Genomic DNA, 41,530 nt, shown 5'->3' with positions numbered 1-41,530 from the left:
CAGCTCGGACGCCAGGATCTGCGGCTGCTCCCACGCGGCGAAGTGACCGCCCGCGGCGACGCGGTTGTAGTGGATCAGGTTCGGGTACGCGCGCGCAGCCCAGCTGTGCGGCGCCTGGTAAACCTCGTCGGGGAACACGCTGACCGCGACCGGCAGCGTCACGCCCTTGGCGGCGATCACCGAGTACTTGCTCTCCCAGTACAACCGCGCCGCGGAGATCGCCGTGTTCGTCAGCCAGTAGAGCGAGATGTTCTCGACGACGTCCTGCCGCGACAACGACTCCCGGTGCCCGTCGAAGGCTCGTGCGATCAGCGCGAGGCTCGCGAGGTTGTGGTCGATCATGAACGACGCCAGCCCGACCGGCGAGTCCGCGAAGCCCGTCAGGGTCTGGGCGCGGGTCGCCATGATCCGCGCGTAGTTCTGCCCCTTGGCGTAGCGGAAGGACACGTCGTTCCACGCCTTGATCTCGTCGCCGGCGAGTCCGGGCGGCTGCGGCGCACCGGCACGGGCGGCGTTGTCGATCTCGACCGGAACGGCGCCGGGCAGGTTCGTGTGGACACCCAGCAGCCCGGCCGGCTTCCGCATCGCCATCAGGTCGACGATCAACGCACCCCAGTCGCCGCCCTGCGCGACGTAGCGGTCGTAGCCGAGCCGCTCCATCAGCTCGATCCAGGTGCGGGCGATGCGATCGGGACCCCAGCCGGGAGTGGTCGGCTTGCCGGAGAAGCCGTAGCCGGGCATCGACGGGATCACCAGGTGAAAGGCATCGGAAGGCTTGCCGCCGTGCGCGGTCGGGTCCGTGAGCGGGCCGATGATCTTCAGCTGCTCGATGACCGAACCGGGCCAGCCGTGCGAGACGAGCACCGGCAGCGCGTTCTCGTGCTTCGAGCGGATGTGCAGGAAGTGGATGTCCAGCCCGTCGATCTCGGTCATGAACTGCGGCAGCGCGTTGAGCTTCGCCTCCGTCGTCCGCCAGTCGTACTCCTGAGCCCAGTAACGGGCCAGCGCGCGAAGGGTCCGTTGCGGCGCGCCCTGCGACAGGTCGGTGACGGTCTCCGGATCGGGCCAGCGGGTCTGCGACACCCGGCGGCGCATCTCCGCCACCTCGCGCTCCGGGATCCGCACCCGGAACGGCCGGATCTCCCCCGCTGCCTGCGCTGGACCGGCTTTGAGCAGGCCGAACGTGACGGCCGCAGCGGCGGAGGCGGACAGGAAGCGGCGGCGAGACGGCTCGTTGGACACGCGAACGACCGTACGAACGCTCCGTAGCTGGTCGCGAGCGTCGAGTGACGGTGATCTGGTACGTCAACCAGAGGAATAAGCGGGGGATGGTCCGGTTATACCGGGTGTGAAGACAGCTGTTCTGGGTGCGGGCCACGTCGGTCCCGTCATCGCGCGCCTCGCACTGGCGGCCGGCTACCCGGTGACCATCGCGGGCTCCGGCGACCCGGCGCGGATCGAGATGATCATCGAGTTCCTCGCGCCGGGCGCCACCCCGCTGACGGCCGCCGACGCCGTCGCGGACGCGGACCTGGTGGTGCTGGCGATCCCGTGGCACCGGTTCTCGACGCTCGAGCCGGGGATGTTCGCGGGCAAGGTCGTCATCGACGCCATGAACCAGTGGCCGCCCGCCGCCGAGCCGCAGGGCACGAGTGAAGAGGTCGCCCAACGGCTGGTGGGCGCGCGTGTCGTGAAGAGCCTCAACCACGTCGCCTACCAGGACATGGAGCCGCCGGACGGCCAGGCGGTCGGACTGGCCGGCGACGACCCGGCCGCGCTGGACGTGGTGGCGGAGTTCTTGTCCCGCATCGGTTTCGAACCGGTGCGCGTGGGTTCGTTGTTCGACGGGCGGCTGCTGGAACCCGGCAGCCCGGTTTTCGGGAAGTTCGTGAAGGAGCAGTCATGACCACGTTCGGGCTCGACACGTTCGGCGACGTCACGTTCGACGCCGAGGGCAAGGCGCTGACCCATGCCCAGACCATCCGCAACCTCGTCGAGGAGGGCGTGCTCGCCGACCAGGTGGGCCTGGACTTCTTCGGCATCGGCGAGCACCACACCCCGGACATGCCGCTGTCGGCAGCGGACGTGGTGCTGGCCGCGATCGCCGCGCGAACGCAGAACATCCACCTGGGCTCTGCCGTCACCGTGCTCAGCTCGGACGACCCGGTGCGCGTGTTCCAGCGGTTCTCCACGCTCAACGCGGTGTCGGGTGGACGGGCCGAGATCATCCTGGGCCGCGGGTCCAGTGTGGACTCGTTCCCGCTGTTCGGGTACGACCTCGCCGACTACGAGGACCTGTTCGAGGAGAAGACACATCTGTTCGCCGAGATCCTCAAGGGCGGCCCGGTGACGTGGCAGGGCAAGACCCGCGCGCCACTGCACGAGCAGGACGTCGTGCCCTTCAGTGAGCCGTTCCCGACGTGGATCGGCGTGGGCGGCAGCCCCCAGTCCGTCGTGCGCGCGGCCTCCTACGGGTTCTCGCTGATGCTCGCGATCATCGGCGGCCACCCCGGCCGGTTCGCGCCGTTCTCCGAGCTCTACAAGCACGCGCTGGAGAAGTTCGGCCGCGACCCGTTGCCGATCGGGATCCACTCCCCCGGTCACGTGGCGCCGACCGACGAGCAGGCGCGCGAGGAGTTCTGGCCGCACTACCTCGACCTGATCAGCAGGCTCGGCCGGACGCGCGGGTTCTCGACGCCGACCCCGGAGTCGTACGCGCACGAGGTGGGGCCGCACGGCGCGTTGTTCGTCGGGTCGCCGGAGACGGTCGCGGAGAAGATGGCGCGGACGATGAAGACGCTGGGCGCCAGCCGGTTCGACCTGAAGTACGGGATCGGCGGGCTGTCGCACGAGTCGCTGATGCGGACGATCGAGCTGTACGGGACCCAGGTCGTGCCCCGGGTCCGCGACCTGCTCAGCTGACCAACCGCTCCATCTCCTCGTGACTGATCGGCAGGTACCGGCCCAGGTACTTCCGGTCGAGGTGTTCGTCCGGGCTTGACGGCACCCAGCCGGCGAGCCCGGCGAACTTCTCCTGGGCCTCACCGCGGCGCCGGACCACCAGCACCGCCCTGGCGAGGTCGAACAGGAGGTCGGGAGTGGGGAAGACCGCGAAGTACCGGTACTCGTCCTCGGCGAACCGCACAGACCGCCGCAGCAGTGCCGACGCGTACCGGCGCCTCTCCATGCCCTGTTCGTCGACCTCGCCGACGAACCACGACTCCTCACCCGGCAGCCGGGTGAGGATCTCGGACGGCTCCCAGCCGAGGTCGACGGCCGACTCCTCGGTGGTGCCGGTGAGCCGCAGCAGTGCGACAGGTCCCGTCTCGCGGCTGCGAACCTCCAGATAGCGGTGCTCACCGGACATGAGTGCGGCGGTGACGGCGTCCAGGTCGGCGGCTCCGAGCGGGAGCAGCGGAGTCTGGTCGGACGGCCGCACCGCGGAAAGCCACTCCCCCTGTCTCAGGAACATCTCCCACTTCGGCAGCGACGAGTCCACTGTGGAGCGAACGACCGAGTGGGCGTTGCGCGGGTCCGCCGCGTCCTCCGTGCGGTTGAAGAGCGCGAAGTGCTGGTGGCCGTCGACCGGGCCGACCTGCTTCTTCGCTCTCCTGAGGTCGATCAGCGCGGTCAGGCGTCGCGCCTCCTGCTCGCTCAGCCGGGCCGTGAACTCGTGCTCGGGCGCAGGCCGCGGCACCACCGCGTACGCCGAGTCGAGGTCGAGGACGTCGGCGAGGGTGTGGAAGACCGCGTACCCGCCGGAGAACCACGAGCCTTCGCGCTGCCGTTGTTCCATCCGCACCAGGGCTTCGGTCGCGGCCTCCGGTGCGACGTCCTCGACGCTCCACGCCTGTTCGTCCGGCAGGCGGTCGAGCAGGTCCGTCTGCCCGAAGCCGCGGTGCTCGTACCGTCCGATCCGGTACGGCCTCAGATTCCGCCGCGCGTCCTTGTGGGTCACGACCACAGCGAACGGCACCCCGTCGGCCGAGATGACGTGGTGGTTCCAGTTCGCCGCCCAGTTCGCGTCGATCTGCGCGCGGAGCTGCCGCGCCTCGGCTTCGGTGACCGCGCGGTAGTCATCGGTCCAGTCCCGGCCGGAGTCCAGCCGGTAAAGCTTGTCCGTGTCGACCCACAGGCCGTGACCGGCGTACTCCTCCTCGTCGTAGCCCTGCGGCTTGCGCACGAGCATCGCGGCGTCCTCGACGCGTTGAGACGCGCCCTTGAACACCGCGTAGTAGCGGAAGTCGGCGAGTTCTCGTGCGAAATCCATGTGATCGCCCCCCAGCGGATCCGTTGGTGTGATCAGCATGACAGGCCGCGGAACCGCGTTCACCGTGCAGTTTCCGGAACTCACGTGGTACTTCCTGCGTTAGTCCGCTGGGAGGAAACGCGTGATTATTCCGATGCCGTCGAGCGCGCCCCGTCGCACGGGTGCGTTCACGCTGACCGAGGACGTCGCGGTCCGGGTGACCGGGCAGGCGCGCACGGCGGCCGCGATGATGCGCGAGCTCATCTTCCGGCAGACCGGCTATCTGCTCGCCGAGTCGGCGGACGGCATGCTGATGGTGTCGCACGACCCGGCGATGCGCGGGCTCGGGCCGGAGGGCTACGCACTCCTGGTCAGCAACTCCGCCGTGATGCTCCGCGCCGGCACACAGGCCGGGCTGCGGCACGGGGTGCAGTCGTTCCGGCAGCTGATGACCGCCGACGGCACGGTGCGCGCGGCCGACGTGCAGGACTCCCCCGCGTTCCAGTGGCGTGGCGTCACGAGCGCGTTGCTGCCGCCCGCCGAGATGCGCAAGGCCATCGACAGGATGGCCGCCTACAAGCTCAACGTCATGCACGTCTTCCCCGAGGGCGATCCGGACGCGTTGCGCGACCTGGTCGAGTACGGGCGGGACAACGGCATCACGGTCGTGCCGGAGCTCAGCCCGGCGACGCTGGACCTGCTGGAGCTGTTCCCGAGCCGGTGGGTGCACATCGGCAGTGCGAAGCTGACGTCCAAGCTCGCGGGCGTGCTGGAGCGGCACGGGCGGCTGCCGGTGCGCTGGCACGACGGCAACTCCGCGGCGGACGTGCTCGGCCCGCACGGTCAGCTCGCCGAGGGCGACCCAGGGCTGCGCGCGATCGCGACGGCGGGCTGGGTCGGCGGCCGGTTCACCACGCCGGCTGTCGTGCGCGCCTGACCGTTCACACCGTCCGTTCGGTGATCTCGATCTTCGTGGCGGGTTCGGCGGCGGGCCCGCTCGGGTGTGACGACTGGTCCGCTAGGAGTTTCATTTCATTCAACACTGAAGTTATAGAGGCTATGGACCGTCCGGCTGATCGATAGGCTCGGCTGATGGACAGCAGTCGGCAGAACCGTGTGCGCCAAGCGTTCGACGACTTCTTCGCGGCCATCCCGGAGCGGTCGGAGAGCTGGGTGCTCGACCTGTTCCAGCACACCGCCGCGACCGTGCCCGCGTATCAGAAGCTGCTGCGGGACAACGGGATCGAGCCTGCGTCGATCAGGACGTTCGAGGACTTCCAGGGACTGCCCCTGCTCGACAAGCCCAGCTACCACGAGCGATATCCGCTGCCGGAACTGTGCCGAGACGGGTCGCTGGCGGGCTGCGACATGATCGCGGTGTCGTCCGGGTCGAGCGGGCGGCCGACGATCTGGCCGCGGGCGCTCGAGGACGAACTGCACGTGGCCCGGCGGTTCGAGCAGGTGCTGGTGGACGGGTTCCAGGCGGACCGGCGGACCACGTTGGCCGTGGTGTGCTTCCCGCTCGGCACCTGGGTCGGCGGGCTGTTCACCCAGGCGTGCGTGCGGCATCTGGCAGCCAAGGGATGTCCGATCACCGTGGTGGCGCCGGGCAACAACAAGGCCGAGATCCTGCGGGTGCTGCCGGAACTGGCGCCGCACTTCGAGCAGGTCGTGCTGCTCGGGTATCCGCCGTTCCTGAAGGACGTCATCGACGCACCCGGCGTCGACTGGCCGTCGTACTCGATCAAACTGGTGCTGGCCGGCGAGGTGTTCAGCGAGCAGTGGCGGGATCTGGTGTGCGAGCGCGCGTCGATCGCGGATCCGCTGCGGGACGTCGCATCCCTTTACGGCACAGCGGATTCCGGGGTGCTGGGCAACGAGACCGCGCTGTCGGTGAGCATTCGCCGGTTCTTCGCGCTGCGTCCCGATCTGGCGCGCGAGGTGTTCGGCGACTCGCGGCTGCCGACGCTCGTGCAGTACGACCCGGCGAGCCGGTTCTTCGAGGTGCACGACGGGACGCTGGTGTTCACCGCGGACGGCGGGATTCCGTTGATCAGGTACCGGATCGCCGACGAGGGCGGGGTTTTCGGGCACTCCGAACTGCTGGCCTACTGCGCGCGGCACGGATTCAGGCCGGATCCCGGACCGGAGCTGCCGTTCGTCTTCCTGTTCGGGCGGTCGCTGTTCACGGTGTCGTTCTTCGGTGCCAACGTCTATCCGGAGAACGTGACCGTCGGCCTGGAGCAACCGGGCATCAGCGAGACGGTGACCGGGAAGTTCGTGATCGAGTCCGTCGAGGACGCCGACCGCGACCGGTTTCTGCGGATCACCGTGGAGACCGCGCCGGGGAGGACCGCGGACCCGCACGCCATCGCGGAGTCGATCAAGGAGCAGCTGCTGCGGCTCAACAGCGAGTACGCCCACTACGTCCCGGCCGAGCGGCAGCTGCCCGAGGTCGTGCCGCGCGACGCCGGCGATCCGGACTACTTCCCGATCGGCGTGAAACACAGGTACACCCGACGAGCCTGAAACGAGCTATTGCGCCACAGAGCAATAGCTTTTCCCAGCTTCCTCCGGCTGCTTAAAGTGGCGTCGGCCGAATTCATTCAGAGGTCTGGGAGGAATCCTTGAAGTTCGTTCGGCGTGTTTTCTTGGCGTTGGTTCCGGTTGCGTTGCTCATGGTCGTGGGGGTCGCGGCTCCGAGCGCGCAGGCGGTGGCCCCGGTCGCGCAGGCCGCGGCGGTGGGGGCGGCGTACGACAGCGAGACCGGTCAGGCGCTGGCCGCCTGGGACTGCAACACCGGCAACGTCTGCTTCTGGAACGAGTTCGGCGGCACCGGCGGCCGCTGCATGTGGGACGTGGCAGACCCGGACTGGACGTCCGGTTCCGTCAAGTGCTCGTGGGCGACGTCCAAGGAGGTCAAGTCCGTCTACAACCGCGGCACGTCCTCCTCGCTGACGGGCGTGGTGTTCTACCGCAACACCGGCTACAACAACCGCATCGGCTGCACCCGCCAGGGGCAGAAGGGCGACCTGGCCGGCACCTACCAGGTGAGGTCGCACCAGTGGACGAGCGGCCGCTGCGGCTGACCCGGTAAACCACAGAACTGTGCGCGGGGCAATAGCCTCGCGCACAGTTTTCGTTGCGTGATTCGGCGGAGTGACACGGCCGGTAATGTTCTCCACGGTGACCTGGGCCTGGGGAGGTTGCTGTGTTGCGCATCCATTTTTCCGCTGGCGATCTGGAGCGTACGCAGATAGCAGAAAGGGTCGATCCGCTCTGGGAGATGGTGTTCAGCCGGCTGAGGCTGACCGAAGGGGACAGCGGGGTTCTGCTCGAACCCTGGCTGCGTGACGTCCGGCGCCACGGCGACCGGCAGGTGATCCGTTCGGGTGTGCGGCTGCTCGCGGTGCTCTCGCCGCTCGGCCCGTACTTCCCGGACTTCCTGACGCCGCCGGAAGGTGCGGACGGACTGGGTGCCGCCCTGGACGCGATCAGGGCGACGCCGCGGGCCCGGCTGCGCGGCGAGCTCAAGCAGCTCGCCGGGGTCAGCAGGACTCCATCGTGGACTCGTCCGCTGGCGGAGGGGTGCGCCGGTGCGCTGGGCGAGATGACGGACGCGCTGGCGGCCTACCACGCTGCCGCGATCGAGCCCTACAGCGAGCTGATCGAGGAGGCGGTCGAGACCGACCGTCTGCATCGGACCGGATCGGGTTCGGTCGAGGGGTTGCTGCACGGGATGTGGCCGTTGATGAACTGGCGGCCGCCGGTGCTGGAGGTGCAGTACGCGTACCGCCGGGACCTGCACCTCAACGGCCGCGGGTTGCGGTTGGTGCCGTCGTACTTCTGCCGCCACACGCCCGTGGCGTTCGCCGATCCCGGGCTGCCGCCGACCGTCGTCTATCCGGTGCACCACGACTGGACGTGGCAGCGGCAGCTCGCGAGTGGACGCAGGCAGGCGGGTGCTTTGGCCGCACTGCTGGGATCCACGCGGTCGGCGGTGCTGGCCGCGGTCGGCAGTGGGGCCACCACCACGGAACTGGCGGAACGGCTCGGCGCTTCGGCGTCCGCGGTCAGCCGCCACACGACTGTGTTGCGGGAGGCCGGGTTGCTGACGACCGAGAGACAGGGGTTGTCCGTGCTGCACCAGAGAACGGTGCTCGGCTCAGCTCTCCTGGGCACCAACTGACGTTCGCCGGGCGCGGAATCCGTGGCGGCTCCGGCCGCCACGGCTGTCCACTGGTGTGGTGGCGGCTTACGACGAGATCGCGGACTGGTACGAGGGGCAGTTCCTCGCGGCGCAGCGGGACGACCCGATCGGGGTCGGCCTGGCGCTGCGGGAACTGCTCGGCGAGGGCACCGGTGTGTGCCTGGAGGTCGGCTGCGGAACCGGGGTGCACGCCGCGACCGTGCGGGAGCTGGGGTGGACGCCCGTTGGCGTCGACCTGTCCGCCGGGATGCTCCGCCACGCCCACGGCCGGTTGCCGGTGGCGCGGGCGGACGCGGGACGGCTTCCACTGCGGGACAACAGTGTCCCGGCCGTGCTGGCGGTGATGGTCCACACCGACATGCCCGGTTATCCGGCCGTGCTGCGCGAGGTGGCGAGGGTGCTCGAGCCCGGCGGCCTGTTCGTGCACGTCGGTGTGCACCCGTGTTTCTGCGGAGGGTTCGCCGACCGCACCGACCCCGCGGCCGTCGTGATCCGGCCCGGCTATCTCGACGGGTACTGGACCAAGGAGTCGTGGACGGACCAGGGACTGCGCGACAAGGTGGGTGCCTCGCACTGGCCGTTGCCCGCCCTTCTGAACGCGTTCCTCGACGCCGGTCTGGCGCCCGGCCGGTTCACCGAGGGAGGGACTCCGGTTCCGGTCGTGCTCGCCGTCGCAGCCAGATCGCGGCCAGGCACGCACCGAACGCGCCCGCGGTGAGCAGCACGTGGATCGTGCCGCCGAACCTCGTGGCGAACGTGATGTCCGTCCGCAACGGCACGGAGCCGGCCATCAGGGCGTCGGTGAACATCCCGGTGGACTGCACGACGCTGCCGTCCGGGCGGACCACCGCACTCACCCCGCTGATCGCCGCGACGACGACCGCGCGGCCGTGTTCGATGGCGCGCAGGCGGGCCATGCCGAGCTGCTGGTAGGTCATCTCGCCACGGCCGTACCAGGCGTTGTTGGTCGGCACCACGAGCACTTGGGCGCCCGCGGCCGTGCTCTCGCGCAGCACGTAGTCGTAGGCGACCTCGTAGCAGATGCCGAGGCCGACCTTCGTTCCGGCGATGTCCATGACGCCCGGTTCGGTGCCCGGATTCATGTCCGGGTTGTCCGCGAACGGGGTGAAGAGGCGGGCCAGCGGGCGCAGCGGGATGTGCTCGGCGAACGGGACGAGCTCCTGCTTCGCGTACGACTGGCCGGGGCCGGTACCGGGCTGCCAGGCGATGACCGCGTTCTCTCCGTTGCGCAGAGCACTGACCAGCACGGGCACGCCGAGTGAGTCGACCGCGCGGTCGATCACCGGGTCGTGGTCCTGGGTCCTGGTGGCGCTCTCCGGCCACACCACCAGGTCCGGCTTGGGGATCGAGCCGCCGTCGATCAGCGCCTTGAGCTCGGCGGTCTTGCGCAGGTGGTTGGCGCGCAACGTGTCCGCGGCGTCGAGCAGGCCCAGGCCGATGTCCGGCGCGTTGCCCTGGACGACCGCGATGGTGCGCTGGCCGTGCTGCGCGTCGACGCTGATCAGCGGGCCGACGGCGAGTGCCGCGGCGAACGGCAGCACCGCCCAGGCGGCCTTGAGCCGGGGAAGCCAGTGGGCCAGGCCGAAACCGGTCAGCACCACCGCGAAGCTCACCAGCGGGGCGCCGCCGATCACCGCGAGCCGCCCGAACGGCCCGTCGGGTTGTCCGAACGCCACCCGCCCCCACGGGAAGCCGTTGAACGGGATCAGCCCACGCGCGGTCTCCTGCAGCACGAACAGCATCGCTGCCCACACCGGAGCCGCGGGCAGCCTCGACACGAGCGGCATCAAGGCTGTCGAGCCGCAGACGAACAACGCCATGAGCGCCGAGAGCACGAGCCACGGCCACGGGCCGAAGTCGTTGCCCAGGAAGTGCTCGATCCAGAGCAGGTGCGGCAGGAAGAACGCCATGCCGAACACGAAGCCCAGGCCGGCCGCTCGCCGGGCCCGGACGTTGCGCAGCGTCAGCCACAGCACCACGAACGCCGGGACCGCGAGCCACCAGAGCGTGCGGGGCGGGAAGCTCAACGCCAGCGCGCCACCGGCCAGAGCGGCCGCGCCGTAGCGGGCGAGTTCAGTCCGGATGAGATCAGTTCTGGGCAGCAACGGGCACCCGGCGCAGGACGAAGAAGGCGCCACCCACCAGGGCGATGCCGAGTGCGTAGGCGGCGATCAGTTCGGGCACCCGGCCGGCGAAGTTGCCCGCGAGCGGCGGCACCAGCAACGCGAACACCCCGGCCAACGCAGCGACGCGCGTGCGCCACTTCCCCACCGGCAGACAGGCGGCCAACGGCAGCACCGCCCACAGCAGGTACCACGGCTGGATCACCGGCCCCAGCACCACGATCAGACTCATCATCATTCCCAGCGCCGTCACCTCGGAGACCCCGCCCCGCAGCTGGCGCCGCAGCACCACCGCGATCCCGCACAGGATCAGCACGAGCCCCGCGATCCGTGCCGAGGAAATCATCGCCTGACCGCTTTCCTGGCCGAACACCGCACCCGCCAGATAGCCAGGCCAGTTCGTCGGCGCCATCCAGGAGTTGACCTTGGACGGCGTGCCCAGCGCCCGCACCCAGCCGAAACCGGCCCCTCCGGCCAGCGAGGTCACGACGGAGACCACCACTGCTGCCGCGACCATGCTCACGCCCGCGATCACGAACCGCACCCAGCCGCCGCCCAGGCGCCGGGCCAATGCGGTGCCTACTACGGCGAGCGCCACGAGTGCGGGCAGCTTGACCTGTGCGCCGAGTCCGATGAGCACCACACCGGCCGTGAGCTGCCACCAGCGGAGTTCGGGTAGTGCGTGCAACGCGATGACCGTGCCGGACAGCATGAGACCGAGCATCAACGCGTCGTTGTGCATGCCGCCGACGAGGTGCCACAGCACCAACGGGTTCAGCACGCCGAGCCACAGCGCCCTCCCAGCCGATATTTCGGCCAGCGCAGACGTCCCGGCGATCGCGGCGAGCCTCGGGACGGCCCACACCACGAGCAGCAAGCCCAACACCGCTGTGAGCCGGTACAGCACGATGCCCGCCACCGGATCGCCGCCGGTGAGGTTCGCGATGGCCCGCTCGACCGTGCTGAACAGCGGCCCGTACGGCGACGGAGTGTCCCGCCAGTACACGCCGACACGGGACACGGCCTCGGCGCTCGCACCGACCGCCGGGCTCACCACGTTGGGGTCCAGCCCGCGTGCCGCCACCTCACCCTGGGCGAGGTAGCTGAACACGTCGGCGCTGAACAACGGCGGTGCGACGACCAGCGGCGCGGCCCACCAGGCCAGCGTCCGCCGCAACCACTGCGCGTCCGGGTTCGCACGACCGAGCAACGCCCAGGTCAGGACCACGAGCCCGGCGCCGGCGATGGCGAGTGCGAGCGCCATCGGCACCGCTCTCGTCGCCCAGGCTCCCCCGGTGAGCAGCACCACGCCACCGAAACCGGTCCAGCGCAACAGCTCCGGGGTGCGGGTGGTGACGCGGTGGCTCAGGGTCGACTGCATCTGCACGGGTAAGACAGTGCTTTCCGGACAGATCGTCACGCGTCCGACTGCGGTCGCCTCTCGGCGTACGACCACAGGATGATCTTTTTTAGCCCGGGGTCGGTCAACCCGCGAAGTCGTGCGTCATCCACACGGTTCCCTTGGCGTCCCGCATCACGACGATGCCGATGCGGGTGAAGGATTTGCTGAGGATGTTCTTGCGGTGACCGTCGTTCGGCGGCTTCTCGTCGATCATGCCCTGGGTGAGGTTCAGCGCCATCTTGGAGATCGGGTCGACGGCGTCCTTGACCGGACCGCCCATGCCGACGTTCTCGCCGACGGAGCTCCACTTCACGCCCGCCGCTGACGCGCGCTCGCCCAGCCCGCTCTCCCCCGCGCACTGGTGCGACAGGCCGCAGCCGTTGCTCATCATCGCCCTGGTGTGCCGTTCGGCGGCGGTGACCAGCGTCGGGTCGATCTTCAGCGCGGGCAGGCCGTTCGCCGCCCTGGTCTCGTTGATCAGCGCGAGGACGCGTTCTTCCGGCGTGGCGACGCGAACAGGCTCAGGCGTCTGGGTCGTCGTGGTCGTAGTGGTGGTGGTCGTAGTTGTCGACGATGGCGCGCTGCTGCTCGTGGAGGACGTCGTGGTCTCCGCGAGCGAGGTGGTGACCGTGGTCGGCGGCGGGGTGTTCGGAATCGCCACGGCGGCAGGAGGATCCGACGGGAACAGCACCATGGTCCCGACCACGCCGACCAACGCGCACACGGCCGCCGCACCCGCCACCGCGAGAACCGGCTTGCCCGAGGCGATACCGGCGATGCGCGAGAACGGCCCGGAGGACTCGGCCAGGTGGGCGGCGTGCCCGGCATCCGGCCCGAAGTCGCTGAGATCGGCGGTGTGCGCGACCGGTTCGAGCGCGGGGTCGGCCAGGTTCTCCATCAGCTGCGGCAGGTAGCTGGCGGGCACGGTGAGCAGCGCGGCGCCGGTCAGGATCCGCTCGACCGGCATCGCGTCGTCGACCCCGCGGTTGCAGCGGGAGCACTCGTCGACGTGCCGCAGGAGCCGCTTGCGCCACAACGGACTGGGCTGTCCGGACCAGCCCTGTGCCGCCTGCGCGAGTCCAGGGCAGCGCGGTTCGGCCGATAACGCGCGCACCAGGTGCCGCACGGTCTCCAGCCGGCCCTTCAACCGGCTGAGCCGCACCGTCACGGTGTGTGCGCCGAGGTCGAGCGCGTCGGTCACCTCGGCGCGGGTCAGCTGGCCGACGCGTTCCAGCGTCCACAACGCCAGCAGTTCGCGGTCGGCCGGGTCGAGCCAGCGCGCGGCCTCGTCGACCTCACGCCGTTGCTGGGCGAAGTGCAGGCGGGACAAGGCGACCTCGACGAACTCGGCGCCCGGATCGGCCCGGTCGTACTCCTCCAGCGGCGCCGGGGCGAGGTCGCGGCGGCGGTAGTGCTCGCGGATCTGGTTGATCGTCACCGCGACCAGCCACGACCGGAACCGCTCCGGCTCCCGCAGCGAGTCGATGCCCCGGATGACGCGGAACATCGTGTCCTGCACGACGTCGTCGACGTCGGCGTCGTCGGACAGGGCTCTCCCGGCGATGTTGTAGACCAGAGGTAGGGAGGCTTCCACGACCGCGTCGAGCGCCGCACGATCACCAGCGCGTGCGGCGATCACCTGCTCCGCGTCCAAATGGCCCAGCCACTCCGTCACGTCCAACACCCTCACTGTCGCAGACGATTTCCGTACGCCATGGGAGACCGGGCAGTCTCACGTCAGGTCACAGAAACCGGGCGCGTAAGTGAGCCAGGTCACACCGCGATCACGGCCACCCCGGTGCGGCCGCCGTCGACGTCGATCACGGTGCCGTGCACGAACTGCGCGTCGTCCGAGGCCAGGTACACAGCGGCGCTCGCGATGGCGTCGGGATGCCCGGACCGTCCGGCCGGAGTGCCCTGCATCATCACTTCGCCGGGGTGCGTGCCGTCCCAGTCCGGCGAGACGATGACACCGGGCGAGATGGCGTTGACCCTGACGCCCTGCGGCCCGAACTCCGCCGCCCACGCTCGGGTCAGCGTCTCCATCGCGCCCTTGGTCGAGCTGTACAGGGAGCTGACGCCGATGCCGAGCCGGGCGATCCACGAGCCGAGGTTGATGATCACGCCTGCTCCGGCGTCGATCATCGCCGGGGCGAGGGCCTGGGTGAGGAAGAACGGTGCCTTCACGTTGACGCCGTAGACGCGGTCGAACGTCTCCTCGTCGGTGGTCGGGGTGGACGAGGGCGGGTAGATGCCGGCGTTGTTGACGAGGATGTCGACGCGGCCCACCAGTTCGGCGGCCTCCGCGGCGAGTGTGTGACTCGCGGCGGACGTGCCGTCGAGGTCGGCGCGGGCGAAGTCGGCCTTTCCTCCGTTCGCGCGGATCTGGTCGACGACGGCGGCGCCGCGCGCCTCGTCGCGTCCGGAGACGACGACGTGCGCGCCTTCTCGTGCGAACGCCTCTGCGATCGCGCGGCCGATGTTGCTGGTGGAACCGGTGATGAGGGCCGTCCTGCCCTGCAGTCGCTGTGCCATGTCCTCGAAGTTAGGCACGGATTTTTGGACCGGCAAGTCCAGAAGTTCAGTTCTTGAGGTAGTCGATGAGGGTGTCCAGCGCCGCTTCCAGGTGCGTGATGCTGCCCGACGTCCTGAGCACCTGGACCCCGCCCTGGATGCCCGCGATGAACGCCGCGGCAGTCTTCTGGGGGTCTACGCCCGGCCGGACGAGACCGGCTTCCTGCATCTCCTCGATGCCTTCCTGCACGTGGAACTGCCAGCGGTTCAGCAGTGAGCTCACCACCTCGGTCGCGCCCGGGGTGTTGCCGACCTGGCTCATGAGCGCGCCGAGCGGACAGTTCCGGCCCTGGGCGTGGTACCTGGCGACCACCGAGTCGCGCCAGCGGCCCCAGGCCGCCCAGCTCGTCAGCGCGCCGAGGTGCGGCTGCTGGTCGTCGAGCACGCGGCCGGCCTCGTGGCGGGCGACGGCGAGGAAGAGCTCTTCCTTGCCGTCCGGGAAGTAGTGGAAGATCTGGCCCTTGCTGGTGCCGGTGATCGCGCGGATGTCGTCCAGCGTCACACCCGCCGGCTCGTCGCTGCGCAGATACGCCGCCGCGCCCTCGATGATCCGCTGCCGGGTCGCGCGCCCTTTGGCTGTGAGTGCCACCTGGCCATCTTATGTTTTCTGGACTCACTGGTCCACTGTGGTTGACTGGGATCATGCTCCCTTGGGAAGGCTCGCTGGCAGGCAGGCTCGACCGGCACACGGTCGTGTCCGAACTGCTGCGCGACAACGTGCTCGGTGATCCTTTCGAGCGGCCGTTGTGGGTCTACGCGCCGCCGGGCTACTCCGAGGGCTCTGAACGCTATCCGGCCGTGTACGTCATTCAGGGCTACACGGGCCACCTGTCCATGTGGGCCAACCGGACGCCGTTCCGCCAGCCGTTCATCGAGACGGCCGACGCGGTGTTCGCCAACGGCGCACCGGGTTGCATCGTGGTCTACGTCGACGCGTGGACGACTTACGGCGGCTCGCAGTTCGTCGACTCCCCCGGCACCGGCCGCTACCACTCGTACCTGTGCGACGAGATCGTGCCGTGGGTCGACGCGCACTACCGCACGATCCCCTCGCGCGACTCGAGGGCGATCTCGGGCAAGTCGTCGGGCGGGTTCGGCGCGATGATCACCCCGATGCTGCGCCCGGACCTGTTCGGGGCGCTGGCCACGCACGCGGGCGATTCCTTGTACGAGCTCTGCTACGTCCCGGACTTCGGCAAGGCCGTGCGTGCGCTGCGGTCGTACGACCACGACATCCGGACGTGGTGGGCGGACTTCCAGAGCCGTCCCGCCTTCACCAGGCCGGAGGACATGGACCTGATCGGCACTCTCGGTGTCGCGGCGTGCTTCTCGGCTCTGGAGGACGGCACGCCGGAGCTGCCGTTCGACCCGGTGACCGGCGTGCTGCGCCCGGACGTGTGGCAGCGCTGGCTCGACTGGGACCCGGTGCGGATGGTGCCCAGGTTCTCCGACGCCGTGCGGTCGTTGCGGGCGGTGTGGATCGACGCGGGCCGCACCGACGAGTACTTCCTCGACCTGGGCGCATCAGCGTTCCGCGCGGAGCTGTCCCACGCCGGCGTGCCGGACGAGCGCGTGCACTTCGAGCTCTTCGACGCCGGCCACGGCGGCATCGACTACCGTTACCCGCTCTCACTGGGGTGGTTGGCGGAAAGGCTGGCTCGCTGATGCGCGACGTTTCGCTGCGGGAGTTCGAGGACGGGGACCTCGGCACGGTGTTCGAGTTCATGCGCGATCCGGAGTCCGTGTGGATGGCCGCGTTCACCGCCGAGGACCCGGACGACCGCGAGGCGTTCGACGCGCACTGGCGCAAGGTCCTGGCCATGCCCGGCACCACGAACCGGGTGATCGTCGGCGACGGTCGCGTGGTGGGCACCATCGCGAGCTTCGAGATGGAGGGCGACACCGAGATCACGTACTGGATCGACCGCTCGGTGTGGGGTCGGGGCGTGGCGGGGCGCGCGGTGGCGTTGCTGCTCGACCTCGTGCCGGTCCGGCCGTTGTACGGACGTGTGGCCAGTGACAACGCGGGCTCGATGCGGGTGCTGACGCGGGCGGGCTTCGAGAAGGTCGGCACCGACGTCGGTTACGCCAACGCCCGGAAGGCGGAGATCGAGGAGACGATCCTGAAGCTCAGCTGACGAACACGAGGGTGCTCGGGCAGCGCAGCCGCTCGCCAGAGCGGTGGTCGAGCGAGTCGGCACTGGTGTCTCCCACGCGCCGGCCCCGCGGAAGGGAAACCGCCTCAGCGGACCAACTCCGCGCACCCGACCACACCCAGCCGCAACTTCTCGAACGTCACTTTGCCCGGCGCCGCAAGCCACGAATCGGCTCAGCTGACGAAGTTCTCCGTGCCCAGCACGCCGAGCAGCTGCAGCTTGTCGAACGCCTCCGTGCGCGGCGGCGCCGTGAGCACCAGCAGCATCTGCGACTGGTCCTCGGTGAACAGCGCCTGGCAGTCGACCTCGATCTCGCCGAGCTGCGGGTGGACGAGCACCTTGTGGTCCTCGAAGCGTTTCGAGACCTCGTGCCGGTCCCAGATCGAAGCGAACTCCGCGCTTTCCCGTTGCAGCACGCGGACGAGCTCGCCCGCCCGCGACTTGGCGCCCATCGCGGCGTAGGCGGCGCGCAGGTTCGCGACTTGGGCGCGGCTTTGGCGGTCGCGGTCGTGCTCGGGGTAGATCGAGCGCTCCTCCGGGTTGGTGAACCAGCGGTAGATGCCGCTCCGGGCGAGCCCGGTGAACTGGGACGAGTCTCCGTACAGCGCCTCGGCGTACCGGTTCTGCACGAGGATCTCGCCGAGGTTCGACAGGATCAGCGCGGGCGTGTCGTTGAGCCGGTCGAGCACCCGTTGCAGCGCCGGCGCGACGTGCGTGGCAGTGACCTGCGGCGACGGGGCGTTGCGGCCGGCGACGCGGAACAGGTAGTCGCGCTCGTCGTCGGTCAGCCGCAGCGCGCGGGCGAGCGCGGCCAGCATCTGCTCGCTCGGCTGCGGGCCGCGCTGCTGTTCGAGGCGCGTGTAGTAGTCCGTCGACATGGCGGCCAGAGACGCGACCTCTTCGCGCCGCAGCCCGTTAGCTCGCCTGCGTGCGCCGACGGGCAGGCCGACGTCCGATGGCCTCAGCTCTTCCCGGCGGCGGCGCAGGAAGGCCGCGAGTTCCGCACGATCCACAAGCCCCAGTATGGCGGCCGCACACGAACTGACCAGGGACCGCCGATCCCCCGATAAGCGCTCTCTGCCGCGCCTCGTGCACCAGGCCCGAAGCTCGGTGCATGGACATCAGCGGAAACACCATCTTCATCCCCGGCGCCACCAGCGGCATCGGCCTGGCGCTCGCCCACGCCCTCAAGGAGCGCGGCAACACCGTGATCGTCGGCGGCCGCCGCACCGAGCTGCTCGAGCGGATCGCGGCCGAGGGCCTGGAGACCGTCCGGATCGACACCACCGACGCCGACAGCGTCCAGACCGCCGCCAAGGACGTGCTCGCCCGCTTCCCGGCGACCAACGTGCTGATCACGATGGCCGGCGTCATGCGGGTCGAGGACTGGCACCGGCCGGAGTCGTTCCTGGAGTCCGCAGAAGGGATCGTGACCACCAACATCCTCGGCCCGATCCGCCTGATCGCCGCGTTCGTCGAGCACTTCCAGACCCGGCCGGACGCCACGATCATGACGGTCTCGTCCGGCCTGGCCTTCGCGCCGCTGAAGGTGACGCCGAGCTACAACGCCTCCAAGGCGGCGATCCACATGCTCAGCGAGTCACTCCGGCTCCAGCTGGCCGACACCTCGGTCAAGGTGGTCGAGCTGGAGCCGCCGTCGGTGCAGACCGACCTGCTGCCGGGCCAGGCCGAGAACGACCACGCGATGCCGCTCGACGAGTACGTCGCCGAGGTCATGAACATCATCGAGACGCAGCCCGACGCGCACGAGATCCAGGTCGAGCGGGTGAAGTTCCTGCGCTACGCCGAGGCGCGCGGCGACTACGAGCAGGTTGTCGCCGCGCTCAACGCCTCGGACCCGCACTAACGCACGTAGTGGACGGTGAGGTTGGGATCGCGGGCGATCTCCTGCTCGGAGAACCGCCCGCTGACCCACTTCTTCTCCACGTACAGGTGCGCCTGGTCGTGGTGGTGCGGTGAGGCTTGGTTCGCCGACTGGCCGTAGACCAGCAACGAGCTCGTGCGCGGTCCATTCGCGGTCAGCTCCACGGCCATCACGAAACTGGTTCCGTGCGGGACATCGGGAATCTGGTCCAGCGGTCGTGGTGCTCCCGGCACCGAGACGACGTTGAAGCAGCCTTCCGGGCCTCGGCAGCCGTGGATCGGGATGCCTTCGTAGTGCTGGACGTCGTCGAGCCGCACGTCGACCGGCACGCCGGCGTTGGCGAAAGCCCTCACGGTGTCGGCGAAAGCTCGTCCGATGCCGGGGTCCGCGGTGTTGATGCCGCGCGGGGTGTGGGCGGGGTCGGCCGGGTCGAACGGCACCAGCCAGAAGTCGATGCCGGGCCGCCTGGCCAGGTTGACGAAGGTGCGCCAGAAGAACGCTCCCCTGCTTCGTTCACCGATGTCGCCGGTCCCGTTCCACTTCGAGAGCGTCGCGCAGGCCTCGCGGACGTCGACCCCGTTGAGCGTCGGATTCGCCTGGCACAGCTGCACGACGGCGTGGAGGCCCTCCTCGGCGCTGAGGTTCCGGTTGCCGAACATCGTGGCTTCCAGGGTCGGCAGGGTGAAGCCAGGACGGCCGAGACCGTCACTGCCGTCCAGCCGGTCGGCGATCATGTCGAGGCCCAGCCGGGTGCGCGGTGAGCGTTCGGTGCCCACGTCGCCGACGATCGAGGGGTAGCCCGTCAGCGGGGCTGCCGGGTTCGTGAGCCACGGGCTGTTGTTCATGTTGCTCACGTGGTCGTCGCGGATCAGGTGCGGCAAGCGGGCCGGGCCGAACACGCCTGGCCGCACGGCGTCCGGGTCGGTGCCCCAGCCGCACGACGAACGGCTGCCGTCGAGGATCACCAGGCCGACGTCGGGGCCGGTGGTGCAGCGGGCTCGCAGTTCGTCGGTGACGTGCGGGACGACCTGGACGTCGCTGTAGTACGCGGATCCGGTGGAGTCGGCGGCGAGCGTGTTCACCCACGGGAGAGCCTGGTGGCGGACGAGCGCCTGGTGCAGGTCGGGAACGCTGCGGGCGCGGGCGACGGCCAGCCACTGGTCGACCACGGCGGGGTTGCCGGCGTTGGCGTCGCGCAGCACGTGGGCCGTGGTGTCCGTCCACTGCAACAGGCCGGGGTCGGCGACCACGGGGCCGTCCGGGGTCCGGTACAGGGTCCTGGTGACCGGGGTGACGCTGCCGTCGGTCTGGCGGGCGTGCACCGTGACCTGTTCGGCGGTCATGCGGTGGGCCTGGCCGTCGACGAGATAGCTGGTGGGATCACCGGGAACGAGTGCGAGCCTGCTGACCGTCACGGTCTGCGCGTCGGACGCCGTGTGGGTCCAGCCCATCCGGTCGTTGTGGCCGATGGCGACCACCGGCACCCCGTACAGCCCGGCGCCGCTGACGTTCAGCTCGCCGGGAATCGTGAGCTGGTACTGGTAGAAGCGCCAGTCGTCGTCCCACTGGAAGTGCGGGTTGCCCAGCACCATGCCGGTGCCGCCGGTCGCCTCGCGTCCGAGCGCGATGCCGTTGCTACCGGGCCGTTGTTCGACGCGCTGGACGAGCTTCGCCGGAGCCGGCGAGCCAGGGGGCCGAGCGCCCACCACGGCGTCCTGGAACCCCTCGCCGCCGGTGAGGCCCGCGACCTGGTGAACGCGCCGCCACACGTCGATCTCGGTGATCGGCCGCACCCAGGCCGCGCCCCGGCACCTCGCGTCGGGCAGGTTGGCCACCCCGGTTCTCGCGAGGTAGCGGTTGAAGCCCGTGACGTAGCCGCGGACGAGGTCGCGGGCCTGCCGGGACGGCTGGGACAGCGCCCGTTCGATCACGCCGGACTGGTTGATCCGCTGGTGGTAGAGGTCGGAGACGAGGTTGCCGTCACCGGACTCCGTGGTCGCGTCCGGGCCGAACCACCGCGATCGCTGCGCCGACGTCGTCACGACGATGTCGGCCATCATGCAGACGTTGTCCTCGGCGAACGCGTATCCCAGGCCCAGCCCCAAATCCCGGTAATCGGTAGCGCGGACGTGCGGGATTCCATAGGACGTACGCCGGATCGTGGCGCCGTCATCCCCGGCGTGGCTCACGGCGGGACTGATGAGCAGCAGCGCGACCGACGAGGCGATCAGCCTTTTCATGCTTCCCCCTATTCGTTGTGCAGCACGGTGGCGATCGAGAGGCGTGCCGCTCCCCTGGCCGGCACGAGCGCGCCGAGCACGGCGATCACGACTCCCGCGAGAGCCAGCAGGGCGAGCGCGGGCGCGTGGTAGACCTCCATGAGGACGTCGACGGCGTCGGCCTGGCCCGCGTGCGCCATGGCCGGCACGACGAGCTGGTGCACCGCCACGCCGAGAGGCACCCCGGCCAGTCCGCCGGCCACGCCGAGCGCGCCCATGGAGGTCACCAGCATCACCGTGACCTGGCGCGGGGTCATGCCGATCGACTTCAGCATCCCGAGGTCGCGGCGGCGTTCACGGGCGTTGAGGACGACCGTGTTGAACACGCCGAGCGCCGCCACCGCACCCAGGACCAGCGTCAGCAGGACCGAGGCGCTGACGATGATCGCCGCCGACGACGACGTGCCGTCGCGTGGTGGCATGACGCGCAGGCCCGAGTCGCCTTTCCCGATCGCGGTCGTGAAACTCGCCCGGTCCGTGCCGGGCTTGAACTTGACCTGGTAGGAGTGCGCGCGAGTGCCTGGCGCGAGGACGCCCAGGGCGCTCCAGTCGGCGAAGATCTGGTCGTCGTTGTTGGTCAGCACGACCCCGGCGATCTTCAGCTCGGTGCGGTTCTCCCCGGCCTGCACGGTGATCGTGTCGCCGACGGCGAGCCCGCGCTGGTTGAGGAACCGCGACGGGACGATGACCTGGCCGGGGGCGTCCGGCCAGTGCCCGGTCAGCACGCGCGGACCGAGTGCGCCGGTGTCGCCGCGGTAGAAGAGGATCGTGGCGTTCTGGGTGCCGCCCGCGACCTCGGTCTCCAGCTGGGTCATCGCCAGCACCGCGGCCGTGCCGGGCAACGAGCGCAACATCTTCTCGTCGTCGGCGTCGCTCAACGTCGCGGCGGGCGGCCCGGTCATGTCCGATCCGGCCAGGTCCGGCGTCATCATGACCGGCATGCCCGGCGGTCGTCCGGCCAGGATCTCCACGCGGTCGTCGTAGCTCGGCCGGACCGCGTTGTTGTAGCCGTTCACCGACATCGTCACGCCCGCCGCGAGCGTCACGGTCGTGACACCGAGCACGACCGAGGCCAGGGTGAGGGCGCTTCGGCTCAGGCGGGCGAACGGCACGCCGAGGCCGAGGCTGACCGAACGCGGTAACGGTGTCCCGGTGAGCCAGCGCTGGATCCGCAACGCACGTCCGGAGTTCGCGGAGGTGCCCGCGCTGATCGCCTGGGCCGCCGGCAGCCTGCGGGCTCGCAGCGCCGGGACGAGTGCCGCCGACACCACGAGTGCGGGCATTCCCAGCAGTGCGGCGGCGGTCACCCACGGCGCGAAGCTCACGTCGGTCACGCCGAAGCCCTGGACCGCGTCCTGCACGATCGGCCTGGTGAGCAGGTTGCCCGCGAGCGTGCCGATAACACAGCCCGCGACCGCCGGGACCGAGACCATCACCAGGTACACCGCCATGACCTGGCCGGGCGTGAACCCGAGTGCCTTGAGCATGCCGATGTGCCGGAAGCCCGCGACCACCGCGCCGCTCACGACGTTGGCGACGATCAGCACGGCCACGACGAGACCGAGGATGCCGAAGATCATCAGGAACGGGATGAACACGCCCAGCTCGGACGTGACCTTGTCCTTCACCGTGAGGTGCGACAGGCTGCCCAGCACCGCGCCGTCGGGAAGGCCACGGGTGACCGTCTTCTGGTCCTCGGCCACCTCGGCCGCGGTGGCGGCGTCCGGGAACCGGTAGAGCATCTGCCACGCGGTCGGGCGCAACGCCTCGACCTGCTCGGGAGTCACCCACGCGTCGGCCGAGCCGGTGACGGAGTGCGCGAACCCGACGACGGTCAGCTCGGGCAGTCCGGCGGCGGTGATCTCCAGGCCGTGGCCGTCCGTGCCCTCTTCGCCCGGCGCACGGTTCAGGACGACCTCGCCGGGTGCGGTGGCCCAGCGGCCCTGCCAGACGGTGAGGCGGTCGACCGGGCCGCCGGGATCCGCGCGGCCCGCCACGGTGAGCGTGCCCAGGAAGACCGGGCTGGTCGAGGTGTCCACTGTGGCCTGTGCGAACGGGCCCGCGTACTCGGTCCGCCCCGCCGCCTGCCTCACCTGCTCCGCGGTGGTCCTGGCGGAGTCGAACGCCGTGGCGAGGTGCGCGCCGCGCTGGGTGGCGAAGGCCTTGTCGAACGGTGCGGCGGACGATTCGAGCAGGCCCAGCGCCATGACGATGGTCGCGGTGGACGCGCACACGACGATGCCGATCACGATCGTCTGCAGCACCCGTCGCCGCACCGCCGCCCACGCCGCTGTCCACACCGCGCTCACAGCGCCCGCTCCTGGGCCCGCTCCTGGGCCCGCTCCACGCTCTGCTCCCGCGCGATCCGGCCGTCGACGACCTCGAGCACCCTGCCGGCACACCGGGTCGCGAGCCGTTCGTCGTGTGTGACCAGCAGCAACGTCTGGCCGAACTGGTTGAGGTCGAGCAGCAGGTCCATCACCTGCTCCCCGGACCGGCTGTCCAGCGCACCGGTCGGTTCGTCGGCGAGCAGCAGCGCGGGCCGGTTCATCAACGCCCGCGCCACCGCGACCCGCTGCCGTTCGCCACCGCTGAGCCGAGCCGGATAGATGTTCTTGCGGTTCTCGATGCCGAGCTCACCGAACAGCTCCAGCGCCCGCTTGCGCGCCTGACCCGCCGGGGTGCCGGTGAGCTGAGCGGCCAGAGCGACGTTGTCCAGTGCCGACAGGTCGTCGAGCAGGTTGAAGAACTGGAAGATCATGCCGATCCCCCGCCTGCGGAACAGCGCGAGCCCGGTCTCGTCCAGCGACCCGAGGTCCGTGCCGTGCACGACGACCGAGCCGGACGTCGGCCGGTCGAGGCCCGCGATCATGTTGAGCAGCGTGGACTTGCCGCTGCCGGACGGTCCCATGACCGCGACCGCCTCCCCCGCCCGCACGGTCAGCGACAGCCCGTCCAGTGCTGTGGAGTCGCTGTACTCCTTGCGCAGGGCCGCTATTTCGACGACGGCGTCGTTGTTCATGGCCGCCATCCTGTTCGCCGGAGCCGATCCCCGGCATCAGTCCCGGGAGGTAACCTTCCGCACGGGGTCATCCCGGGGATGTAGCCGCTGCATCCCAGGTGTGATGCGCGCACACCTCGCGCTCTGGGAGGGTGATCGTGTGTGGGAGTTGATCGTGGCGGTCACCGCCTGCCTGGTCGCCGTGTTCCTCGCGGTGCGGCTGGCGATGGCGAAACGCGCGTACACCCGTGCGATGGAGGAACGCGGCTGGCTGCTCGAGCGGGAACGGGAAAGCGCCGCCCACGGAGCCGTCGACGCCGAACGCGCCCGCATCGCGCGGGAGCTGCACGACATCGTCAGCCACAACGTCAGCGTCATGGTGGTGCAGGCCGGAGCCGCCCGCCGGGTGCTCGCGACCGAGGCCGAAGAGGCGACCGGCGCGTTGCTCGCCGTGGAGTCCGCCGGGCGCGACACCATGACCGAGCTGCGGCACATGCTCGGCCTGCTCGCGCCGTCGGCCGACGGCGAGGACCTGCTGTCGCCGCAACCGGGTCTGAGCAGGCTCAGCGCGCTGGTCGACCGGATGTGCTTCGCGGGGCTGCCGGTCGAGGTCCGCATCTCGGGCGAACCGCGTGAGCTGCCGTCCGGAGTGGACCTGACGGCGTACCGGATCGTCCAGGAGGCCTTGACCAATGCGCTCAAGCACGGCGACGGCGGGAAGGCCGACGTGACGGTGCGCTACGCCGACCACTACCTGCGGGTCGAGGTGCTGAACACCGGCCCCAGCGTGCTGTCCGGCGACCCGGTGTCCACAACGGACGGTGAGGGTCGCGGGCTGCTCGGGCTGCGCCAGCGCGTGGCCGTCCTCGGCGGCGACCTCGACGCGCGCAGGCGGCTCGGCGGCGGGTTCCGGGTCCGGGCGAGGATTCCGCTGTGACCGCGCCACGGGTGGTGATCGCCGACGACCAGGCGTACGTGCGCATCGGGTTCCGGATGATCCTGACCTCGGGCGGCATCGACGTCGTCGGCGAGGCTGCCGACGGCGCCGAAGCGGTGACGGCCGTGCGGGACCTGAAGCCGGACGTCGTGCTGATGGACATCCGCATGCCGGCCATGGACGGCCTCGAAGCCACCCGCCGCATCGTGCGCGAGTCGCCCGACTGCCGGGTGCTGATGCTGACGACGTTCGACCTCGACCGGTACGTCTACGACGCTCTCGCGGCCGGTGCCAGCGGGTTCCTGCTCAAGGACGTGACGGCGGAGCACCTCGTCGCCGCCGTGCGCCTCGTCGAGACCGGTGACGCCCTGCTCGCGCCGTCGATCACCCGCCGGTTGGTCGAACGGTTCGCCACGGGCTCGCCCGTGGTTCCGCTGGTGCACCGGGATCTCGCCGCTCTGACACCTCGTGAACGGGAGGTGCTGACGCTGGTCGGGCACGGCCGGTCGAACGCGGAGATCGCCGACGACCTGACGTTGAGCGAGGCGACCGTGAAGACCCACGTGGCGCGCATCTTCGCCAAGCTCGAGCTGCGCGACCGGGCCCAGGCCGTCGTGCTCGCCTACGAGACCGGGCTGGTGGCGCCGGGCGGCTGAACGCTGAACGCCAGCAACGCGGTGTCGTCCTCGACGCCGGCACCGAACGAGGCCAGCAGCCCGGTCGCCGCGGCGATCACGGACCGCGCCGTGGCCGGGCCGCTCAGGTCGTCCCGCAGCTCTTCCTCGCTGTACCGGATGTCCGCGCCGATCCGCGCCTCGGTCAGCCCGTCGGTGTAGAGCAGCAGCGTGTCGCCCGGTCCCAGGTGGACGGTCGTGGTGGTGAACCGCGCCACCGGCAGCACGCCGACGAGCTGGCCGCCCGGCATGCGCACCAGCTCTCGCGTGCCGTCCGCGCGGATCAGCACCGGCGGCGGGTGCCCGCCGCAGGCCAGGGTGACGGTGGCGCCGGTGCCGTCCGGGCGGATGCGGCCGTAGATCACCGTGCACAGGCGCGGGTTCGTGTGGTTCAGCACGGCGTTGAGGTGCCGCAGCACGTCGGCCGGCTCCGGGTCGTCGATCGCCCCCGAACGCAGCGTGTAGCGGACCAGCGAGGTCACGACCGCCGCGTCCGCGCCCTTGCCGGACACGTCGCCGAGGAAGAAACCCCACGTGCCGGCGGTGAGCGGGAACAGGTCGTAGAAGTCGCCGCCGACCTGGTCGAGCGACGCCGGGTGGTAGTAGGCCTCGACCTCCACGCCCGGCACCTCGGGCAACGCCGGTGGGAGCAGGGTCTGCTGCAACGTTCTGGCCAGCTGCTGGGCCCTGTCGCGTTCCAGTTCGGCTTGCTGGCTGGCCCGCAGCAGCTCCTGCTCGTACGCGCGCCGGTCGCGGGCGTCGAACACGGTGGTGCGGATCAGCTGCGCCTGGCCGCCGGGCCCCTTCTTGACCACCGAGGTCAGCAGGACCGGCAGCCGCGTGCCGTCCGCGATCTTCATCTCCAGCGCCACCCCGCCGAGCTCGCCCTGCATGTGCAGCAACGGCAAGACGTGCGTCTCGTAGTACACGCGGCCGCCGACCGTGAGCAGATCGGGGAACCTGCGCCGGCCGACGAGGTCGTCGCGGTCGTGGCCGAGCCACCTGAGCAGCGTGGCGTTGACCTTCGCGATGGTGCCGTCCAGCAACGTGGAGACGTAGCCGCAGGGTGCGTTGTCGTAGAGATCCTCCGCGCTGTCCTCCAGCAACGCGGCGAAGGTCACGCACTCCGGCCCCGTCATCGGCCGACCACGAACTCCAGGATCGCCTCCGCCGTCGACTCCGGCGCACTCAACTGCGGACAGTGCCCGATCGCGTTCAGCGTCACCAGTTTGCTGCCGGCGATCTGGTCGTGCGTGAACTGCCCGACCTCCGGCGGCGCGATGGCGTCCACCGCGCACTGGATCACCAGCGTCGGCACGGTGACCTTCCGCAGGTCCTCCCTGTTGTCGGACAGGAAGGTGGCGCGGGCGAACACCCGCGCGATCGCCGGGTCGGTGCGGCAGAAGCTGTTCTTCAGCTCCTCTGCCAGTTCCGGCTGATCTGGATTGTCCACGATGACCGGTGCCATCGCCGCGGACCAGCCCAGGTAGTTCGACTCCAGGGCGGCGAGCAGCTCGTCGATGTCCGCTCGGCTGAACCCGCCGCGGTAGTCGCCATCGTCCACATAGCACGGTGACGGCGTGAGCAGGACCAGCTGCGCGAACCGTTCCGGCTCCCGGTTCGCCGCCAGCACCGCGATCATCGAGCTGACCGAGTGTCCGACCAGCACGACGTCCCGCAACTCGAGCTCGCGGCAGATGTCCAGCACGTCGTCGGCGTACCCGTCGAGCGTGCCGTGGCGCTCGGCGGACCACGCGCTCAGGTCCGAACGGCCGCTCCCGGTGTGGTCGAACAGCACGACGCGGCAGTGTTGTGCGAGATCCGGGACGATTCTGCGCCACAGGTTCTGGTCGCAGCCGAAGCCGTGCGCGAGGAGCACGGCCGGACCTTCCGGATTGCCGGTCACGACGACGTTGTTCCTGCGGGAGACATCCACCCCCAGATCCTAGGTGTGTGAACCCGGTGCGGGCGCGGGTACCTGTGCGTCGAGCTCTCTCCAGGAAGGAACGAACACCATGCCGCGCCGTCTGGTCGCACTGCCCTTCGCCCTGCTCACCGCCACGACGGCGCTCGACGTGCTGCACCTGCTCACCGGGCTGCCCGCGGTGCTCACCTGGCACCTCATCACCGCCGGGCTGCTGCTCGGCATCGCGGTCGTGGCCGCCGAGTGGCTCGACCGGATCTTCGCCGAACCCTCCGTCCCCGCGTCCGGGAGTGATCTCGGGGTCGCGCTCGTCCTCGTCCTGTTCGGCGTGAGCTGGGCGCTGCGGCTCGGCCGGCCGGAGTGGGAACCGACCTGGGCTGCGGTGCTCGCCGGGTGGGCCGGCGCGGCAGGGCTGCTCGCCATCAACTCGGTCCAGCGCCGCCACCCCGCCGCCGCTACCGGCTGAGCCCGGCCTGGCGGCGCAGCAGCTCCGCGATCGTGGCGTCGACCTCGTCGCGGTGCTGACGAAGCCGTTCCAGGGCTTTCGCGGTGCCCGCCTCGACCTCGTCCACGAGGTCCGCCGGCACCTCGTGGCCCTCCCAGCGCGGGACCTTTCCCATGCGGTTGTTGATGAAGTCGTGCAGCGAGTCCATGCTGTCGTTGAGCCGCTCGACCCACGACCGGCGCCGCCGCGCCTCCGTGTCGGGATCTTTCTCGTTCCAGGACGCGTCGCGCATCGTGCGGGTCAGCGCCTCGTCGGTGGCGCGGAAGTTGAGCAACAGCCTGGTGATCGCGTCCCGCACTGCCTCCACGTCCGCAGACCCGGTCCGCCTCGACCAGGTCCGTTGGCCACCCCGCCGCTTGTAGTGCTGCTGCATGGCCTGCTTGGACCGTCCTCCGTACTCCGCGCCCAGCTGTTCCCAGGTCCAGCCGCCGTCCAGGACCGCCTCGATCAGGACCCGTTCCGCCTGGTCGACGGACTCCCTGGCCCACGGCATCATCCGCAGCGCGCTCAACGACTCGTTCGACTCACTCACCTCGTCAACGTATGCGTTGACGGGCACGCGTGTCAACCGATGCATTGACGAACTGGCGAAACGTCAGCGGCTTGCGGCCGATCAGCCGCTGGAGTGTCTCGGGGTCGGCGGCCGTGGTCGGCCCGTGCTCGGCGACGCGCTGAGCGACGGCCGTGATGTGGCCTGCCATGTCCGGGTTCACGACCTGGTCCGCGGCGGACAGTTCGACCAGTTCCGCACGCCACTCCCCGCCGTCACGGGTTCGAAGCGGACCGGCCTGCCCAGCTCCTCGGTGAGGATCACCGCGATGTCGTCGTGGCTCAGCTCCTCGGCACCGGCCGGGTGGCAGATCGGGCCGTCGAACCGTTCGGGATGCAGGAGGGCTGCCACGGCGAACTCCGCGGCGTCCCGGCCGTTGATCCACGAGACGGGACCCCGGCCGAAGCAGTTGCGGATCACACCGTCCTCAATGGACTTTCCGTGCAGCGTCCAGATGTTCTCGTGGAACGCGGTGAGACGCCGTTCCTGCACGTGCTCGCGTCCAACACCAACGCCGTCCGGCTCTACGAGCGCATGGGCTTCCGCCAGCGGATCCGCACCGAGATGGTCGTCGCCGGTAGCGTGAGCTCATGCCACAGATCACCGTCGAGTACTCCGCCGAACTGAACGAGGCGTTCGACCGCCGCGCGTTCGCCCTAGCACTGCACCAGACGCTGTCGCCGCTGGTCAGCTCGGACGTGGCCGCGTTCAAGACGCGGTTCAGGCAGATCGAGGAGTCCGTGATCGGGGACGGCTCGCCCGCCGCGATGATCCACGTGCGGGTCGGGCTGCTGTCCGGGCGGCCGGTCGCGCTGAAGCAGGAGGTGGGGCGGGTGAGCATCGGGCTCGTGCGCGAGCACCTCAAGCCGGTCGAGGGGCTGCCGACCCAGCTGACCCTCGAAGTGCACGACCTGGATCGCGAGCAGTACCAGAAGATCGTGGTCTGACCGGAACAAAGCTGCTGCGGCCTTGCTAACAGTTCCAGGCGTGGGAGCCGATGTTGTAGTTCCCCGCCAGGATCGCCTGTTCCTCCCACGTGACGCAGTCGCCGACAGGGCCGCGGAAGCCCACGTTGCGGTAGATCGTCACCCCGACGTAGTACTTGCCGTGGTTGTAGACGTACTTCGGGTGGTTCCGGCCTGCCCAGGAGCACGCTTTGTACCAGTCGCGCTCGTTGTCCTTCCACTTGCACATGTGCCCGTATTTGTCGTAGACGCAGAAGTACTCCAGTGGACAGGCGTTGTAGTTCGGCGGCTTTTCGGCCGCCGCCACCGTCGCGCTGTCCCCTGTCCACACGCCGCTGCTCGCCGCTGCCGGGCCGGCCCCCACCACGGCCGGCACCAGCGCGACGACGAGAACCGCGAACATCCCCAGCACCGATTTGCTGCCGCGCTTCATCTTTCCCCCTCCCTCGCCGGACCCGTTGCCCGGCAAGGAAAACGGTACGAACGCGGCGTGCGCGCGTCGTCGGGCGCGGAGTTGATGTCCGGGTAGACCCTTGCGGCATCGGCGAATACACCGCTCGGTTGACGCCACCCGGCCCAGTGATCAATACCGTGACGGGATGAACCTGCGCTGGTGGTGGGCGTGGAGACCGCCGATGACCGATCCCGCGGTCGCCGTGCTGGTCACCGCGGCCGCGCTGTGGGTCGGCAGCGAGCACTTCCCGCACGGCTGGGGTTTCTCGCCGCTCGCCTACCTGCTGACGGCGCTGATCTTCCTGCCCCTCGCGGTGCGCCGCCGGTGGCCGGTCGCGGTGTCGCTGACGAGCTCGCTCGCGCTGCTGGCGTACCTGGCGGCGGGCTACGACCAGCTGAACCTCAACTTCTGGGGGCCGTTGCTGGCCCTGTACTCGGCGGCGTCGTTGCGGCCGGCCAGGAGGATCGTGCTGAGCTGGGCGGTCACGATCGTCGCGATGTTCTGGTCGTCGCGGCTCGTGCCGGGCATGTCGGTGGGGCTCGGGCTGGTGGAGTCCGTGCTGTTCCCGAGCCTCGCGTGCGTCTTCGGTTCGGTGAGCTACCGGCTGGCCCAGCGCAACGACCAGCTCGCCGACGTCGCCGACCGGTTGCGCGCGGAGCAGGAGGCACGGGCGGCGCTCGCCGTGGCGCAGGAACGGGTCCGCATCGCCCGCGAGCTGCACGACGTCGTCGCGCACCACCTGTCGGTGATCTCGGTGCAGGCCGGTCTGGCCGAGTACGTGTTCGACGCCGACGCGTCGACCGCGCGCAAGGCCGTGGACACGATCTCGACCGTCAGCCGGGAGGCGCTGCACGAGCTGCGCCGGTTGCTCGTGCTGCTGCGGGTCGACTCGGACGCGCCCGGCTACGAGGGTCCCGGCCACGATCCCGCGCCGGGTCTCGCCGACCTGCCGCAGCTCGTCGACCGGGTCCGCGCCGCCGGGGTCGCGGTGAAGCTGGGCATGAGCGTGCCGGATCCGGACGCGTTCCCGCCCGGCCTGCAGCTGTGCGCGTACCGCGTGATCCAGGAGGCGCTGACCAACGTGCTGAAACACGCTCCTGGCGAGCGCGCGCGGGTGCTCGTGCGCTGCGACCGGCGGCAGCTGACGGTCGTCGTGGAGAACGAGGGGAATGCGGGGAACGCGGGCGGGACACCGGGGACGGGGCACGGGCTCACGTCGATGCGGGAACGCGCCGCGCTGTACGGCGGCACACTGGTCGCGGGGGCACGGCCGGAGGGCGGGTACGCGGTCGCGCTGACGTTGTTCGTGGACGAGGTGGGGGCACTCGGATGATCACCGTGCAGGTCGTGGACGACAACAGCCTGATCCGCGCCGGTCTGGCGGCACTGCTGCGGGCCACACCGGATCTCGACGTGGTCGCCGAGGCGGCCGGCGGGATGCACGCGATCCACCTCGCGGCCAGGACCAGGCCGGACGTGATCCTGATGGACATCCGCATGCCCGGTGTCGACGGCATCACCGCGATGAAGCGCATCATCGCCGACGCGGGGTCGCTGCCGCCGCGGGTGATCATGCTGACGACGTTCGACCTCGACCAGTACGTGTACGAGGCGTTGCGGGCGGGCGCGTCCGGGTTCCTGTTGAAGGAAACCCAGCCGCGGCAACTGGTCTCGGCCATCCGGGTCGTCGCGGAGGGCGAGAAGCTGTTCGCCCCCACCGTGATCAAGCGACTGATCGACGCCTATGTGCACCGGCCGGAGGTGCCGTCGGCGCCCAGTCTCAGCGAGCTGACCCCGCGTGAGCAGGAGATCCTGCGGCTGGTGGCGACCGGCCGGTCCAACGCCGAGATCGCGGCCGAGCTCGTGATCAGCGAGGCGACGGTGAAGACCCACCTCAACCGCACGATGACCAAGCTCGCACTCACCAGCAGGGCGCAGGCGGTCATGGTCGCCTACGAGTCGGGCCTCGTCACCCCTTCGCGTTGAGGTGGGCCAGCACGGCCAGCACGCGGCGGTGACCGTCCTCATCGGACGGCAGATCGAGTTTGACCAGCAGGTGCCGCACGTGGGCCTCGACCGTGCGTTCGCTGAGCTGCAACCGTTTCGCGACACCGGTGTTCGTGAGGCCCTGCGCCATCAGTTCGAGCACGGTGCGTTCGCGTTCGGAGAGCACCGCGAGCGAGCCGCGTCCGAGCAGGCCCGCGACCACGTGCGGGTCCAGCGCCGAGCCACCGCGGGCGACCCGGTCCGCTGCAGCGAGGAAGTCGGCCACGTCGAGCACGCGGTCTTTGAGCAGGTAACCGAAACCGGGCTCGGTGATCAGCTCGGCCACGTGGGTGCCCTCGACGTGCTGTGACAGCACGAGAACGCCGAGCCCGGGATGCTTCTTCTTGAGTTCACGAGCCGCTCGGGCGCCCTCGTCGGTGAACGTCGGCGGCATCCTGATGTCCACGATGACCAGGTCGGGGGCGAGCGCGGAGACAGCTGAGGCGAGGCCGGTCGCGTCGCCGAGGGTGGCGACGACCTCGTGGCCGCTGTCCGCGAACAGACGGGCCAGGCCGTCGCGCAGCAACGCCTGGTCTTCGGCGATCACGACTCGCACGGCACCTCCGCTGTCACTGTCGTTCCGGCACCTGGTTCGCTGTCGACGCGCAGTGTGCCGCCGAGTGCGGCCACCCGGTCGGCCAGGCCCGTCAACCCGCTGCCCTCGGACGGTGCCGCTCCCCCGATCCCGTTGTCCGTCACGGTGACCACGAGGTTTCCGTCGTGATGGGCGACCGTCAACGCGACCGTGGTGGCGTGCGCGTGCTTGACCGCGTTGGTCAGCGCCTCGCAGCCCACGAAGTAGGCGGCGGCTTCCACGTTCTCCGCGAACCGCTGCGGCGGGGCTTCCACTTCGACGTGCAGCGGGGTGCGGCGGGCGAGGTCGTCGAACGCGGGCCGGAGTCCGCCGTCGAGCTGCAGGCCGTGGGCGAGGTCGCGGAGTTCCTGGATGGCGACGGCGACCTCGTTCACCGCCTCGTCGATCGTGTGCCCGGCCTGCTCGGGTGTGCTGGTGGTGAGCTGGTGCTGGGCGTGCCGCAACGCGAGCCCGATGGCCACGAGTCGTTGCTGGGCGCCGTCGTGCAGGTCGCGCTGGACGCGGCGGCGTTCGGCGTCACCGGCGGCGACGATGCGCGCCCTGGACGCGCGCACCTCGGCCAGTTGACGCCGCAGCTCGACGCGCAGCCGGGCGATCTCGACGGCCAGCCCGCCTGCTTCCACGACCTCGCGCACCAGAGCGGCCTGCGGTGTCTCGTGGACGACCACGCCGACCGGGCGACCATCGCGTTCCACCACCACACGGGATCCCGTGATGTCCGGGCGTGCTCTGCCGTCGAGGTCGACGTGCTCCTTGCTCTCGGGCAGGTAGACGAGGAGGTCGGTCGCCGGATCGTTCAGCACCTCGCGCAGCACGCGGACCACGTCCTCCGGCTCGGCCTTCCCCGCCCGCAACGCCTCGAGGAAGTCCGCCATGCGTCTGCGGGCGTCGTGGCGGGCCCGGTTGAACCGCCGGTCGACGACGTCCTGGACCCGATCGCGCAACGGCCGGAAAGCCAACGCCGCCACCAGCGTCGCGGCCGCCGTGGCCCAGTTCGAACCGCGGCCGAACGCCGTGCCGACCACGACGACCGTCACGGCGTAGGCGGCGATCAACAGGATGGTGAGCAGGCCGTAGCTGGTGAGCAGGCCGTAGCTGATCGTGCGGCTGATCACGACGTCCACGTCGAACAGCCGGTAGCGCAGGATGGCCAGGCAGGCGGCGATCGCGAGCCCCATCAGCACGACCGCGGCGATCACCCCGGCGGCCGGCGTGACGTACCAGAGCGCGAAGGACAGCGGGAGCCCGATACCCGCGAGTGCCGCCGCGAACACGAACCACTTGAGCTGCTGCCGCAGGAGGCCTTCGGATGCCCTGAACCGCATGATCAGCGACAGCACCGAGGCGGCAAGAGCGCCCAGGAAGAGCGGCATCCCCGCCCAGAGCAGCAGGCCGGGCAGCGGGCCCTCGACCGCCAGCGGGTTGTGGCCGTCGGAGAAGCTGCGGTCCAGGCCGGGACTGAGCCCCCAGCCGGCCATCGCCAGCACCGTGCCCGCTGCGCCCACCCACGGCACCGGGCGCCACCGCCCGGCGTTGCCGTCCGGGAAGAGCACGAAGACGAGAATCCAGCCGTAGCCGCTCGGCAGCCAGCTGATCCAGCTCAGCCACTCCAGGTAGGGCCCGCCCGGCAGGTCGCGCAGTGCCCACGCCTGGAAGAGATCGGCCATCACCGCGTTGAGCAACGCGAACCCGAGGAACAGCCGCCCGATGACACTGCGCCGGGCGATCAACGCTCCGGCACCGGCCATCACGACCGTCTGGACCGCGTACATGACCGTGTCGTAGTGGGGTTCGAGGCCCCACCCGAGGGCGGTCGCGGCGAGTTCCGCGACCGCGGTCAGCGCGAAGAACAGCATCGGCACTGCGTCATCGTCGCAGCTCCTGACGGTGCCGACCACAGTGCTGGCACTGCATCGGGTTCGGTGCCCACGCCGATGACCGCGCGGTGTGCCGAGCCGCACGCTTCACGGCATCCAATCCGAAAGAGGTCGCCATGTACGCGTTGAGTCTCATTTCCGGGGCCGCGGCAACCGTCCTGTCCGGGGTGCTGACGCAGTTCTTCGTGCTGCCGTCCACCACGGTCGCCGACACGCAGTGGAGCTATCCGTGGCCCAGCGACACGTTCGTGCTCGTCTGCCTGGTGTACGCGGTGTTCCACGCGCTGGTGCTCGTCGGTGTCCTCGGCTTCGCCCGCGGTGATGCTGTTGGAACGAGTCGCGCCGCTCGGGCCGGTGGCGCGCTGGCGGTCGCCGGTACGGGCGTGCTCCTCGTGGCCGAACTGGCGTCGATCCCGTTCCGCGACGAGGCGTTGTCCGCCACCGGACCGTCGGTCGTCGGTGCGGTCTTCGGGCTGGGCACGCTGCTCACCGCCGTGGGGTTCCTGATGCTCGGCGTGACCACGTTGCGAGCCGGGGTGTGGCAGGGCTGGCGGCGGTACGTCCCGCTGGCCACCGGTGTCTGGACGACGCTGCTGGTCGGCCTGGCCGCCACCCCCCTGCTTCCCTTCGGAGTCGGCGTCTACGGTTTGTGCTTGCTGCTGCTGGGTGTCGCGATGCGGAGCCCGGTCGTGGCGACCACGGCGAGGATCGCGGTGTGAGACCCGCACTGATCGGCGCGGTCTGCGGCCTGGCCTGGGCCGCGGGCCTGCGCGCGTTGATGTCGGCACTCGCGGGGCCGGAGTCGCAGGTCAGCTGGTACGGCACGTTCGGCCAGGTGCTGTTGCCCGGCGTGGTCGTCGGTGCGTTGCTCGGGCACTCCGTGCAGTCGGGTATCCGGCGGCTCATGCTGGCACCGCTGGTGTTCGCGGGTGCGATCTTCGTGTCGCCGGACGTGCTCGAAGGCCGGCTGTTCACCGGTGGCATCGGCGGAGGAGCCGTTGCCCTGCCGTTGTTCGGCATCGCGGGTGGCTACGCGCTCGCCGGGCGGGGTCCGAAGTGGACTCGGGTGCTCGCCGGAATCTTTGCCCTGGCACCGTTTCCGGCGTGGGCGTGGGCGAGCTCGTTGTTCGGGCCCGGGTTCGCGCTGACGTCTCCCCGTGGCGCGTGGATCGCGGTGTTCTTCTACTCGCTGATCGCGACTCTCCAGCTGGCGTGCGCGCTACCGTACGGCGCGTGGAGATCACAGACGGCAGAGCCTTCCCCGCAGCTCTCGTCGCGTTGAGCGGCATCGAGTTCCCGTGGGACTACGACGACAAGACCGAGGAGGCGGCGCCGGGCAACATCGACTACGAGCCCTACCAGGAGTTCGACTCCGCCGAGGAGACCACCGACTGGATCAGGTCCTGGACCGGGAACAAGGAGCTCGACGGCGACGCGTTCCGGGTGTTCGGGCAGGACGGCACTGGCGGGCTGGTCACCAGCTGGCTCGTGCGGCCAGGGCAACCGCTCGTCGACCAGCCGGTGGCGTTCTTCGGCTCCGAGGGCGAGGCCGGGATCGTGGCGTCGAGCTTGGGCGAGTTCCTGTGGTTGCTCGCAGGCGGGGTCGGGCCGCAGGAGGCCGTCGAGTTCGGGTCCGACAGCGGGGTGCCACACGACGAACTCCGTGCCGTGGCGGAGGAGCACTCGGGAAGCGGGCCGCGCACGCCCGCGGAGGTTCTCGAAACCGCACGCGCCGAGTTCCCGCAGTTCAGCCGAACCGTCGAGTCGTGGTGCCGCTGAACGCCGACCGAGGGGAACCGGAACGAGGACCGGTTCCCCGATGGTCTATACCACTTTGGGGGGTGGGGTTACGCTCGGTCAACCCTGTTGTGCCGCAAGGTAAACAGGACCTCATCCCCCGGAGGTCTGCCCCATGAGAAAGCTCCTCGCGGCCGTGCTCCTGCTGACGGCCGCAGCAGTCCCCACCGGTACGGCCGCCGCGGCTGACCCGATCTACCTGGACCCGTCCCAGCCGATCCCCGCGCGCGTGTCCGACCTGCTCGGCCGGATGTCGCTCGACGAGAAGGTCGGGCAGATGACGCAGGCGGAGCGCAACGCCGTCTCGAACGCCGACCTGACGAACTTCCGGATCGGGTCGCTGCTGTCCGGTGGCGGTTCCGCGCCGTCGCCCAACAACGCCACGTCGTGGGCAAACATGTACGACAGCTTCCAGAACGCGGCCAGGGCCACGCCGCTGAAGATCCCGCTGATCTACGGCGTGGACGCGGTGCACGGCCACAACAACGTCGTCGGCGCCACGATCTTCCCGCACAACATCGGCCTCGGCGCGACCCGCGACCCCGGTCTGGTGCAGCGGATCGGCCGGGCCACCGCCGAGGAGGTGTCGGGCACCGGCATCGACTGGGACTTCGCGCCGTGCCTGTGCGTCGCGCGCAACGACCGCTGGGGCCGCACCTACGAGTCGTTCGGCGAGACGCCCGAGAACGCGACGTCGATGACCACGCTGATCACCGGTCTGCAGGGCGCCAAGCTCTCCGACCCCGGCTCGGTTCTCGCCACCGCCAAGCACTACATCGGCGACGGCGGCACGACCGACGGCGACGACCAGGGCAACACGCAGGTCAGCGAGGCCGAGCTGCGTGCTGTTCACCTGCCGCCGTTCCGCGAGGCCGTCGCGAAGGGCGTCGGTTCGGTGATGATCACGTACAGCAGCGTCAACGGCCTCAAGACGCACGCCAACAAGTACCTGATCACCGACGTGCTCAAGGGCGAGCTCGGCTTCAGCGGCCTCGTCGTGTCGGACTGGAACGCCATCGACCAGATCGACGGCCAGCCGGGCTTCACCGCGGCCGAGGTCCGCACGTCGATCAACGCCGGCCTCGACATGATCATGGCGCCGACCGAGTGGCGCTCGTTCATCACGCTGCTCAAGGCCGAGGTGCAGGCGGGCCGGGTGCCGATGTCGCGCATCGACGACGCGAACCGCCGCATCCTGACCAAGAAGTTCGAGCTCGGGCTGTTCGAGAAGCCGCTGACCGACCGGTCTTTCACGCCTTCGGTGGGCAACGCGGCACACCGCGCGCTGGCTCGCGAGGCCGTGCGCAAGTCGCAGGTGCTGCTGAAGAACCAGAACGGCGTGCTGCCGTTGCCGAAGACCGCTTCCAAGATCTTCGTGGCGGGCAAGAGCGCGGACAACATCGGCTACCAGAGCGGTGGCTGGACGTTGTCGTGGCAGGGCGGCAGCGGCCCGACGCAGCCGGGAACCACTGTGCTGCAGGGCATCCGCTCGGCCGTGTCGCCGTCCACGACGGTGACGTACAACCGCAACGGCACCGGCATCGACGGCTCCTACCAGGCCGCCATCGCGGTGATCGGTGAGACGCCGTACGCCGAGGGCGCGGGCGACAAGCCGGGCGCGATGGGCCTCGACAGCGAGGACCTGGCGACGCTGAACACGGTGCGCGCCACGGGTGTCCCAGTCGTGGTGGTGCTGGTGTCCGGCCGCCCGCTGGACATCGCGGCGCAGCTGCCGCAGTGGACCGCCCTGGTCGCGGCCTGGCTGCCGGGCACCGAGGGCAACGGCGTCGCGGACGTCCTGTTCGGCGACTACCGCCCGACCAGCACGCTGCCGTTCACGTGGATGCAGAGCGCCTCGCAGCAGCCGATCAACGCCGGTGACGGCAAGACGCCGCTGTTCCCGTACGGCTTCGGCGCGCAGTTCCCGGCAACGCAGAACGCCTACGCGCTGATCGGCGCCTCGTACTACGACGAGCAGAGCGGCACGCAGGTCCAGCGCTGCACCGACTCCGGCTGCGGCCAGAACATCGGCTACCTGACGCCGGGCGACTACGTGGCCTACGCGGACGTCGACTTCGGTGCCACGCCGCCGGCGTCGGTGACCACGCGGATCGCCTCCGCCTCGACCGCCAACGGCACGCTGCAGTACCGGCTGGACAGCCCGGCCGGGCCTCTGGTCGCCACGGTGTCCGCGGCGAGCACGGGTGGCTGGCAGACGTGGACTTCGCGCACGGCTGCGGCTTCCGGGGCTACCGGGGTGCACCGGCTCTACCTGGTGGCGACCGGTGGCACGGGCGGTGACCTGGCGAACGTGAACTGGTTCCAGTTCGCCCGCTAGCCGGTTCCGGCCGAACGGGGCTTCTCCGCAGAGCCCCGTTCGGCCCAGCGCCGGGTAACACCGGGTTCGCCCCGGTCGATCTTTGTTTCATGGCAGGCAGACGGCTGGCAGTTCTCTTCGCCGGGGCGGAGTACACCACTGAGCTGGCCTCCTTCCCGTTCGCCGCCAAGCGCGCCGAACGGCTCTCGGAAGCACTGCAGCGGTTCGGTTACGACTGCCAGACCCACCTGAACCACACGTCCCGCGAGATCCGCGAAAGCGTCCGAAGCCTCATCGCGACCACCGTGCCCGGCGATGCCGTGATCGTGTACGTCCTCGCGCACGCCGTGCTCGACAGTGCAGGAACCGTGCACGTCGTCGGCTCGGACGGCCGGCCGGGAACCGAAGATCTCCAGGCGATGGCCACCAGTGAACCGGAACCGGGGCGCGCTCCGGCTCTCTTCCTGCTCGACCTGGCCTCGGCCGCCGCGCTCGTTGCGGATGACGTCGACCAGTTCGTCGAGGCACCCGCGTTGATCATCGCCGCGGAAACCCCGTGGGAGGACTTCCGCGGGGACTTCAGCTCCGCCGCGGCCAACGTGATCAACGAACTGGCGGACGGCACGGAGATCGTCAGCTCCGCGGGCGAGTACATCCCCTTGACCGTGGTGGCCCGGGAGATCCAGCGATGGCTCAACGACCGGAGCGCGGCACCGGAACGCACGTTCACGACCATCGCGGACGCCGGCGAAGATCTCCCGTTCTTCCCCAATCCCCGCTATCAACCCGAGAAACCTCCGCTCCGAGAGTCACTGCGCGGCGAGCGCGCCAACTCGGTGGCGGTGACCGAAGTGAACGGCTCGGTGATGTTCGCGGCCGGCACGACCCTCGGACTGGTTCTGTGCGATGTCGACGGTGTGCCGGTCAACCACGTCGTGACGGCCGCCCAGTACTCGGTGGCGACCATCCCCGGCATGAACGCGATCTTGTGCGGTGCGGAGGACGGCGCCGTCACCGTCCGGTCGCTGCCCGAACTGGACGTGCAGGCCCAGGCGCAAACGCACATCGGGAAGATCACGGGCGTAGCGGCGGCCATCGTGGGAGGACCCGTCCTCGCGGCGTCCGTGGGGGAAGAACGAGCTATCAGGGTGTGGGACGCACAAGCCCCGAGCAGACCCTACGAGCAGCTGAGGCCAGAATCAGGGCTCGTTGGCCCGCTCAGGTTCGCGGTGGGCGCGAACACCCGGCCACTGTTGGTATGTGGCACCAGTGACGGCATCCAAGCGTGGGATCTCGACACCTTCACGACCGCGTGGCGAATCTCGCTGGGCTCGCCGGTGCACGACATCGCCGCCGGATTCGCTGTCGGCCGCCAGGTGCTGGTGAGTGTCCAGGACGACGGCTCGTTCACCGTTCTGGACCAGGACAACGGGGACATCATCGGGAGCATGTCCAGCAGTGACAACGCCTACCGAAGCGTGGCACTGGTGGACGAGGGAACCGCCGTGGCGGGCGGTCGCGGCGGCAGAATCGACGTCATCGATCTGCGGGCTGCGAGAATCCGGCCGTTGACCGATCTCGGCGCGGGTGAGATCTGGTCGCTCGCGCTCTACGACTCCGCGAACGGGCCTGCGATCGTCGCGGCCACGGACGACGGCGTTCGAACCGTGCCGCTGGGACCGACGCCTCCCCCGCCGGTGCCACGCGGCTACGCGGGGTACGTGCCCGACGTCGAGACCGGCGTCGATCGGCTGGGCATCACCGGCGAGGTCCACACGTTGTGCGACCTGGTGCTGGCGCGGGAGATCGCACCGCCGCTGTCGATCGGGCTCTTCGGGGACTGGGGCACCGGCAAGTCGTTCTTCATGGAGCAGATGCGCGACCGCATCGGCCGGCTCACCGCCGCGTCGCAGACCGCCGGCTTGGAGGGGCGCGACTCGGCGTTGTGCTCGCAGGTCTGCCAGATCAAGTTCAACGCCTGGCACTACATCGACGTCGACCTGTGGGCGAGTCTCGCCGCGACGATCTTCGACCAGCTGGCGGCTGCGGACGCGTCGACGGTGTCCCGCAAGGTCCTCAAGGATCTGCCGTCGGTGCGGAAGGCGCACGAGGATCTCCGTCGGCGGCAGGAGGCGACACGTGAACTGCTCAAGGCCACCGACGAGGAGTTGAAGGCGGAGACTCCGATCCGCGTGGGCGAAGTGATCACCACCGACACCGTTCGAAAAGCAGCGCGTGAAGCGGCCAGCAAGGTCGACGAGGCGTTGGAGAAGGCCGGTGTGCCGAAGGACAAGGTGACCGGACTCGATCTGCGCGAGGTCGCGAGCACCGCGGGGACGTTGTCGCAGAACCTGCGTTTCGTGTTCCAGCGGACCGGATGGCCTCTTCGGCTCCTGCTGATCGTGGGTCTGGTGCTGGTCGTGGCCGGGCCGCTGGTCGTCGGCGCCTTCTTCGGGGACGAGCTGGGCACGCTCCGAACGACCCTCGCCTCCTACGCCGTCTTCGGGGTCGGCGCGCTGCTGCTTGCCAAACCGCTCCTCAACCGCGCGGCACGGGCGGTCAACCTGGTCAAGGACCTGGTCACGAGCGTCGATGACCAGCGCAGGGCACCGGTGGAGGCGCGGCGGGATACGTTGCGGCACCGCATGGTCGAGATCGACCAGGAGATGCTCGGCCTCAACGCGCAGGTCAAGGCTCTCCACCGCGGCAGCAGCATCAGCGCGTTCGCCATGGAGCGCACCGAATCCGACAACTACCGCAGCCACGAGGGCATGGTCGCCACCCTGCGGCGCGACCTGGAGGAGATGAGCCGGCGCCTCACCGCCACCACGAAGAACGGCCAGTCCGCCGACCTCGAACGGATCATCCTCTACGTCGACGACCTCGACCGGTGCCCGCCCCGCCGAGTGGTCGAGCTGCTGCAGGCCATTCACCTCCTGCTGGCGTTCCCGTTGTTCGTCGTGGTGGTCGGGGTGGACTCGCGCTGGCT

Annotated in this window: 41 protein-coding genes and 1 pseudogene; 23 read left to right on the top strand and 19 right to left on the bottom strand. The window is 69.9% G+C overall.

Annotation, left to right across the window (positions count from 1 at the left end; all coding sequences use genetic code 11):
• Positions 1 to 1,242, bottom strand: a 1,242-nt coding sequence (locus tag UK23_RS26580) for an epoxide hydrolase family protein (RefSeq protein WP_045314362.1), incomplete at its 3' end; no start/stop codon positions are given.
• A gap of 106 nt (positions 1,243 to 1,348) precedes the next feature.
• Here UK23_RS26580 and UK23_RS26575 point away from each other — a divergent pair.
• Positions 1,349 to 1,906, top strand: coding sequence for an NADPH-dependent F420 reductase (locus UK23_RS26575; RefSeq protein WP_196777900.1), 558 nt, complete (start codon positions 1,349 to 1,351; stop codon positions 1,904 to 1,906).
• Positions 1,903 to 2,922 carry an LLM class flavin-dependent oxidoreductase gene (locus tag UK23_RS26570; RefSeq protein ID WP_045314360.1) on the top strand — a complete coding sequence of 340 codons (1,020 nt, stop codon included), beginning with the start codon at positions 1,903 to 1,905 and terminating at the stop codon, positions 2,920 to 2,922. Before UK23_RS26575 ends, UK23_RS26570 begins: the two co-directional genes overlap by 4 nt.
• On the opposite strand, the gene UK23_RS26565 is transcribed toward UK23_RS26570, so the two are convergent.
• Positions 2,915 to 4,270, bottom strand: coding sequence for a hypothetical protein (locus UK23_RS26565; RefSeq protein ID WP_156213390.1), 1,356 nt, complete (start codon positions 4,268 to 4,270; stop codon positions 2,915 to 2,917). The two genes, UK23_RS26570 and UK23_RS26565, sit on opposite strands and share 8 nt — an antisense overlap.
• A 121-nt stretch (positions 4,271 to 4,391) precedes the next feature.
• Here UK23_RS26565 and UK23_RS26560 point away from each other — a divergent pair, with 121 nt between their 5' ends.
• From UK23_RS26560 to UK23_RS26540, 5 genes are all read left to right on the top strand, one after another.
• The gene (locus UK23_RS26560; protein WP_156213389.1) at positions 4,392 to 5,186 is read left to right on the top strand and encodes a glycoside hydrolase family 20 zincin-like fold domain-containing protein; all 795 of its coding nucleotides are present in this window, start codon (positions 4,392 to 4,394) and stop codon (positions 5,184 to 5,186) included.
• A 155-nt stretch (positions 5,187 to 5,341) separates the two neighbouring features.
• A complete protein-coding gene (locus UK23_RS26555) occupies positions 5,342 to 6,778 on the top strand; it encodes a phenylacetate--CoA ligase family protein (protein WP_045314357.1) in 1,437 nt (478 codons plus the stop codon).
• 98 nt (positions 6,779 to 6,876) lie between these two features.
• The gene (locus UK23_RS26550) at positions 6,877 to 7,338 is read left to right on the top strand and encodes a peptidase inhibitor family I36 protein (RefSeq protein ID WP_196777899.1); all 462 of its coding nucleotides are present in this window, start codon (positions 6,877 to 6,879) and stop codon (positions 7,336 to 7,338) included.
• A 197-nt stretch (positions 7,339 to 7,535) separates the two neighbouring features.
• The gene (locus tag UK23_RS26545) at positions 7,536 to 8,438 is read left to right on the top strand and encodes an ArsR/SmtB family transcription factor (protein WP_231114678.1); all 903 of its coding nucleotides are present in this window, start codon (positions 7,536 to 7,538) and stop codon (positions 8,436 to 8,438) included.
• 58 nt (positions 8,439 to 8,496) lie between these two features.
• Positions 8,497 to 9,177, top strand: coding sequence for a class I SAM-dependent methyltransferase (locus UK23_RS26540; RefSeq protein ID WP_045314373.1), 681 nt, complete (start codon positions 8,497 to 8,499; stop codon positions 9,175 to 9,177).
• On the opposite strand, the gene lnt is transcribed toward UK23_RS26540, so the two are convergent.
• From lnt to UK23_RS26515, 5 genes are all read right to left on the bottom strand, one after another.
• Positions 9,092 to 10,585 (bottom strand): apolipoprotein N-acyltransferase, encoded by a 1,494-nt coding sequence (gene lnt / locus UK23_RS26535; RefSeq protein ID WP_045314372.1) that lies wholly within the window; start codon positions 10,583 to 10,585, stop codon positions 9,092 to 9,094. The genes UK23_RS26540 and lnt overlap by 86 nt on opposite strands.
• The gene (gene mptB, locus UK23_RS26530; RefSeq protein ID WP_045314371.1) at positions 10,569 to 11,984 is read right to left on the bottom strand and encodes a polyprenol phosphomannose-dependent alpha 1,6 mannosyltransferase MptB; all 1,416 of its coding nucleotides are present in this window, start codon (positions 11,982 to 11,984) and stop codon (positions 10,569 to 10,571) included. Before mptB ends, lnt begins: the two co-directional genes overlap by 17 nt.
• Before the next feature lie 103 nt (positions 11,985 to 12,087).
• Positions 12,088 to 13,680 (bottom strand): sigma-70 family RNA polymerase sigma factor, encoded by a 1,593-nt coding sequence (locus UK23_RS26525; protein WP_196777898.1) that lies wholly within the window; start codon positions 13,678 to 13,680, stop codon positions 12,088 to 12,090.
• Between the two features lie 98 nt (positions 13,681 to 13,778).
• A complete protein-coding gene (locus tag UK23_RS26520) occupies positions 13,779 to 14,540 on the bottom strand; it encodes an SDR family NAD(P)-dependent oxidoreductase (protein WP_045314356.1) in 762 nt (253 codons plus the stop codon).
• Between the two features lie 46 nt (positions 14,541 to 14,586).
• Positions 14,587 to 15,168: a TetR/AcrR family transcriptional regulator gene (locus UK23_RS26515; protein WP_045314355.1), complete on the bottom strand. Its 582-nt coding sequence runs from the start codon at positions 15,166 to 15,168 to the stop codon at positions 14,587 to 14,589.
• A gap of 53 nt (positions 15,169 to 15,221) precedes the next feature.
• Here UK23_RS26515 and UK23_RS26510 point away from each other — a divergent pair, with 53 nt between their 5' ends.
• Together UK23_RS26510 and UK23_RS26505 are read left to right on the top strand one after the other, a co-directional pair.
• Positions 15,222 to 16,244: an alpha/beta hydrolase gene (locus UK23_RS26510; protein ID WP_045314354.1), complete on the top strand. Its 1,023-nt coding sequence runs from the start codon at positions 15,222 to 15,224 to the stop codon at positions 16,242 to 16,244.
• Entirely contained in the window at positions 16,244 to 16,717 is a 474-nt protein-coding gene (locus UK23_RS26505) for a GNAT family N-acetyltransferase (protein ID WP_045314353.1), read from the top strand. The genes UK23_RS26510 and UK23_RS26505 overlap by 1 nt, the downstream gene beginning before the upstream one ends.
• A 191-nt stretch (positions 16,718 to 16,908) precedes the next feature.
• Here the strand turns inward: UK23_RS26505 and UK23_RS26500 are convergent, their stop codons facing one another.
• On the bottom strand, positions 16,909 to 17,748 hold the full coding sequence (locus tag UK23_RS26500; protein ID WP_045314352.1) for a helix-turn-helix transcriptional regulator: 840 nt from the start codon (positions 17,746 to 17,748) through the stop codon (positions 16,909 to 16,911).
• A gap of 101 nt (positions 17,749 to 17,849) precedes the next feature.
• Here UK23_RS26500 and UK23_RS26495 point away from each other — a divergent pair, with 101 nt between their 5' ends.
• Positions 17,850 to 18,602: an SDR family oxidoreductase gene (locus UK23_RS26495; RefSeq protein WP_045314351.1), complete on the top strand. Its 753-nt coding sequence runs from the start codon at positions 17,850 to 17,852 to the stop codon at positions 18,600 to 18,602.
• Here the strand turns inward: UK23_RS26495 and UK23_RS26490 are convergent.
• Genes UK23_RS26490 through UK23_RS26480 form a run of 3 tightly spaced genes read right to left on the bottom strand, consistent with a single transcriptional unit; the run spans position 18,599 to position 23,921 of the window.
• Entirely contained in the window at positions 18,599 to 20,860 is a 2,262-nt protein-coding gene (locus UK23_RS26490) for a penicillin acylase family protein (protein ID WP_045314350.1), read from the bottom strand. The genes UK23_RS26495 and UK23_RS26490 overlap by 4 nt on opposite strands.
• Before the next feature lie 8 nt (positions 20,861 to 20,868).
• Entirely contained in the window at positions 20,869 to 23,208 is a 2,340-nt protein-coding gene (locus UK23_RS53975; RefSeq protein ID WP_052685069.1) for an FtsX-like permease family protein, read from the bottom strand.
• Positions 23,205 to 23,921, bottom strand: a complete 717-nt coding sequence (locus tag UK23_RS26480) for an ABC transporter ATP-binding protein (RefSeq protein ID WP_231114677.1) — start codon at positions 23,919 to 23,921, stop codon at positions 23,205 to 23,207. The genes UK23_RS53975 and UK23_RS26480 overlap by 4 nt, the downstream gene beginning before the upstream one ends.
• Before the next feature lie 103 nt (positions 23,922 to 24,024).
• Between UK23_RS26480 and UK23_RS26475 the strand changes: the two genes are divergently transcribed.
• Positions 24,025 to 24,837: a sensor histidine kinase gene (locus tag UK23_RS26475; protein ID WP_052685068.1), complete on the top strand. Its 813-nt coding sequence runs from the start codon at positions 24,025 to 24,027 to the stop codon at positions 24,835 to 24,837.
• A complete protein-coding gene (locus tag UK23_RS26470; protein WP_045314348.1) occupies positions 24,834 to 25,493 on the top strand; it encodes a response regulator transcription factor in 660 nt (219 codons plus the stop codon). Before UK23_RS26475 ends, UK23_RS26470 begins: the two co-directional genes overlap by 4 nt.
• On the opposite strand, the gene UK23_RS26465 is transcribed toward UK23_RS26470, so the two are convergent.
• Together UK23_RS26465 and UK23_RS26460 are read right to left on the bottom strand one after the other, a co-directional pair.
• Positions 25,460 to 26,650, bottom strand: a complete 1,191-nt coding sequence (locus UK23_RS26465; RefSeq protein ID WP_156213388.1) for a PP2C family protein-serine/threonine phosphatase — start codon at positions 26,648 to 26,650, stop codon at positions 25,460 to 25,462. The two genes, UK23_RS26470 and UK23_RS26465, sit on opposite strands and share 34 nt — an antisense overlap.
• Entirely contained in the window at positions 26,647 to 27,447 is an 801-nt protein-coding gene (locus tag UK23_RS26460) for an alpha/beta fold hydrolase (RefSeq protein WP_045314347.1), read from the bottom strand. Before UK23_RS26460 ends, UK23_RS26465 begins: the two co-directional genes overlap by 4 nt.
• 79 nt (positions 27,448 to 27,526) lie before the next feature.
• On the opposite strand from UK23_RS26460, the gene UK23_RS26455 reads away from it, so the two are divergent.
• Positions 27,527 to 27,901: a hypothetical protein gene (locus UK23_RS26455; protein ID WP_045314346.1), complete on the top strand. Its 375-nt coding sequence runs from the start codon at positions 27,527 to 27,529 to the stop codon at positions 27,899 to 27,901.
• Here the strand turns inward: UK23_RS26455 and UK23_RS26450 are convergent.
• From UK23_RS26450 to UK23_RS53970, 3 genes are read right to left on the bottom strand one after another with little or no spacing between them, the layout of a single operon-like run.
• A complete protein-coding gene (locus UK23_RS26450; RefSeq protein WP_052685067.1) occupies positions 27,891 to 28,472 on the bottom strand; it encodes a hypothetical protein in 582 nt (193 codons plus the stop codon). The two genes, UK23_RS26455 and UK23_RS26450, sit on opposite strands and share 11 nt — an antisense overlap.
• 4 nt (positions 28,473 to 28,476) lie before the next feature.
• Positions 28,477 to 28,653: a hypothetical protein gene (locus tag UK23_RS51920; RefSeq protein WP_156213387.1), complete on the bottom strand. Its 177-nt coding sequence runs from the start codon at positions 28,651 to 28,653 to the stop codon at positions 28,477 to 28,479.
• A complete protein-coding gene (locus UK23_RS53970) occupies positions 28,650 to 28,982 on the bottom strand; it encodes a hypothetical protein (protein ID WP_052685066.1) in 333 nt (110 codons plus the stop codon). The genes UK23_RS51920 and UK23_RS53970 overlap by 4 nt, the downstream gene beginning before the upstream one ends.
• On the opposite strand from UK23_RS53970, the gene UK23_RS55070 reads away from it, so the two are divergent.
• A complete protein-coding gene (locus UK23_RS55070) occupies positions 28,932 to 29,117 on the top strand; it encodes a GNAT family N-acetyltransferase (RefSeq protein ID WP_419503904.1) in 186 nt (61 codons plus the stop codon). The two genes, UK23_RS53970 and UK23_RS55070, sit on opposite strands and share 51 nt — an antisense overlap.
• Positions 29,081 to 29,437, top strand: coding sequence for a 5-carboxymethyl-2-hydroxymuconate Delta-isomerase (locus UK23_RS26440; RefSeq protein ID WP_045314344.1), 357 nt, complete (start codon positions 29,081 to 29,083; stop codon positions 29,435 to 29,437). The genes UK23_RS55070 and UK23_RS26440 overlap by 37 nt, the downstream gene beginning before the upstream one ends.
• Positions 29,438 to 29,462: 25 nt before the next feature.
• Here the strand turns inward: UK23_RS26440 and UK23_RS26435 are convergent, their stop codons facing one another.
• The gene (locus UK23_RS26435; protein ID WP_045314343.1) at positions 29,463 to 29,888 is read right to left on the bottom strand and encodes a peptidase inhibitor family I36 protein; all 426 of its coding nucleotides are present in this window, start codon (positions 29,886 to 29,888) and stop codon (positions 29,463 to 29,465) included.
• A 166-nt stretch (positions 29,889 to 30,054) separates the two neighbouring features.
• Between UK23_RS26435 and UK23_RS26430 the strand changes: the two genes are divergently transcribed.
• On the top strand, positions 30,055 to 31,242 hold the full coding sequence (locus tag UK23_RS26430; RefSeq protein ID WP_196777897.1) for a sensor histidine kinase: 1,188 nt from the start codon (positions 30,055 to 30,057) through the stop codon (positions 31,240 to 31,242).
• A complete protein-coding gene (locus UK23_RS26425; RefSeq protein WP_045314342.1) occupies positions 31,239 to 31,895 on the top strand; it encodes a response regulator in 657 nt (218 codons plus the stop codon). The genes UK23_RS26430 and UK23_RS26425 overlap by 4 nt, the downstream gene beginning before the upstream one ends.
• On the opposite strand, the gene UK23_RS26420 is transcribed toward UK23_RS26425, so the two are convergent.
• Entirely contained in the window at positions 31,879 to 32,511 is a 633-nt protein-coding gene (locus UK23_RS26420) for a response regulator transcription factor (RefSeq protein ID WP_045314341.1), read from the bottom strand. The genes UK23_RS26425 and UK23_RS26420 overlap by 17 nt on opposite strands.
• A complete protein-coding gene (locus tag UK23_RS48960; RefSeq protein WP_231114680.1) occupies positions 32,499 to 34,406 on the bottom strand; it encodes a sensor histidine kinase in 1,908 nt (635 codons plus the stop codon). Before UK23_RS48960 ends, UK23_RS26420 begins: the two co-directional genes overlap by 13 nt.
• A 137-nt stretch (positions 34,407 to 34,543) precedes the next feature.
• Here UK23_RS48960 and UK23_RS26410 point away from each other — a divergent pair, with 137 nt between their 5' ends.
• The 6 genes and pseudogenes from UK23_RS26410 to UK23_RS48955 all read left to right on the top strand — a co-directional run.
• Complete coding sequence (locus tag UK23_RS26410) at positions 34,544 to 35,146, top strand: hypothetical protein (RefSeq protein ID WP_045314340.1); 603 nt, start codon at positions 34,544 to 34,546, stop codon at positions 35,144 to 35,146.
• Positions 35,143 to 35,709, top strand: a complete 567-nt coding sequence (locus tag UK23_RS26405) for a hypothetical protein (protein ID WP_045314339.1) — start codon at positions 35,143 to 35,145, stop codon at positions 35,707 to 35,709. Before UK23_RS26410 ends, UK23_RS26405 begins: the two co-directional genes overlap by 4 nt.
• Complete coding sequence (locus tag UK23_RS26400) at positions 35,661 to 36,206, top strand: hypothetical protein (protein ID WP_045314338.1); 546 nt, start codon at positions 35,661 to 35,663, stop codon at positions 36,204 to 36,206. Before UK23_RS26405 ends, UK23_RS26400 begins: the two co-directional genes overlap by 49 nt.
• A gap of 133 nt (positions 36,207 to 36,339) precedes the next feature.
• Positions 36,340 to 38,148, top strand: a pseudogene (locus UK23_RS26395) (glycoside hydrolase family 3 protein); the annotation flags it as partial.
• Positions 38,149 to 38,172: 24 nt separating this feature from the next.
• Positions 38,173 to 38,562 (top strand): carbohydrate-binding protein, encoded by a 390-nt coding sequence (locus UK23_RS53960; RefSeq protein WP_231114679.1) that lies wholly within the window; start codon positions 38,173 to 38,175, stop codon positions 38,560 to 38,562.
• 89 nt (positions 38,563 to 38,651) lie between these two features.
• The coding region (locus tag UK23_RS48955) for a P-loop NTPase fold protein (RefSeq protein WP_269112312.1) at positions 38,652 to 41,530 on the top strand (2,879 nt) is incomplete at its 3' end.

Source organism: Lentzea aerocolonigenes (genome assembly GCF_000955955.1).
Classification (GTDB): domain Bacteria; phylum Actinomycetota; class Actinomycetes; order Mycobacteriales; family Pseudonocardiaceae; genus Lentzea; species Lentzea aerocolonigenes_A.
This window is presented reverse-complemented; position numbering and strand designations above follow the sequence as displayed.

Bases quoted from the DNA above. Each gene is read 5' to 3' on its own strand.
- UK23_RS26570 (WP_045314360.1), top strand. From the start codon at position 1,903: ATGACCACGTTCGGGCTCGACACGTTCGGCGACGTCACGTTCGACGCC.
- UK23_RS26565 (WP_156213390.1), bottom strand. From the start codon at position 4,270: ATGGATTTCGCACGAGAACTCGCCGACTTCCGCTACTACGCGGTGTTC.
- UK23_RS26555 (WP_045314357.1), top strand. From the start codon at position 5,342: ATGGACAGCAGTCGGCAGAACCGTGTGCGCCAAGCGTTCGACGACTTC.
- UK23_RS26545 (WP_231114678.1), top strand. From the start codon at position 7,536: ATGGTGTTCAGCCGGCTGAGGCTGACCGAAGGGGACAGCGGGGTTCTG.
- mptB (WP_045314371.1), bottom strand. From the start codon at position 11,984: ATGCAGTCGACCCTGAGCCACCGCGTCACCACCCGCACCCCGGAGCTG.
- UK23_RS26520 (WP_045314356.1), bottom strand. From the start codon at position 14,540: ATGGCACAGCGACTGCAGGGCAGGACGGCCCTCATCACCGGTTCCACC.
- UK23_RS26510 (WP_045314354.1), top strand. From the start codon at position 15,222: ATGCTCCCTTGGGAAGGCTCGCTGGCAGGCAGGCTCGACCGGCACACG.
- UK23_RS26505 (WP_045314353.1), top strand. From the start codon at position 16,244: ATGCGCGACGTTTCGCTGCGGGAGTTCGAGGACGGGGACCTCGGCACG.
- UK23_RS26495 (WP_045314351.1), top strand. From the start codon at position 17,850: ATGGACATCAGCGGAAACACCATCTTCATCCCCGGCGCCACCAGCGGC.
- UK23_RS26490 (WP_045314350.1), bottom strand. From the start codon at position 20,860: ATGAAAAGGCTGATCGCCTCGTCGGTCGCGCTGCTGCTCATCAGTCCC.
- UK23_RS26480 (WP_231114677.1), bottom strand. From the start codon at position 23,921: ATGAACAACGACGCCGTCGTCGAAATAGCGGCCCTGCGCAAGGAGTAC.
- UK23_RS26475 (WP_052685068.1), top strand. From the start codon at position 24,025: ATGCGCGCACACCTCGCGCTCTGGGAGGGTGATCGTGTGTGGGAGTTG.
- UK23_RS26465 (WP_156213388.1), bottom strand. From the start codon at position 26,650: ATGACGGGGCCGGAGTGCGTGACCTTCGCCGCGTTGCTGGAGGACAGC.
- UK23_RS26455 (WP_045314346.1), top strand. From the start codon at position 27,527: ATGCCGCGCCGTCTGGTCGCACTGCCCTTCGCCCTGCTCACCGCCACG.
- UK23_RS26440 (WP_045314344.1), top strand. From the start codon at position 29,081: ATGCCACAGATCACCGTCGAGTACTCCGCCGAACTGAACGAGGCGTTC.
- UK23_RS26435 (WP_045314343.1), bottom strand. From the start codon at position 29,888: ATGAAGCGCGGCAGCAAATCGGTGCTGGGGATGTTCGCGGTTCTCGTC.
- UK23_RS26430 (WP_196777897.1), top strand. From the start codon at position 30,055: ATGAACCTGCGCTGGTGGTGGGCGTGGAGACCGCCGATGACCGATCCC.
- UK23_RS26425 (WP_045314342.1), top strand. From the start codon at position 31,239: ATGATCACCGTGCAGGTCGTGGACGACAACAGCCTGATCCGCGCCGGT.
- UK23_RS48960 (WP_231114680.1), bottom strand. From the start codon at position 34,406: ATGCTGTTCTTCGCGCTGACCGCGGTCGCGGAACTCGCCGCGACCGCC.
- UK23_RS26410 (WP_045314340.1), top strand. From the start codon at position 34,544: ATGTACGCGTTGAGTCTCATTTCCGGGGCCGCGGCAACCGTCCTGTCC.